The sequence below is a fragment of the Mycobacterium simulans genome, assembly GCF_900232995.1.
Lineage (GTDB): Bacteria > Actinomycetota > Actinomycetes > Mycobacteriales > Mycobacteriaceae > Mycobacterium > Mycobacterium simulans.
This window is the reverse complement of the sequence record NZ_OCVX01000003.1, coordinates 2,549,109-2,606,779: the sequence shown is the minus strand read 5'-3', so window position 1 is coordinate 2,606,779 and position 57,671 is coordinate 2,549,109. Positions and strand designations below refer to the sequence as shown.

Here is a 57,671-nt window from a genome sequence, read left to right as displayed (position 1 = left end):
CGGGTGGCGGCGTGGGCGCGGTGCTGTCGGTAATTGGCCCGCGCGACGCCCGCGGAAGCGTCGTCCACCCCACGCGGGTGGTCAGCGTCAACGAGCCATGCCAGACGACGCCCCAGCTGAGAAATGTGCCGTTCCTGACCACTTACCGGGGCGTGCGGGTCGAGTGCGCCAAATATGGCGAGGACTACTCGAGCGGCCAGATCGTGCCGATCCGCGGTGCTGCTCCCGCCAACCCGGCGGTGCCCGCCGACGCGGTCACCGCCAGCGGCAGCGGCCTTGACCCACATATCTCCGTGGCCTACGCCGACCTTCAGGTCGCCCGGGTCGCCAAAGCCCGCGGCATCAGCTCCGATCAGGTGCGCGCTGTAGTCCGAGAAAGCCAGGACGGACGGGTGCTCGGATTCATGGGCGAGGCGCGGGTCAATGTTTTGCAGGTCAACCTCGAGTTGGACCGCAAGTACCCGATTAACGGCTAGCCGTGGCGGTTTGGTCAGCTCGGGCGACCCCTCTGACAGAGTCGAAGCACTCGATACTGGGGCCGACGACTGCCGCGGGCTTTCCGCACAACTGCAGCTGTGCTGCAACTTGATCCGAAACTCGACCACACCCTACCCGATCACAACAAGCGCCATCGGAGGGATGATGGATGACGTGAATGCCATCGACCACCGCTCTAAGCACGGCGAGCTGCGCATCTATCTCGGTGCAGCTCCGGGGGTCGGCAAGACGTACGCAATGCTCGGCGAGGCGCACCGGCGATTGGAACGCGGCACCGATGTAGTAGCCGCGGTGGTCGAATCCCACGGACGAGCGAAAACCGCTGAGCTGCTTGAGGGTATCGAGATCGTGCCGCCGCGCTACATCGAGTATCGCGGCGGCAGCTTCCCCGAACTCGACGTGTCTGCCGTCCTCGAACGTCAGCCACAAGTGGTCCTGGTCGACGAGCTGGCCCACACCAACACTCCAGGCAGCAAGAACCACAAGCGGTGGCAGGACGTCGAGGAGCTGCTCGACGCGGGGATCACGGTGATCTCCACCGTCAATATCCAGCACCTGGAGAGCCTCAACGATGTCGTCGCTCAGATCACCGGGATCGAACAGCAAGAGACCATACCGGATTCGATCGTGCGACAGGCGTCTCAGGTTGAACTCATCGACATCACGCCGGAAGCATTGCGACGCAGGCTATCCCACGGCAATGTATACGCGCCGGAACGAATCGACGCGGCGCTATCGAACTACTTCCGCCGCGGAAACCTCACCGCCCTAAGGGAATTAGCACTGCTATGGCTGGCGGACCAGGTGGACACCGCCCTGGCCAAGTACCGCGCGGAGAACAAGATCACCGACATGTGGGAAGCCCGCGAGCGTGTCGTGGTGGCCGTCACCGGTGGCCCGGAGTCGGAGACGTTGATACGACGAGCATCGCGGATCGCGTCGAAGTCCAGCGCCGAACTCATGGTGGTGCATGTGTTGCGCGGTGACGGACTGGCCGGTCTGTCCGAGACCCGCATGAGCAAGATTCGCGGGCTGGCGAGCAGCCTCGATGCTTCCCTGCACACCGTCGTCGGTGACGACGTACCCGACGCCCTTTTGGATTTCGCTCGTGAGATCAACGCCACCCAGCTGGTGATTGGGACATCCCGTCGGTCTCGATGGGCTCGGATCTTCGAGGAGAGCATCGGTTCGACCATCGTGGAGCGCTCCGGCAAGATCGACGTGCACATCGTCACCCACGACGAAGCCAAACGTGGCCTTCGCGCGGCGCCCCTCTCGCCTCGCGAGCGACGGGTGGCGTCGTGGCTGGCGGCCTTTGTGGTTCCGTCGGCCGTGTGCGCCCTCACGGTCACCGTGCTGGACCCCTATCTGGACACCGGCGGCGAGAGCGCGTTGTTCTTTGTCAGCGTTCTGCTGGTGGGCCTGCTCGGAGGTGTTGCCCCGGCAGCACTTTCGGCGCTGCTGTCCGGCGTGCTGCTGAACTATTTCCTGATAACTCCGCGGCACAGCTTCACCATTGCCGAGCCCAGCAGCGCCGTAACCGAGTTGGTACTGCTGCTGATCGCGGTCGCGGTCGCGGTCCTTGTCGACGGCGCCGCCAAACGTGCCCGGGAAGCGAGGCTTGCCTCCCAGGAGGCCGAACTGCTGACGCTGTTCGCGGGATCGGTGCTGCGCGGAGCCGACCTCGAGACACTGCTGGAGCGGGTGCGCGAGACGTACTCCCAGCGCGCGGTCAGCATGCTGCGTGAACACACCGGCAGCGGGGACGTCATCGCGTCAGTCGGCAAAGATCCCTGTACCACAGTCGATTCCGCTGACACCGCTATCGAGGTCGGTGACGACGAGTTCTGGATGCTGCTGGCTGGCAGGAAGCTTTCGGCGCGTGACCGCCGGGTGCTCGGTGCGGTGGCGAAGCAAGCCGCAGGTCTGGTGAGACAGCGAGAGCTCATCGAAGAGGCCAGCCGGGCCGAAGCGATCCTGCACGCCGACGAGCTGCGGCGTTCGCTGCTCTCCGCGGTCAGCCATGACCTGCGGACCCCGCTGGCAGCGGCCAAGGTCGCGGTGTCCAGCTTGCGCGCCGAGGACATCGACTTCTCCCCCGACGACACCGCCGAATTGCTGGCCACCATCGAGGAGTCCATCGACCAGCTCACCGCCCTAGTCGGAAACCTACTCGACTCGTCGCGACTGGCCGCTGGCGTAATCCGCCCGGACGTGCGCCGGGTGTACCTGGAGGAGACGGTGCAACGCGCGTTGGTCAGCATTGGCAAGGGCGCCACCGGCTTCTACCGATCGGCGATCGACCGCGTCAAGGTCGACGTCGGTGACGCGGTGGTGATGGCCGACGCCGGGTTGCTCGAACGGGTTCTCGCCAACCTGATCGACAATGCATTGCGATACGCGCCCAACTGCGTGGTCCGCGTCAACGCGGGACGCGTCGGCGACCGCGTGCTGATCAACGTCATCGACGAGGGCCCCGGGATACCGCACGGCGCCGAAGATCAGCTGTTTGAGGCCTTTCAACGGTTGGGCGATCACGACAACACCACCGGTGTGGGCCTGGGAATGTCGGTGGCGCGCGGCTTCGTCGAAGCAATGGGCGGCACGATTGCCGCGGGCGATACCCCGGGAGGCGGGCTTACCGTCGTTGTTGATCTCGCCGCACCCCACGAGTTGGAGGTACCGCCACCCGCTTGCGGGGGAGAGGAGCGGCGCGAATGACCAGGGTTTTGGTGATCGACGACGAGCCGCACATCCTGCGTGCGCTACGAATCAACCTGTCGGTGCGTGGCTACGAAGTCATCACCGCCTCCACCGGTGCCGGCGCGCTACGCGCCGCCGCCGAGCACCCGCCCGACGTCGTGATCCTCGACCTCGGCCTGCCCGACATATCGGGGATCGACGTCCTGGCCGGCTTGCGCGGCTGGCTGACCGCGCCGGTTATCGTGTTGTCGGCACGCACCGATTCGTCGGACAAAGTACAGGCGCTGGACGCGGGTGCCGACGACTATGTCACAAAGCCGTTTGGTATGGACGAGTTCCTGGCCCGGCTGCGCGCCGCGGTGCGCCGCAACACCGCAACCTCCGAGTTCGACCAGCCGGTTATCGAAACCTCCTCGTTCACCGTCGATCTGGCCGCCAAGAAGGTCACGAAAGATGGTGCCGAGGTGCATCTCACCCCGACCGAATGGGGCATGCTCGAGGTGCTGGTTCGCAACCGGGGCAAGCTGGTCGGCCGCGAGGAGCTGCTCAAGGAAGTCTGGGGGCCAGCCTATGCCACCGAAACTCATTACCTGCGTGTGTATCTGGCGCAGCTGCGACGCAAACTCGAGGATGACCCGTCGCACCCCAAGCACCTGTTGACCGAGTCAGGTATGGGCTACCGGTTCGAGGCGTGAATCACATCAGCCACACTGGTCTCTGCTCGGGCGGACACGTGTGCGGCGGATGTGACTCAATCGGCGATCGACAGCACGATCCCGTCCAGGATGTCGTGTTCGCTGACGGTCAGCTCGTTGATTCCGGCCCGGGTGTACAACTCGCGTGCCAATTCCTCGACCACGATCGCACCGCCGCCAATCACGTCGGCCCGGCCCTCGTGCATCGGTGGCAACGCGGCCCGCTCGGAACGCGTCATGCCGATCAGCCGGTCGCAGACCGCCAGCAGGTCGCTGCCCGCGACTCGCGAAAGATGAATGGCCGCAGCGTTATACACCGTCATATTGTGGGCGAGCGCGGACAGCGTGGTCATCGTGCCCGCCAGCCCGACCCAGGTCCGGGCCCGCTCGACGGGAACCACGCGCAGCGCGGCCTCGAGCTTCTCACCGACCACCTGCCGCGCTGCCGCCACTTCGCCCGGTGTCGGCGGGTCGGAATGCAAACAACGTTCGGTCAACCGGACACAGCCGATATCGGCCGAATAGCTGGCTACTACCTCCCTGCCGCCCAGCACGATCTCGGTCGAGCCACCACCCAAGTCAACAACCACGAAAGGTCCACGCGCACTATCTAATTCGCTGACTGCTCCGCGAAAGGACAGCGCGGCCTCCTCAGCGCCGCTGATCACCTCCGCCACCGAGCCGGGGATCACCGCGCCCAGCACATCGGCCGTCATCGCAAAGAACACATCGCGGTTGCCGACATCGCGGGCGGCCGACGTGGCCACCATCCGCACCCGTTCGACCCTGTGAGCCTTCAGCAGCTCGGTGTAGTCGGCCAATGCGTCGCGGGTTCGGGCAATCGCCTCGGGCGCGAACTGACCCGTTGCGTCGACCCCCTGGCCCAGCCGCACGATGCGAGTTTCGCGATGCACGTCACATAGTTGCTCGCCTGCCGCATCGGCGATCAACAACCGAATCGAGTTGGTACCGCAGTCAATCGCGGCGACCCGCCTTACGCCCATTCGTCAGCCACCAACGTCGCGGCCATTTCCGGCTCGGCGGCCAACAGCGCCAACGCCTCGTCGCCAAGTGGGTTCACCCCGGGGCCTTTGGCCAGTGAATGCGCGATCAGCACGTGCAGGCACTTGACCCGGTCGGGCATGCCGCCGGCGGATACTGTAGTCCCCAGCGGCTCGATTGCGTCACGCTCAGCCAGATACGACTCGTGCGCTCCCCGGTACGCGGCGGCCAGCTCTGGCTCGCGGCGCAGCCGCTCGGTCATCTCGCGCATCAGGCCGGTCGTCTCCAATCTGCTTGCGGCCGAGGTCAACACCGGATGAGTCAGGTAGTACAACGTCGGAAACGGTGTGCCGTCAGGAAGTTTCGGCGCCGTCTTGACCACTCCGGGTTCTCCGTTGGGACACCGGTAGGCGATCTCAAGCACACCGCGCGGCTCACGGCCGAGCTGGCGCGCAACCGTTTCCAGGTCGGCAGGATCAACCACCGGGCGCCGTCGGGTTGGGCGAGGCCGGCGGCACCGGACCGGAAGGGCCGGCATCCGGTTCGGGCGGCGGCGCTGCTGGTGGCAGGTGTGGTTTGTCGGCGATCGTGTGCCACAGCGAGGTATACCAGGGTTCATTCTTGGCAGGCGTCGCCGATTCGGCACCTGGCTCCGGGGTCGCCGCCGCGGTTGGCGGCAGCTGGACCTGAAACGGTATATCTCCGGGCTTCACGAAGCCGAGGCGCTCGCGGGCTTGGGCCGCAACATATGCCGGGTCGGCCAGCTGGCTCTTGCGCTGCTCAAGGTCGGCGATTTGGCGGCGCAACGCGGCTTCGGTCGCTGACAGCTGCTCCATTTCGGTGTGCTGCGCGAAGTAGGTACGTACTGGCCCGGCGATGGTCAGCGTCAACACGCAGATAACCGCGGCAAGGACCGCGGCTCGTCGAGCGGTGAACCCCAGCCGCTGGTCAGACCGCTGCTCGACCGATTCGGTGAACGATCGCTTGATGGGTTCGACGACATGCTCATGCAGCGTGCGCGTGGTGTTACGGTTCGCGTGCGGCGCAGGAGACGGTTTGGCGATTCGACGGCCCCGACCCGAGTCGCCGGCTTTCCCCGGGCGCGAGGCCGGAGAGCGTCGCTTCGGATCGGGCTTGGCGGCCAATATATTTCAACCTATTTTGAGTCCACCGCGTAACGCGGGAATGCCAGATCGCCGGCGTACCGTGCCGCGTCGCCCAGCACCTCTTCGATGCGCAGCAACTGGTTGTATTTGGCGACACGTTCACTGCGCGCGGGTGCGCCCGTCTTGATTTGTCCGCTACCCACTGCCACCGCCAGGTCCGCGATGATGGTGTCCTCCGTCTCGCCGCTGCGGTGGCTCATCATTGTGCGGTATCCGCTGTGGTGAGCCAGCGCGACCGCGTCTAGTGTCTCGGTCAGCGTCCCGATCTGGTTTACCTTGACCAGCAACGCGTTTGCGACGCCGCGCTCGATCCCCTCCTCGAGGCGCTCGGGATTGGTCACGAAGATGTCGTCGCCGACGATTTGCACCCGGTCACCGATCCCTGCCGTCAATGCCGCCCAGCCGTCCCAATCGTCTTCGGACAGCGGGTCTTCGATGGACACCAGCGGGTAGGAACCGAGCAGTCCGGCGTAGAACTCAGTCATTTCCTCGGCGGTGCGGGTCGCCCCCTCGAAGGTGTAACCGGTGCCATCGGTGTAGAACTCGGTGGCCGCCGCGTCGAGGGCTAACGCAACCTCGACCCCGGGTTTGAAGCCCGCCGACTCAATGGCCCGGCTGATCAGATCCAGCGCTGCGGTGGTGCCGGCCACGTCTGGGGCGAAGCCGCCTTCATCGCCCAGACCCGTGGAGAGACCCTGCTTCTTCAGGACCGACTTGAGCGCGTGGTACACCTCGGCGCCCCAGCGCAGCGCCTCGCCAAAGCTGGGCGCGCCGATTGGCGCCACCATGAACTCCTGGATGTCGACCGCGGTGTCGGCGTGTGCGCCGCCGTTGAGGATGTTCATCATCGGCACCGGCAGAATGTGGGCGTTGGGCCCGCCGACATAGCGGAACAGCGGCAGCTCGGCCGAATCCGCGGCCGCCTTGGCCACTGCAAGCGAGACACCCAGGATCGCGTTGCCGCCGAGCCGGGACTTGTCGGGGGTGCCGTCGAGGTCTACTAGCGCCTGGTCGACCAATCGCTGATCGTCGGCGCTGAGCCCGATAACAGCGGGGCCGATCTCATCAAGGACAGCGTGCACGGCTTTCTGTACACCCTTGCCGCCGTAACGGTCGCCGCCATCGCGCAATTCGACGGCCTCGTGCTCGCCGGTTGATGCGCCCGAAGGCACCGCAGCGCGAGCGAATGTTCCATCGGATAGCGCCACCTCGACCTCGACCGTGGGGTTGCCGCGCGAATCGAGGATCTCGCGGGCCCCGACCTGCTCGATAATCGGCACTGGGTTCTCCTTTGCGTTCTGGCTCTCTTGGCGGTCTCCGACGACCTTTAGCGTAAAGCCCGGATCAGCGCTCTATCCTTCTACAGCGGATGACCCGCCGCGTAAGCGGTCGCCCAGTCGCGTACCGCCCGCGCATAAACACCGGAGTTGTTGTAGGCCCGCAATGCGGTGATCCACCCTCTGGGTGTCGCGAGATCTTTTCCGCGCCAACACAAGTAACCCGCCGCCGACAACGCGGCATCGTCGATGTTGTCCGGGCTGGCGATGCCATCGTTGTTGGCATCGACCCCGTACAGCCGCCAGGTCTCGGAGATGAACTGCATGGGTCCCATCGCACGCTCGACTCCGGCGTCGCCGTCCATGCCACCTTGGTCGCTGTCGACGATCCGCAGGGTGCCGCCGGTGCCATCCAGGCGAACACCGCGAATGGGAGGTGTCACATCTCCGTTCGGCGCGATTGTCGCCCCCCGGTACGTGCCGTGGTGGCTCTCCACCTGCCCGATGCCAGCCAGCGTGGTCCATGCGATGTGGCACTTCGGGTTCTCGACCTCGGCGACGCGGGCGGCGTAAGCGTATGCCTCCAGCGCTATTACCGGAATTTCCAACGCCGCAGAGCGCTTCTCCGCCCACTCACGCAGCTGGTCCGCGGGACGCCCACTGGCGTGGGTATCCACCGGCGGCACCGGGTCGCCGGGCGGCGGCGGCACGCCTTCCGGGATAAAGAGACTGAGCTGCCAGGTACAACTAGACGCCAGTAGCATCGCGGTCGCCCCTATCACGGCGGCCGCGCGCAACCAGCGTCTCGGCGACACAGTTCTCCCTATGGTCTCCCTGTTGGGGCCTCATCCCTGCTTCGGTCATGATCATCGTCCCATGAGTTTGCCGACTCGCCCGTCGCATCAGTCACTGAGCACACATCCATATCACCGATCTCCGCTGAAGAATGATTAGCTACCAGCGAATTTGGCAATCTCGATTTTCGGTTTAGTTGGTGGCAAACGTGTATTTCGCAAACTTATCGATGATCGCTTGCTGTGGAAAATCTCTGATTCGTCGCAAACATCACGGGCCAGCGATTTAGCGCCGGCCCTTACGCTTCTTGGCGCCGCGGGACCCTTTGGGAACCTCATCGGCGTCGCCCGCTGCTACGGATCCTTCTTCCACCGGCGCCGGATCCGCACCGGACGGCCAGTGGACGAGCCACTCCTCCTCGGTAATGACGCCCAACGGAGTTACATCGAGTTCCTCGGCAACGGTGTCGCCACGGCGCGCGCCGGCTATTGCTTTCTCGGCACAGCGGACGTTGTTCACAAAGTCCAAAACTGCTGCGCGCAAATTGTTTTCCGCATCCACATCAGCCGACACCAAGATCGAGGTGATCTCGTCGGGGATCAGATCAGCGGGCAGCCCGGCCTTTTGGACACGCTGAATGACCTTTTGCGCCAAGGCCAATGCCGGCTGCCCGGTGGGAACGTCGTCCAGCACCGAGTTACGTGACTTCCGCGACTTTTCCGAAGCCTTGGCTTCCTCCCACTGAGCCAACTGGTCTTCTAACGAAATCGATTCGCCCGCAAGCACTCCCGGTACTCGATTGCCGAGCTTTCGGATCAGCGTGTCGGCAACATCATCGATGGTGAACGGCAGCAGCGCAGCATCCTCGGCGATGCGCGCGTGGAAGAGCACCTGCAGCAGTACGTCGCCGAGTTCTTCGCGCAGCTGCTCAACATTGCCGCTGTGCACCGCATCCAACAGTTCGTAGGTCTCCTCGAGCAGGTAGCGGCGCAACGAGTCGTGGGTCTGTTCACTTTCCCACGGTCCGTTGGTGCGGAGTTTGTCCATCATCGCGACGGCGTCGACCAGTCGCTCACCACGCTGTCGATCGGGTGCCGAGATGAGCCGGGCTCCGGCGGCCAAGCGAGCGACCACGGCGGGGTGGTTGGGGTCAGATGACAGCAACACCGGGGCGTCGTCGCCGGTATGCACGGGATGGGCGTCGGGCAGTGACCAGGGGACGGCGACCGGCATCTCCTCGGTGTATTGCACCTGGCCGCTGAGCAACTCGATGGCGTCGACAGGGATCAGCGACGGGCGGCGGGGGTCGACCAGGACGACAATCATGAGCGCCGCTCCTTCTCATCACTTCGTTCTGCATCGTCGCCGGCGCGAATCATCGCGCTTGTCGCTCCTTACCTGGCGTGCCGCGGCCCTCACGTTCGCCGGATGGGTTCGTTATACCAACATCTTGCTGCGGTTTCCCTGCCAGTGCCGTCACCAAGTCGGCCACCATCTGGATCAACTCGACGTCACGGATCCGCGGCGCACCAATCCCGCCGGCCCGCGGAATGGGTACCTGAACCGTGTTCGTCGTCGCCCGGTAGCTGGCTCCCGGATACATCCGCGCCAGGCGCACCTGGGCGGAGTCGGGCAACGTCAGCGGCGACAGTCGCACCGTCGCCGCCGACGACGCCGTCACCTCGGTGATGCCGGAGTCGCGGCACGGCAGCCGTAGCCGCGCCACCGCGACCAGCCGTCGGGCTGGCTCGGGCAGAGCGCCGTAGCGGTCGGTCAGCTCTTCCACAACGGCCGCGACCTCGCTATCCGAACCGGCCGCCGCCAGTCGCCGATAACCCTCCAGCCGGAGTCGATCGCTGGCGATGTAGTCCGGAGGCAGATGTGCGTCAACGGGCAGATCGATCCGCACGTCCTTGGGTTCCTCGGCAGTGGTCACCATCTTGCCGTCCGCGGCGGCGCGATAGGCCTCGACCGCCTCGCCCACCAACCGCACGTACAGGTCGAATCCAACCCCGGCGACGTGCCCGGACTGCTCAACGCCGAGCACATTGCCGGCACCGCGGATCTCCAGGTCCTTCAGCGCCACCGCCATGCCCGCACCCAGCTCGTTGTTTTGCGCGATGGTCGCCAACCGGTCGTAGGCCGTCTCGGTCAGCGGCGTGTGCGGTGGATAGAGGAAGTAGGCGTAGCCACGCTCGCGGCTGCGGCCAACCCGGCCGCGCAGCTGGTGCAGCTGCGATAGGCCGAAGGTATCGGCGCGCTCGACGATGAGGGTGTTGGCGTTGGAGATGTCGAGGCCGGTTTCCACGATCGTCGTGCAGACGAGGATGTCGTACTCGCGGTTCCAGAATCCCTGCACGGTGCGTTCCAGCAGGTCCTCGGGCATCTGCCCGTGGGCGACGACCACCCGCGCTTCGGGCACCAGGTCACGCACCCGGGCGGCGGCCCGGTCGATGGAGCTGACCCGGTTATGCACGTAGAAGGCCTGCCCCTCGCGCAGCAGCTCGCGCCGCAATGCGGCCGCGACCTGCTTGTCGTCGTGCGGGCCGACGTAGGTAAGCACCGGGTAGCGCTCTTCGGGCGGGGTCAGGATCGTCGACATCTCGCGGATCCCCGCCAGGCTCATTTCCAAGGTGCGCGGGATTGGGGTGGCGCTCATGGTCAGAACGTCGACGTGAGTGCGCAGCGACTTGATGTGCTCCTTGTGTTCGACGCCGAATCGCTGCTCCTCGTCGACCACGACCAGACCTAGGTCCTTCCAGCGCACTCCGGTCTGCAGCAGCCGATGCGTCCCGATCACGACGTCTACCGAGCCGTCGGCGAGCCCATCGATCACCGCGCGGGACTCGGCGGCGTCGGTAAACCGCGACAATCCCTTGACGACCACGGGGAAGCCGGCCATCCGCCCGCTGAACGTCTGCAGATGCTGGTCGGCCAACAGCGTGGTGGGCACCAGCACCGCGACCTGTTTGCCGTCCTGAACCGCCTTGAACGCCGCCCGCACCGCGATCTCGGTCTTGCCGTAGCCGACATCGCCGCAGATCACCCTGTCCATCGGCACCGGCTTTTCCATGTCGCCCTTGACCTCGGTGATCGCCGTGAGCTGGTCGACGGTCTCGGTGAAGGCGAACGCGTCCTCCATCTCGGCCTGCCACGGGGTGTCCGGTCCGAACGCGTGGCCGGCGCTGGCCTGCCGCTTTGCGTACAGCGACACCAGCTCGCCGGCGATCTCCCTGACCGCGCGGCGCGCCTTGGTCTTGGTGTTGGCCCAGTCGCTGCCGCCAAGCCGGCTCAGCGCGGGCGCCTGCCCGCCGACATAGCGCGACAGCTGATCCAGCGAATCCATCGGGACATACAGCTTGTCTGTGTTTTTTTCACCGCCGCCCCTTTTCGCCGATGCGTATTCCAGCACCAGGTATTCGCGGCGCGCGCCGCCGACTGTGCGTTCGACCATCTCCACGAACCGCCCGATGCCGTGCTGATCGTGCACCACCAGGTCACCCGCGGTGAGCGCCAGCGGATCGACGGTGTTGCGCCGCTTGGCGGCAAGCCGCTTGCCTTCGGCCGCGGCGGCCCGGCTGCCGGTCAGATCGGTTTCGGTGATTACGACCAGGTTGGCGCCGGGAACGATCACGCCGTCATGCAGCGGACCCTTGAGCACCCCCACTATCCCTTTTTTGAGCCCTGCTTGGGCTGCCGCCCCGGGTTCCAGCATCGCGGCCGGAGTGTCGGATTCGGCCAGCCGCTCGACCACTCGATGCGCAGTCCCTGCGCCAGGTGCGACTATCGCGGCGTACCCGCCGGTCGCGACATGGGCCCGCAGCATCGCAAAGATGGCTTCAACATCGCCGAAGGCGCTCTGCCGCCCGCGCGCCGACGGCGCCGCCCGAATGTCGAGTTCGAGCGCCGACTCGTCGGACAGCTGGCTCAACGTCCACCAGGGATGACCGGCCCGGCCGGCCGCGGCCTGAACCTCGTCGACTTCGGCGAATCCGGATCCGCCGAGCTGCGCGATGTCGATGGGAGCTTGATTTTCCAGAGTCCCCAACGCTGCCACCGACCACGACGCCTCCAGGAACTCGCGGCCGGTCTTGATCAGGTCGGCGGCCCGAGTACGTACTTTTTCGGGATCGCACACCAACACCGGTGTGCCGTCGGCCAGCTGGTCGGTCAGCAGCGTGTGAGCCCCTCTTTCCGGGGGATGCAGCACCGAAACCAAAGCCTCCATGCCGTCGACCGGAATCCCCTCGGCAAGCTTGGCGAGCATGTCGGTAACTGTGCCGGTGACAGCGTTCTCGGCAGGGGGATACTGCGCGGCCAACGCACCGGCGCGCTTCCGCACGTCGTCGGTAAGCAACAGCTCGCGGCACGCGACCGCGACCAGCGCGTCGACATCGATCTCCGCGATGGAGCGCTGATCGGCGACCGAGAACATCCGTATCTCGGTGATCTCGTCACCCCAGAACTCGACCCGCACCGGATGCTCGGCGGTCGGGGCGAAGATATCGAGAATCCCGCCCCGGACGGCGAATTCGCCCCGCCGGCCGACCATGTCCACACGGGTGTACGCCAACTCGACCAGCCGGGTTACCACATCCTCGAAGGGCGTTTCGTCGCCAACGGCGAGCGTCAGCGGTTCCACCAGTCCCAGCTGCGGCGTCATCGGTTGCAACAGTGAGCGCACCGCGGTCACCACCACCCGCAACGGCGGGCCCAGCCGCGCGTCGTCAGGATGGGCCAGCCGGCGCAGCACAATTAGACGGCTACCGACGGTGTCAACACCGGGCGAGAGCCGCTCGTGTGGCAAGGTCTCCCAGGACGGGAACATCGCGACCGCGTCACCAAAGACACCCCGCAGCTCAGCCGTCAGGTCGTCGGCTTCGCGACCCGTGGGGGTGACCACCAGCAACGGGCCCTGCTGAGCCAGCGCACTGGCGACGAACAGCCGCGAGCTGGCGGGGCCGACGAGCCTCAAGTCGTCGGGTCGATCGGAGGCGCGCTCGATGAGTTGGGAGAATGTCGGCGCGGTCAACGCCAATTCGACGAGCCCCGCGATCGGGGTATCTGGGCTAGCAGGCCCCGGTGCGGTCATGATGCCGCCATTCTAGGGTGCAAGAGTTCGTCAATATTGACCCCGGCGTCGTCAAGAGGTCGTAAGGAAATCGGCAACCGACTCAGGCCCGGCGCAGGTTGGAAGCATGACATTGCTGGACATGCTGCCCTCCCTCAGCAAGGCCGCCCCACTGCGGTTCGACCCCGCGATCTGGCCGCTGACTACTTCCTCCGATGAGGACGGACGGCTCTGCATCGGCGGCGTGCCACTCACCGATATCGCCGACGAGTTCGGCACCCCGGCCTACGTGATCGACGAATCCGATTTCCGACGCCGCGCTCGCCACTATCGCAAGACGTTGCGCGATGTCGAGGTCGTCTACGCCGGCAAGTCGCTGCTGACTACGGCTGTGGCGCGCTGGGCGCGAGAGGAAGGACTCGGCGTCGATGTCTGCTCACCCGGCGAACTCGCTGTCGCGCTGGCCGGTGGCGTGGACCCGGCCCGCATCGTCATGCACGGCAATGCGAAATCGCCCGACGATCTCCGCGACGCGGTCGCCCTCGGGGTGGGGCGCATCGTGGTGGACTCCGACATCGAGGTTGCCTACCTCGCCGGCCTAGCCCGTCGGCGGCAGCGGGTGCTGCTGCGGATAACCCCCGACGTCGATATCCAAGGCCACCGCGCGGTCACCACCGGTATCAGCGACCAGAAATTCGGCTTTACGCTCGCCGGTGACCATGCGGCCGACGCGGTAAAGCACGTGCTGGCCCACCCCATCCTCGACCTGATCGGTCTGCACTGCCATATCGGCTCGCTGGTTGCCGACCCGGCTCTGTATGGCGAGGCGATTCGTCGGATGATCGCCGCCATGGCCGACGTCCGTTCGCACCACGGCGTCATCCTCACCGAACTCAACATCGGCGGCGGCCATGCCGTGCCATACATCCGCGGTGATGCCGAGCTCAAGCTCGCCGAACTGGCCGACGTCATCGAGAACGCGCTCGACGAGGCCTGCGCCGCCGAACGCTTTCCCCGGCCTGCCGTCGTGGTCGAACCCGGTCGCGGGATCAGCGCGCGGGCCGGCGTCACGCTGTACCGCGTCTGTTCGGTAAAGACGCGAGCCAATGGCCGCACCTTCATCGCGGTCGATGGCGGAATGAGCGACAACCCGCGAGTCGCGCTGTACGGCGCGCAATACACGGTCGCATTGGCCAACCGGCATGCCCTCGGGGTGAAGCGGACCGTCACCGTTGCCGGTCGGCATTGTGAAGCCGGCGACGAGATCGCCCGGGACATCGAGCTACCCGCCGACATCCATCCTGGCGACCTCCTGGCCGTAGCCTGCACCGGTTCCTACCACCACAGCATGGCGTCGAACTACAACATGGTCGGCCGGCCACCAGTGGTTGCGGTCAAGCACGGCAGAATCCGCGAACTGGTCCGCCGCGAAACGGTTGCCGACCTGCTGTCACGCGACTGCGGTTAACCCCGTCGCGATCGCCAGCGCGGCGTAGCCGGGCGCAGCGGGTCGCGACCGTCAGCACCCGTCGATCGCCAGCGCGGCGTAGCCGGGCGCAGCGGGTCGCGACCATCAGCACCCGTCGCGATCGCCAGCGCGGCGTACCCGGGCGCAGCGGGTCGCGACCATCAGCACCCGTCTACTCATCCTGCAGGTGCGGATCGGCTTCCAGGTGCGTCAGGCCGTTCCAGACCAGGTTGACCAGGTGCGCGGCGACCACTTCCTTCTTGGGCTCCCGCGCGTCGAGCCACCACTGGGCCGTCATCGACACCGAGCCCACCAACGCCTGGGCATACAACGGGGCCAGCTCCGGATCCAGACCACGCCGGGCGAAGTCTCCCGCGAGGATGGAGGCGACCTGGCTGACGGCATCGTTGAGCAGGCTGGAATAGGTGCCCGAGCTGATCGAGGCCGGTGAGTCGCGGATCATAATGCGAAAACCGTCGGTGCGTTCTTCGACGTAGGTCAACAACGCCAGCGCAACACGCTCGACGCGCACCCGGGACCGGTTATTGGTCAGCGACGACGTGATGCCGTCCAGCAGCGCCGACATCTCCCGGTCAACCACCACGGCGTACAGGCCTTCCTTACCGCCGAAATGCTCGTAGACGACCGGTTTGGACACGTTGGCGCGCTGCGCGATCTCTTCGATCGAGGTTCCGTCGTATCCGCGTTCGGCAAACAACGAGCGCGCGATGCCAATGAGTTGGTGGCGGCGTTCGCTACCGGTCATCCTGGCGCGCGGTGCACGCACTTCTTTGTCCGGGGCTGCCATGCTGATCAGGGTATCCGGCTCGAGTGTGAACTGGCGGCTTCGACTGGGTAGCTAGGGAGGCCAGCTCGCCAATTTCCCGCCCTACATGCACACTCAACGCCACTACTGCACGCTCAATGCCTCGACTCGACCAAATCGTCCGCCTCCTCCTCCGGCCGCAAGCGGCCGGCATCGTCGGCAGACTCGACCAAATCGTCCGCCTCCTCCTCCGGCCGCAAGCGGCCGGCATCGTCGGCAGACTAAAGTCACGTGGGCATGGCTTATGGTGCTCGAAGAGCGCCGCTGGTGTGCAATCCGTCGTGGTGTAATCGGCAGCACCTCTGATTTTGGTTCAGATAGTTCAGGTTCGAGTCCTGGCGACGGAGCTTCGCTCTTTGCCGCGAGCGTGCGTGAAATGACACGCTTGACGGCGTGTCGATGGTCAGACACGCACGCTCGCGAGCCGAGAATTAGGAGAGCTATGACGTCTCGTGGTGACACTGCGGTCCTGGTTCTAGCAGCTGGACCCGGCACCCGGATGCGGTCAGACACCCCGAAAGTGCTGCATACCCTCGGCGGGCGCAGCATGCTGTCGCACTCCCTGCATGCGATGACCAAACTCGCACCGCAGCATCTCGTCGTGGTTCTCGGTCACGGCCATCAGCGCATCGCCCCGCTGGTGGCCGAGCTGGCCGAGTCCCTTGGACGCACCATCGATGTCGCGATGCAGGACCAGCCGCTGGGCACCGGGCACGCGGTGTTGTGTGGGCTGTCCGCCCTGCCCGACGATTACGCGGGCACCGTCGTCGTCGCCTCGGGCGACACCCCGCTGCTGGACGCCGACACCCTGGCCGATCTGATCGCCACCCACAGCGCGGTGTCCGCCGCGGTAACCGTGCTGACCACGACGCTGAGCGATCCGCACGGTTACGGCCGCATCCTGCGAACCCAGGACAACGAAGTGATGGCGATCGTGGAGCAGACCGACGCGACGCCGTCGCAACGCGAGATCCGGGAGGTCAACGCCGGCGTCTATGCCTTCGACATCGGCGCACTGCGCTCGGCGCTAGGCCGGCTGACCTCCAACAACGCGCAGCAAGAGCTCTATCTCACCGACGTCATTTCGATCCTGCGCCGCGACGGCCAGACCGTCCACGCTCGCCACGTCGACGACAGCGCCCTGGTGGCCGGCGTCAACAACCGCGTCCAGCTGGCCGAGCTGGGCGCCGAACTCAACCGCCGGATTGTGGCCGCCCACCAGTTGGCCGGTGTCACAATCGTCGATCCCGCGACCACCTGGATCGACGTTGACGTGACGATTGGTCGCGACACCGTCATCCACCCGGGCACCCAGCTGCTCGGCCGCACCCAGATCGGCGGTCATTGTGTCGTCGGCCCGGACACCACCCTGAGCGACGTCACCGTCGACGACAACGCCTCAGTGGTCCGCACCCACGGCGCATCGTCCTTGATCGGTGCCGGCGCCACCGTTGGCCCCTTCACATACCTGCGTCCCGGAACCGTGCTCGGAGCCGACGGCAAGCTCGGCACTTTCGTCGAGACCAAGAACTCCACTATCGGCGCAGGGACCAAGGTGCCGCACCTGACCTACGTCGGCGACGCCGATATCGGCGAGCACAGCAATATCGGCGCATCCAGCGTCTTCGTCAACTACGACGGGGAGACCAAGCGGCGCACCACCATCGGTTCGCACGTACGCACCGGCTCGGACACCATGTTCGTCGCACCGGTGACCGTCGGCGACGGCGCCTACACCGGCGCCGGCACGGTGGTTCGCGAGGATGTCCCACCCGGGGCACTAGCGGTGTCGGCTGGTCCGCAACGCAACATCGAAGACTGGGTGCAGCGTAAGCGGCCAGGGTCCGCGGCCGCTCAGGCAGCCGAGCGCGCGAACCAAAACCCCGAACCAGAACAGATACCGTGATTTTGTTTTCCGGTAACCCGGCTACGATGAGACCTGCTTTTCCCAATATCAATCTCTATTTCGATCCCGATACGGCGAGGGCAGCGCGTTGAGCCACGACTGGACCGATAATCGCAAAAACCTGATGCTCTTCAGCGGCCGCGCGCATCCTGAGCTGGCCGAACAGGTAGCCAAAGAACTCGACGTCCACGTCACCACGCAGGATGCGCGGGAGTTCGCCAACGGCGAGATCTTCGTGCGCTTCCACGAATCGGTGCGCGGATGCGACGCGTTCGTCCTGCAATCCTGCCCGGCGCCAGTGAATACCTGGCTGATGGAACAGCTGATCATGATCGACGCGCTCAAGCGCGGCAGCGCCAAGCGGATCACCGCCGTCATGCCGTTCTACCCGTACGCCAGGCAAGACAAGAAACATCGTGGCCGCGAACCGATCTCCGCACGACTGGTGGCCGACCTGCTCAAGACCGCGGGCGCCGACAGGATCGTGACCGTCGACCTGCACACCGATCAGATCCAGGGGTTCTTCGACGGGCCCGTCGACCACATGCGCGGACAGAACCTGCTGACCGGCTACATCAGGGACAACTACCCCGACGGCAACATGGTCGTGGTCTCCCCCGACTCCGGCCGGGTCCGCATCGCCGAGAAGTGGGCCGACGCTTTGGGTGGCGTTCCGCTGGCTTTCATCCACAAGACGCGTGACCCGCGCGTGCCTAACCAGGTGGTGTCCAACCGTGTGGTCGGCGAAGTGGCGGGGCGTACCTGCGTGCTGATCGACGACATGATCGACACCGGTGGCACCATCGCCGGCGCGGTACAGCTACTGCGGGACGACGGCGCTTCCGACGTAATCATCGCCGCGACCCACGGCGTGCTGTCCGACCCGGCCGCCGAGCGGCTGGCCGCGTGCGGTGCCCGCGAGGTGATCGTCACCAACACGCTCCCGATTGGCGAAGAGAAGCGTTTCCCACAACTCACGGTTTTGTCCATCGCGCCGCTGCTGGCCAGCACTATTCGCGCAGTCTTCGAAAACGGCTCGGTCACAGGACTATTCGACGGAGACGCGTAGATGGCAACCGCTCCAAACCATGCCGTCATCTACCACAACCCCAAATGCAGCACCTCCCGCAAGACGCTGGACTTGTTGCGGGACAACGGTTTCGAGCCAACCATCGTTCAGTATCTGAAAACGCCACCGTCCCGCGACGAACTGGTGCGCATGATCCGCGACGCCGGCATCGACGTCCGCACTGCGGTGCGCAAGCGTGAACCGTTGTATGCCGAACTCAACTTGGCCGACGCAACGGACGACGAGCTGCTCGACGCCATGGCCCAACACCCGATCCTGATCGAGCGGCCATTTGTCGTCACATCGAAGGGGATCCGGCTGGCTCGGCCGATTGACGCGGTCCGCGAGATTCTGTGAGACCCTTCGGCATCGCAGTCGCGGCTGCCGCGCTCACGGTTTCGGCAATTGGTTGCGCACCGAAAACCCCTGACTACCAGTCGATCTGGGCAACAAGTACGACAACGAGCGCCGCGCCGACGACGACAGGCCGCCCTGTCCCGCTGTCGAAGTACCTGGAGAGCAACGGTGTCGCTGGCGAGCCGGTAGCGCCGAACACGTTGACCGATTTGACCGTGTCAATCCCGACACCGCCGGGCTGGGCGCCGCACGGCGATCCGAAGGACACACCCAACGCGGTGATGCTCGCCAAGGGCGACAAGTATCCGGCGGCCATGCTGGTGGTGTTCAAACTGCGTGGGGATTTCGATCCCGCCGAAGCGATCAAGCACGCCAACGCCGATCTCCCCCAGGACTTCAATCAGTTGGACGCCTCGACGGCAAACTTCAACGGCTTTCCCTCCTCGATGGTCCAGGGAAGTTATGACCTCAAGGGCGCACGGATGCATAGCTACAATCGGATCGTCTTCCCCACCGGCTCGCCTCCGGCAAACCAGCGATACCTGGTTCAGTTGACGATCACCAGCCTGGCCAGCGAGGCGGTCACCCAAAGTAACGACATTGAGGCGATCATCCGTGGATTTGTTGTCGCCGCAAAGTAGCTCACTAGGCTAAGCAGCTATGACTGACTGGACCGCCGCAGATCTACCGTCGTTCGCCGGGCGCACTGTCATCGTTACCGGAGCCAACAGCGGGCTGGGCGCGGTGACAGCGCGAGAGTTGGGTCGCAACGGCGCCAGGATCGTCATGGCCGTCCGCAACACCGAGAAGGGTGCGGCCGCAGCGCACCAGATGGGCGGCCATGTCGAGGTGCGTCAACTCGACCTGCAGGATTTGTCGTCGGTGCGGCGATTCGCCGACGGCGTGGACAAAGCCGACATCCTGATCAATAACGCCGGCATCATGGCCAGCCCGTACTCGCTGACCGTCGACGGGTTCGAAAGCCAAATCGGCACCAATCATCTCGGCCACTTCGCGCTGACCAACCTGTTACTGCCCAAGCTCAGCGATCGCGTTGTCACGGTGTCCTCGATGGCGCACTGGCCGGGGCGGATCAACTTCGACGATCTCAACTGGAAGACCCGGCGGTATTCGCCGTGGCGGGCCTACAGCCAGTCGAAGCTGGCGAACCTGTTGTTCACCAGCGAGCTGCAGCGGCGCCTCGATACGGTCGGTTCGCCGCTGCGCGCGCTGGCAGCTCATCCCGGCTATTCGCATACCAACCTGCAGGGTGCGTCCGGGCGCAAGCTTGGGGACGCGATCATGTCGGTGGCCACCCGAGTAGTGGCCACCGACGCCGACTTCGGCGCTCGCCAGACCTTGTACGCGGTGTCACAAGATTTGCCTGGCGACACTTACGTCGGCCCGCGATTCGGCTATGTCGGCCCCACCCAACCGGTCGGGCGCAGCCGGGCCGCTCAGAGCGCGACTACTGCGGCCGCGCTCTGGGAAATGTCGGAGCAACTCACCGGCACCAAATTTCCACTCTGAGCTGCGTTCGTCACATCTGCCTCATAAGTCGCTGTCCAAGCCGACACCCTTTTGCCCACCTATGTGCGACAGCGCCCAGATCAACCGAAGTCGCTGTGACGTGGGCAATTTGAGCATCGCCCCTAAAGAGAGACCTATGAGGCTAATGTGACAGCTGGTGCCGAATTTCCCCTCCACGACACGCATGCGCTAACCTGACCGGGCGTCACGGCGAGGGTGGCTGGCAGTCTAGCCAGCACCGTTATCGACGGAGACCGACGGACTGTCGTGATCCTGGCCGTGCACTTACACACAGGAGCGACAACATGGCTAAAACTGCGGTCAACCAGCTGAGCGCCACCGTGCGTACCCAAACCGGTAAGGGCGCGTCGCGGCGGGCCCGGCGCGACGGCAAGATTCCCGCCGTTCTCTACGGCCACGGCGCAGATCCGCAGCACCTAGAACTGCCCGGGCACGACTTTGCGGCCGTGCTCCGCCACTCGGGCACCAACGCCGTGCTGACCCTGGACATCGCCGGCAAAGAACAGCTGGCGCTAACCAAGGCGCTCGATATCCACCCGATCCGTCGCACCATTCAGCACGCCGACCTGCTGGTCGTGCGTCGCGGTGAGAAGGTAGTCGTCGAGGTCACCGTCGTCGTCGAGGGCGAGGCGGGACCCGACACCCTCGTCACCCAGGACACCAATGCGATCGAGATCGAGGCTGAGGCCCTGTCGATTCCCGAGCAGTTGACCGTGTCGATCGAGGGCGCGGGACCGGGCACCCAGTTCACTGCCGGACAGATCCCCCTGCCGGCCGGCGTCAACCTGATCTCGGATCCGGACATGCTGGTGGTCAACGTGGTCCAAGCGCCGACTGCAGCCGACCTTGAAGAAGCGGCCGCCCCCGAAGAAGGCGAGGCTGCAGAGGAAGCGGCCCCCGAAGAAGCCGGCGAAGCCGAGGCCCCGGCCGAGTCCGAGTAGGCGGTTCGGTATATGGCCGAACCGCTATTGGTGGTCGGCCTGGGCAACCCCGGGGAGAATTACGCCCGAACCCGGCACAACCTCGGTTTCGTGGTTGCCGACTTGCTTGCTGCGCGGCTGGGCTCGAAATTCAAGGCGCACAAGCGGTCTGGCGCAGAAGTCGTCACGGGCCGATTAGCGGGACGCTCCATCGTGTTGGCCAAGCCGCGCTGCTATATGAACGAGTCAGGCCGCCAGGTGGGACCGCTTGCGAAGTTCTACTCCGTCGCCCCGACCGACATCATCGTCATCCACGACGAGCTCGACCTTGACTTCGGTCGCGTCCGGCTCAAGTTCGGTGGCGGCGAAGGTGGCCACAACGGCGTCCGTTCGGTGGCAGCCTCGCTGGGTACCAAGGACTTTCAGCGGGTGCGCATCGGGATCGGTCGTCCACCGGGCCGCAAAGACCCGGCAGCGTTCGTGCTGGAAAACTTCACGTCGGCGGAGCGCGTGGAAGTCCCGACGATCTGCGAGCAGGCCGCCGACGCCACCGAGATACTCATCGAACTCGGGCTCGAGCCCGCGCAAAATCGCGTGCACGCCTGGTAAAGGCTCGGCGAGCAGACGCAAAATTCCCTCTCGACAGGCATGTCGAGGGGATTTTGCGACTGCTCGCGCAACGCTAGGTGACGAGCGTGACCGAATTGGCCCGCCGCAGCTTGCCTGACGGCGTCTTCGGGATGGTCCCAGGACCGAGAACCACGACGTTGCGTGGCCGCACGTCAACCTCCTTGACCACCTCGTGAGCCACCTGGTGCTCGATGCGACGCACCTCGGCGGGATCCTCGAAGGCATTCGACTCGACAGCGACGGCGAAGGATTCGCGCGAATGCCCGGCATCGAGCCGCACGGCCACCGCGCAGCCCGGACGGACGCCTTCGACGCGGCCAGCCGCCCGCTCGATATCGGTCGGATAGATATTGCGCCCGGCCATGATGATGACGTCCTTGACCCGGCCACACACCACGACGTGACCGTCCTCGGTGAGGTAGCCGAGGTCACCCGTGTCGTACCAGCCGTGCTCGTCCTGGGCCGGGATGAAGCCACCCATGGTTAGGTAGCCGGGTGTCAGCGACTCACCGCGCAGCTCGATGACACCCACGCCGCGGGCGGGCATGACATCGCCCTGCTCGTCGATGATGCGGGCCTCAAGGTCCTGCAGCAGCGGGCCCAGCGTGGCCAGCCGGCGGGTGTTGCCCTTGGTGGCGGGTACGGCGCGGCGCAGCGCGGCCAGCAGGTCGGCGTCGACCTCGTCGACAACCAGACCCGAGTTGCACTTCGAGAAGGACACCGCCAGCGTGGTCTCGGCCATGCCGTAGGCCGGCAGGATCGCCGAGGACCGCAGGCCGAACGGCTTGCCCGCGTCGAGCAGGTCCTCGACGTCGGCGGGTTCGACGGGCTCGGCGCCGGACAGCGCGAAGCGCAGGGTCGACAGGTCGAAGTCACCCGGCTTGGCCTGGCGGCGCAACCGCTTGGCCAGCAGCGCGTAGGCGAAGTTGGGCGCCGCGGTCATGGTGCCCTTGTACTTGTCGATCAGCTTGGCCCACAGCAGCGTGTCGCGCAGGAAGTCCATCGGTGTGACCTTGACCAGCTCCGCGCCGAAGAACATCGGGATGGTGAGGAACCCGACCATGCCCATGTCGTGGAAGCAGGGCAGCCAGCTGACCATGACGTCCTTGTCGACGTCGTACTCGGCGCCGATGAACATGGCCTCGGCGTTGGAGTAGATGTTGCGGTGGGTGATCTGGACCGCTTTAGGAGATCCAGTTGAACCGGACGTTAATTGCATCAGCGCCAGGTCGTCCTCGCCCACCTCGATGGGGTCGATCGGATCCGCCGCCAGCAGGTCAGCGACGGTGAGCACCTTGATGCCCTTCTCCTCAAGGACGGGAATGGCCACCAGGAAGGGCTCGGAGATGATGACGGCCTTCGCCTCGATCATGCCGATGACGGTCATGGTGTCCTCGGCCCACACGGCCAGGTCGGTGCGCGGTGTGGGCTGGTGCAGCATGGTCAGGCTGGCCCCGCGCATCCAGAGGGCCTGCGCCGTGGGGGCGATCTCCACCGGGAAGCCGGCAAGCACCCCGACCGCGTCGCCAAGGCCGATACCCGCGGCGGCCAGGCCGCCGGCGATGCAACGAGCGCGCTCGTGGACCTCGCCCCAGGTGTGGCGGACGGGTGCGTGCGGTTCACCGGTGACCATGCCTGTCGTCGCGGTGCGGGCGTTGCGGAACATCTTCTCGGTGAACCTGCTCAAAGCAACCTCCTCGGTTCCGGCACTGTCCCCAAGGTCCGGGTTTTCATAGTCCGCCTACCGGTTGTCACATTGCGACAGGCGCGCGCATACAGTTGGGGAGCGGTTAGGTCTCGGTTCGGTGATCAGCCAACGGCCCATTGTTGGGTCGTCACCGCGAGTTATCTTAAGCAACTCTTAAGTAACTGCCAAACGCTCATCGGATTTGAGGCAGATTTCACACCGAGGTCACGCTTCTGTCATGGGCGACGGGACGACGCGCGCTCCGGGCACCGGCCCGGTGGCGACCCGGACGGTGCGGCACACTCCCGCCCCCGACAGCTGCGTACCCACGTCGATGGCCGACGCCGCCGAGGAACACAGGAACGCACACGTTGGCCCCGAGCCCGACACGATGCCGGCTAGCGCGCCGGCCTCCACACCGGCGCGCAGCGCACGCCGCAGCGCCGGATCCAAGCTGACCGCTGCCGCTTGCATTTCGTTGCCCAGCAGCGGCGCCAGCTGCTCCGGATCACCCGCCGCCAGAGCGGCCAGCACCGGCCCCGGTTCATCAAGCCGTGGCGGGTCCCCGGCATCCCTGAGTCGGTCGAGCTCGGTGAACACCGCCGGGGTCAGCAGCCCGCTCTGGGCGAAGGCCAGCACCCAGTGAAAGGTGTTGCGGGACAAGACCGTCGCTAGCTCCTCGCCGCGCCCAGTCCCCAGCGCGGTGCCCCCGTGCAGGGCGAACGGCACATCGCTCCCCAGCCGCGCGGCAAGCATCCGCAGATCGCGGCGGGGCAACGAGAGCTCCCACAGTGAGTTCATCGCCACCAGGACAGCCGCCGCGTCGGCACTGCCGCCACCCATGCCGCCGGCCACGGGGATGGACTTGTCGATCATGATCGACACATCGGGTGCTCGGCCCACGTGCTCGGCCAACAGCTCGGCTGCGCGCCAGGCGAGGTTGCGTTGATCGGTGGGCAATTTGTCGGCGCCCTCACCAACGAGCTCGAGCGACAGCACGTCGGCGTTGCGCACTGTCACCTCGTCGACCAGCGAGACGGCATGAAACACCGTCGTCAGCTCGTGATAGCCATCCTCGCGGCGATCACCGACGGCCAGGTAGAGGTTGACCTTCCCGGGCACCCGGACGGTGATCGATCCAGTCGGTACCCATTGCACAGCGGTGTTTCCGTCGGATGCGGACACGGCAGCAGACTATCGCTGCAACCGGTGAACCACACACAGCGGCGCCCCAACAACCGGCGACTAGCCCGCCGAAGCCTGCCCCAGCACCGCGTCTTGGCCAGCCGACCGTCGCAACAGTCGGACGAAGTCGTCGATGGACAGCGTCTCCCCACGACGGGCGGGGTCGATGCTGGCCGCCAGCAATCGATTCGCCGACTCATTTCCCGAGCCGGCCCACACCGCAAACGCGTTGCGCGACGTCTTACGCCGCTGCGAGAATGCCATGTCCACCAGCTCAAATACCCGCTCGCGGAAACCTTCGTCGGTCGGCCAGGGCGAGGTCTCGTACCGATCGATCCGGACCAGCCCGGAGTAGACGCGCGGAATAGGCCAGAAGACGGTGGGCGACACCATGCCGCAGCGGCGGACCCGTCCGAAGAAGCCAACCTTGACGCTGGGCACCCCGTATTCCTTGCCACCCGGCTCGGCGGCAAGCCGTTCGGCAACCTCGGCTTGCACCATCACCGTCACGACACGGATTGACGGAAATTCGGCGAGCAGATGCAGCAAGGCGGGCACTGCGACGTTGTACGGAAGGTTGGCGACCACCGCTGTCGGGCCTGTCGGCCCCATGGCAAGGTCATCCTTTCGAACCGACAGGATGTCGCGGTTTAGCACCGTCAGCCGCTGGATTTCGCTGTTCGAGTGTTCGGCCACCGTCTGCGGTAGCCGACCGGCCAACACGGGGTCGGCCTCGACAGCCGTAACGGTCGCGCCGCGGTCCAGGAGCGCCAGCGTGAGCGACCCCAGGCCGGGGCCGACCTCGAGAACTTGGTCAGACCGGTTGATCCCGGCGACCGAAACCACCCGTCGCACGGTGTTGGCGTCGTGAACAAAGTTCTGACCGAGCGACTTCCGTGGCCGAAACTCGAGCTCTTTGGCCAGCCGCCTGATCTCGGTGCGCCCGAGTAACCGGATGGTCAGCGTGCACCCGCTCGCCCGCTGCACACCGGCCAGGCGCCCCAGCCCTGCCGCTGCCGCGTCACTTCGGCAACCGCGATCTGCTCTTCGCGGGTGGCCAGGTCGGCGCGGGGGGCATACCGCAGCCCACCATTGGCCTCCCAAGTGCCCTGATCGAACTGCACACCGCCGTAATACCCGTTGCCGGTGTTGATCGCCCAGTTTCCGCCGGCCTCACAGCCGGCGATCGCGTCCCAGATCTCTCCGTCACTTACCGGCGGCACTTCGGTGCCGGGCTTGCTGCCCACGCGTACCACAGCCTCGCGAGCGGGCGATACCACGACGTTGGCGATGGGCAGCCGCCCGATCTCGACGCCGTTGACCTTGGCCACCGCGAACGTCACGTCCTGGGTGCCCGGGGTGCCGGGATCTTCGACGATTTCACGGCTGATGTTCATCTCGGGGTCTTCGATGCGGCGGGCGTTCGGCAGCAGCGGCAACCGCTCGGTGACCCGCTCGATGCGATTACGGGTGACCTGGATCTCCATACCGTCAACGATCGGGGACGTCGCACTGGGCATCACCTGATCGCTGTCCAGCAGCGGGATGCCAGCGGCTGTCAACAACCCCGCGACGTTCGGCGCCGGTAGGTGCACCGTGCGCACCGCGCCGCCGTCGTTGATCTGCACGGTTTTGGCGGACACGACCGGCAGCGCCATGCCGGCCAACGGAACGCGGCTACCACGAGAAGCCGCGGCAGGGGCGGTGTCGGTCATCGCGAGCTGGGCGAGCGCCTCGTCGACGGTCGACGCCGTCGTCCACACCTTCTTCGGGTCGTGGCCGTCCAGTGAGATCTCCAACGGCCGGCTGCGCCGCAGCACGATGTTGGCGGCGTCATGGATCACCACATCGGCGGCAGGATACAGATCATCGCGGTCGCCGACGGCGAACCCGTTCTCCTGGACGATGTCGATCACTCGCGATTTCATCGTCGTCACCCGCATCGCCGTGCCATCGACGGTCAGTGTCACCGTCTTGAACGCGGAGACCGCATAACCACCGGCGCACGCCAGTGCCAGCAGCAGGGCGCCAACCATGAGGCGCAATATTGGCGATTGGGTCTGATGCAGTTTCGTAAGCAGATTCAATGTGTGCTATCCCGACCTCAGCAAAAGCTCAACGGCGTTCGAAAACCTATTCATCCGAAAACAACAAAATGGGCCCTTCGGAAGATAGAGGCCCGTTCGATCACAAGACGGTAACGAATCGGCCAATCCTGAGCAACTCCGGCGCGATGGTACTAATGCACAATCTTGGCGTTCAGTCCTGTGCTGTTCGCAGTCCATAGACCCGACAGGCATTGCTCGTGGTGGCATGCGCCAATTCCTCAGGCCGGCGATTTACCAGCTCAGCCAGGGCTCGCACGGTGTAAGGCAGACAATAGGATTCGTTCGCTGCGCCGCGGTAGGGGTGCGGAGTCAAAAATGGTGCATCGGTTTCGACCAACAGCTGCTCCATCGGTATCAGCGGAACGGCTTCCCGTAGGTCGCGCGCGTTCCGGAAACTCACCGTCCCCGACAGGCTGAGCAACCATCCCGCGGAGACGCACTCGCGGGCCATCGCACTGTCCGATGAGAAGCAGTGAAAGATCACGGTGTCGGGCGCGCCCTCGGCCCGCAGCACGTCAAGCACCTCATGGTCGGCCTCCCGGTTATGAATCATCAGCGGTTTCCCGGCCCGCTTCGCAAGGTCGATATGCCATGCGAAGGCCTCCCGCTGCACGTCGGGCCGTGCACAACCATCGAGCCGGCCCGGCCAATACATATCCAGGCCGGTCTCGCCGACGGCGACCACCCGCGGATGGGCCACCAACTCCTCGATCTCGGCGCGGGCGGCATCGGTGAGTGCGTCCGCGCGAGTCGGGTGCAACGCCACCGCGGCGTACACCCGCGGATCCCAGTCGGCGGCCCGGGTTACCCAGCGCGCCGAATCCAGATCGTCGGCAATGGTGACCACCGCGACCACGCCGACCGCCTCGGCACGCTCAACGATCGCAGTCACGTCTTCGGCGTTGGAGGCACCACACGCGTCGAGGTGGGTATGAGCATCGATCAACGGAGCCAAGGGCTCGGGCGCCGGAGGCGGTTCTTGTCTGGCTGGGCGCTTAGAACTCACCCGCACACAATAGGGTGGAATCCCAATGAAGCCATTGAAGCCCTATTACATCACCACCGCGATCGCGTATCCCAACGCGGCGCCGCACGTGGGTCACGCCTACGAATACATCGCCACCGACGCGATCGCCCGGTTCAAACGGCACGACGGCTTAGACGTCCGCTTCCTGACCGGAACCGACGAGCACGGCCTGAAGGTCGCGCAGGCCGCCGCGGCCGCGGGCGTGCCGACCGCAGAGCATGCCCGACGCAATTCGGACGTGTTTCAGCGCATGCAGGAGGCGCTGAACATCTCCTTCGATCGGTTCATCCGAACGACCGATGCCGACCACCATGAGGCATCCAAAGACATCTGGCGGCGGATGTCGGCGGCCGGCGACATCTACCTGGACAACTACGCCGGGTGGTACTCGGTGCGCGACGAGCGTTTCTTCGTCGAATCCGAGACCCAACTTCTGCCGGAAGGCACCCGAATCGCGGTCGAAACCGGCACCCCGGTGACGTGGACCGAGGAGCAAACCTACTTCTTCCGGCTTTCGTCGTACACCGACAAACTGCTGGCCCACTACAAAGCCAACCCCGATTTCATCGCGCCCGAGTCGCGGCGCAATGAGGTGATCAGCTTTGTCTCCGGCGGCCTGGACGATCTGTCGATCTCCCGCACCTCCTTCGACTGGGGAGTGCAGGTGCCCGAGCATCCCGACCATGTGATGTACGTCTGGGTCGATGCGCTGACCAATTACCTGACCGGAGCCGGCTACCCCGACACCGATTCGGAGTTGTTCCGCCGCTATTGGCCCGCCGATCTGCACATGATCGGCAAGGACATCATCAGGTTTCATGCCGTCTACTGGCCGGCGTTCTTGATGTCGGCGGGAATCGAGCTGCCGCGAAGGGTTTTCGCGCACGGGTTCTTGCATCATCGTGGCGAAAAGATGAGCAAGTCGCTGGGCAACATCGTCGACCCGGTTGGGCTGGTGCAGACATTCGGTGCGGACCAGGTGCGCTACTTCCTGTTACGTGAGGTTCCCTTCGGCCAGGACGGTAGCTATAGCGACGAGGCGATCATCACCCGGATCAATACCGACCTGGCCAATGAGCTGGGCAACCTGGCGCAGCGCTCGCTGTCGATGGTGGCCAAAAACCTGGGCGGGGTGGTGCCCGAACCCGTAGCGTTCACCGATGCCGACACCGATCTGCTGACGACGGCTGACGGCTTGTTGGAGCGAGTGCGTGCCAATTTCGACAGTCAGGCGATGCACCTGGCCCTAGAGGCGATCTGGCTGATGCTCGGCGATGCGAACAAGTACTTCTCCACGCAGCAGCCTTGGGTACTGCGCAAGAGCGAGGCAGCGGCGGACCAGGCCCGGTTCCGTACCGTCCTCTACACCACCTGTGAGGCGGTGCGTGTCGCGGCGCTGCTGGTCCAGCCCGTGATGCCGGACTCAGCCGGCAAGCTGCTGGACTTACTCGGTCAGCCCGAAAGCCAGCGGTCGTTCAGCGCTCTAGGCGTACGGCTGGCTCCGGGCACGGTGCTGCCGCCGCCAACCGGGGTGTTCCCCCGCTATCAGGCCGACGCCAGCTGAGCGGCTCACTAGCGGTTGGCTACGGCCTGGGGGGCCTGGCCGTCGCGCGGAATATCAAGCGTTGCAATCGGATAGAAGCCGGAATCGTCGCGGCCGTCCCGCGCCAAGTGCATTGGCGGATAGTTCACCACGTGTGAACCGTTCGGCTTGTGTTGTTGCCAGTCGATCGCAGCCCGAAGTGTGTAGTGGCCTGGCTGCAAGCCCTTTAGATCAACACGGACCGTCTCGGTGGCAGATGCCGGTGTTGGCTGGTCACTGCTGCGATCTCCCGAATCGGCGACCAAAGCTTTCAGGTCTACGGTGGCGGGCAGCGTCCTAATCACCTGTCCGGTGAAGTCCACCAACCGGTAACCGGGCACCCATTTCTCTGTGGCCGCGGCGGCGCCGTAGTTGGTCCACGCGACGGATATCGTCGCCACCTTGTCTTGCAGCGCCTGCGACCCAGAACGCGCTTCCACCGAGTACCGATAGCCGGCAACGGCGTTGGCTTGGGCCCACAGCACATACAACTTGGAATCCATCAGGGACGTAGCGGTCTGGTCCGGGAAGTTGATGCTCGACGTCATTGACACGTGATACCTGATGACGTCGTGCAGGCCCTTCTCGTAGTACGCCTGCGGCGTGGTTCCGCCGGGCAACTTGCACCACTCGGTGATCACCGGCGCTGTTGCGAGGCGTTGTCGAAGCGCGGCGACGAGTGGATCCCTGGTCTGGACATAACGGGAACTGTTCGACTCCGCCCAGTTCGGTAGCGGCGCAGAAACACCCAAGCAATCCGAGCGCACGCCAACTGGCGCGGAAAGCTTCTTCGTCACGTCATCGGCGAGCAGCTGGCGCACGATTTCGGGATTGTTGGGAGCGACCACCAATTGCGTGTGCGGGAACGCGCTGACATTGGCCGCGACCAGTTGCTGCACGGATGCGGCGGTAATGGTTTGGTCGCTGAATTGGCTGTAATACCCCAGGGCTTTTTCGCTTTCGTCGGGCCCGGGTCCCGGTGCGCCCAGCGAGTCACGCAGATAGGCGAGGTGGTTTTCGCTGAAGTCGCCATAGCCGGCGAACTCGAAAACGCTGAGCCGCTCGTCGCCGTCATAGCGGCGGCCGAGTGCGGCGACCAACTGTGAAAAATCGTTCAGATACGTCGGGTCATTAAAGTTGGGCACCACCTGCGTCACCCCGGATGAGGGACCGCCCGCCGGCCCGGGATAGCTGGTGTTGGTGCCCGGAATCGCGCGCTCCCAATCGGGAATCGCGATGTTGGTGTTGTTCGGATAGGACGCGTTGCAGCAGGAGTTGTAAGCGTAGACCCCAAGCGTCAGCCGCATGCCCCGTTCGCCGAGCTTGGACAGTGCATCGTCGATCACGCTGAAGTCGTACTTGCGATCATCAGGTGCGTCGGGGGGCAGGGTGTGCGGATCGGTGGGCTGCAGCTGCCGCCACGAGACGCGCAAGCTGGCGTCGTACGACGCGGGCCAGGCCGGATAACGCTGCTTCACGGTTGCGCCCTGCGGGAACAGCGGTTGCATCAGGTCTTCGTACTGGCCGCGCAGCGGATTCGGGATTTCCTGCGCGCTCGGCGGTATGGCCGGACTCAGCATCGCCGTCAATGGACTGGTGTGGTCCTGGTTGCTGCTGCATCCGCTGAGCGGCCCACCCAGCATCAGGGTCACGGTCGCGACAACAACAAGTACTTGTTTCCTAATTGTTCGAACCATTCTCTGCTTGAGCTAGATTGCGCCGGGCGTCAGCGCCCCGCGGTCAGCGAGGAACGGCATCGGCATCCAGCGCTCGGACGGCAACACCCACATTGCGTCGCCCGGGTCCAGGCTGCGCGGCAACTGGGACCTCCGATGTATGCAACGTTTCCGATAAAGGACGACGTGCCCAAATACCGGCGACCTACCCGTCAGCGGACGGCCTTCGAGGGCCTCTTTTCCAACACCCAGCAACGGGCAGGTCGCGGATCGACATTAGTGAGAAGAGATTAGCATGCGGGCCTCCTGCTAGGCGGTCCAGCGAGCACGCCGAAACGCACCGAAAACCATCGCGAATGCCCGTCGCCGCCCGCCAAAACGGTGGCTCGCTCCGGCGGCACCGACCCGTGCACCACGGCGGGTACGTCGACCCAGACCAAGTGAGACAGCTCACAATCGCGGCCGTATTGTCACGCCTGGCCGGTCCGCGGTGTCTGAAGGGCGTCACCTTCGCAAGAACAGGAGAAAACCATGACCGAGCTGCCTGGCCGAAGGACCCACGTCGTCGTTATCGGCGGGGGTTATGCCGGCACCGTTGCCGCCAACCACCTGCGCCTGCGCGCCGACGTCGACATCACTCTGGTGAACTCACGTCCCGTCTTCGTCGAACGGATCCGTCTGCACCAGTTCGCCGCGGGCTCCGGCACCGCCACCGTCGATTACGGCACGCTGCTCGGCGACGGCATCCGGCTGGTCGTCGACAGCGTCGAGCGCATCGACACCGGCGACCGGAAGTTGCTGTTGACCTCGGGTTCGGAGTTGGCCTACGACTACCTCATCTACGCGGTGGGCAGCACCGGAGCGCTGCCGGCGGTGCCGGGCGCGGCCGAATTCGCCTACTCTGTCGCCGATCTGGATGGCGCAACACGGCTGCGCTATGCCCTTGCCGATCTGCACCCCGATGCTCCCGTCACCGTGGTCGGCGGCGGCTTGACGGGTATCGAAGCCGCGTCCGAACTCGCCGAGCAGGGGCGTCGGGTCACGCTGGTCTGCGGCGGCATCCTGGGGCCGTCGTTGAGCGAACGGGGCCGGCGTTCGGTGCGCAAGCAGCTGCGCAAGCTCGGCGTCGAGGTGCTCGAGGCCGCGGCGGTTCGCCAGGTGCAGTGGAACGCTGTAATCCTCGCTGAGGGCGCAGTGCTGCCCAGCGCGGTCACGGTGTGGACAGCGGGATTCGGCGTCCCGGATCTGGCTACCCGCAGCGGGCTTCGCACCGACGCGGAGGGCCGGGTGCTCACCGACGAAACGTTGACCAGCCTCGACGACGACCGTGTCGTCGCCGCTGGTGACGCCGTCGCGCCGTCGGGCCAGCCGCTGCGGATGAGCTGCCAAGCGGCCGGTCCGCTGGGGGCACAAGCCGCAAACACCGTCCTCAGCCGCATCGCCGGGGACATGCCCGCGCCGCTGAGCCAGGCGTTCGTCGGGCAGTGCATCAGCCTGGGCCGCTCGCATGGCACCGTTCAGCTCTCGCGCTCCGATGACACCCCGGTGAACATGGTTGTCGGTGGCCGCAGCGCCGCCTCGATCAAGGAAGCGATCTGCAAGGGCACCGTGTGGGCGATCCGGCGCGAGGCCGCCAAGCCCGGCACGTACTTCTGGCTCAAGGGCGGCAAACGGCCCGCGCAGCTGCCCGCCGACCAGCAGGCCGCTCTCCAATGACGTCGGCATTGGAAGAGCACGCCGAACGGTTTACCTTGCTGCGGCCGTTGCTGTTCACCATTGCCTACGAAATCCTGGGCTCGGCAACCGAATCCGACGACGTCTTGCAGAACAGCTATTTGCGGTGGGCTGCGGTCGATCTGTCGACCGTGCATGACACCAAGTCCTACCTGGCCCAGCTGGTTACCCGGCAAGCGCTGAACGCGTTGCGGGCCGGCAGCCGTCGTCGCGAGGAGTATGTGGGGCCGTGGCTGCCCGAGCCGCTGCTCCTCGACGACCAGGACCCGTCCGCCGATGTGGTTCTGGCGGAATCGGTTTCGATGGCGATGCTGGTGCTGCTGGAAACTCTCAGCCCCGACGAACGGGCGGTGTTCGTGCTGCGGGAAGTGTTCGGTTTCGACTACGCCGAGATCGCAGATGCGGTGGGGAAACCGGCCCCAACGGTGCGACAGATTGCACACCGGGCACGTGAACACGTACGCGCGCGCCGCAAGCGATTTAGCGACGTCGACCCGCATCGCAACGCGGAGATCACCGCACAGTTCTTGGCCACGGCGGCCAGCGGTGACGTGGAAGCACTGATGGCGATGCTGGCCCCCGACGCCACCTGGATGGCCGACAGTGGCGGCAAGGTGAGCGCGGCGCGGCGGCCGGTGGTCGGCGCCGAGCGGGTGGCCAGAGCCATTGCCGGGCTGATGCGAAAGGCTGGACCGCAGCTGCACGTGGAGATGGTGACGTGCAACAGCGCTCCAGCGGTATTGCTTTACCTCGGCGAAAACCTTGAGGGGGTGATCACGTTGGAGATTGCCGACGACAAGATCACCAACTTCTATGTGATGCGTAATCCCGACAAGCTGGCCGCCCTGGCCACCGCACGGGCGATCAGCCGCGGGTAACCCGGTCCCTGGCGTGCGAAAATCCACCGTTCTGTCAAGCTAGGGCGGTGCGAGTCGACCGGCTTGGTGACCTGGGTGACGCAGCTACCGTGCTGCGCGCGATCGGCTACGCCACCAGTCGACTCGATTTGCCACCACCGGCCGCGCTGACCGGTGAATGGTTTGGTGCGCTGGCGGTAATCGCACCGAGTGTGGCGGTGCGACCAGTGAACTTCCACGACGCGTTCGCAGAACGAGTCGAGCCCGGCCGCTCCGTAGGGCTCGAAACAGGCGCGGTGGGGGGCGGTTGGGTCGGCTATCTGTCCTACCCTGACCCCGGCGCGGACGGGCGGCCCAACAGAATTCCCGAAGCCGCCGGCGGCTGGAGCGACTGCGTGTTGCGCCGCGACCGCGCCGGACAGTGGTGGTACGAGAGCCTGTCCGGTGCGCCGATGCCGGACTGGCTGGCCGGCGCGCTGGCAGTGACCCCGGCCCCGGCCACCAGATCGGCACCCGCGTGCCGAATTGATTGGGAAGCCGCGGACCGGCCAGCACACCGCGACGGTGTGCTGGCGTGCCTGGAAGCGATCGCCGGCGGCGAGGTCTACCAGGCGTGCGTGTGCACCCAATTCACCGGGACCGTCAGCGGGTCGCCGCTGGATTTCTTTATCGACGGAGTGGCCCGTACCGCTCCGGCCAGGGCCGCCTTTGTCGCTGGCGATTGGGGTGCGGTGGCATCGCTGTCCCCGGAGCTTTTCCTGCGGCGCCACGGTGAGCTCGTGGCGTCCAGCCCGATCAAAGGCACCCTGCCTTTGCAAGCCTGGCCATCGGCGCTGCGGGCTTCGCCCAAAGAGGTGGCCGAGAACATCATGATCGTGGATTTGGTCCGCAATGACCTTGGCCGCGTGGCGATTACGGGATCCGTTACGGTACCCGAGCTGTTGGTGGTACGGCGCGCGCCCGGCGTGTGGCACCTGGTGTCCACGGTATCGGCGCGGGTTCCCGTCGAGCTGCCAAACTCTGCCCTGCTGGACGCCGCCTTCCCGCCGGCATCTGTCACTGGAACACCCAAACTTCGTGCCCGCCAACTAATTTCGCAATGGGAACAGTATCGGCGCGGGATATATTGCGGCACAGTCGGTTTGGTGTCACCGGTCGCCGGGTGCGAACTCAATGTCGCCATCCGTACGGTCGAGTTCGACGCGGCCGGCAATGCCGTGCTGGGCGTAGGCGGCGGCATCACCGCCGACTCCGATCCCGACGCCGAATGGCAGGAATGCCTGCATAAGGCCGCCCCGGTGGTGGGGTTGCCGGCCGCTCTGAGCGCCACGCGAGTAGTTTGATCAGCAAACTTGCACGGGAGCCGGACGCGGCCGAATTTGGCCGTAACGCCCCCACGAGCGGCCTGGTCGGCATAAGCTCCTTCCATCGACCCGCGTGAATCGCGCGTCGAATCTGAGAGGGGTCTTTCATGAGAGTCGCCGTCGTTGGCGTTGCGGCCGCGGCCGCGGTAGGCGCATCGCTCGCGGTTGCGCCATTGACGCTAACCGGGCAGATGCAGCCGATGCACACGCCAGCCCAAGAGACGTGCAGCGCAGGCCAGCAATGCGACAAACTGGCGTCGGTTTTGATGCCCGAGCCGACGGGACAGTCAGGACCGGCTGCAGGCCCAACCGCGGCACCTGCCGCCGTCGAGCCACCCCACGCGATGGTGGCAGGACCACCGCCCGGACCAGAGCCGGCGGTCGCCCGCGTGGTACCCGGAGTAGCAAATCCAGGGGGGCCTGGCGGCCTACTGCCCGGCGGACCTAACGCGGCCAACGCGGCACTCCCCGCGTTGCCGCCCCCAGCCGCTGCCCTGCCAGACGAAGCGCTGCCGGCCGTACCCAACCTCGGCGTACCGGGCGTCACCATCCCCGGGATCGGCATTCCCGGCGTGCCCGGCGTTACCGACGTCAACGGCTTGGCCCAAGTCCCCCAAGGGGTGAACGCGGCCAGCGCGGTCGTCAACGGCGTCCTGGGCGTTGGAAACACCATCGCGGGCACCGTAAGTACGACCGCGTTAGCCATCAATTACGTCGTGCTTGCCTATAACGCCCTACAGAACTCCGGCATCCTGCCGACGGCCAACAACGCGGTGACCGGAGCCGTGAACACGGTGGGCTCGATGCTGCTGCCCACGGCGGAGGCTCTGCCGACGCTGACCTTGCCGGGCCTGCCGGCAATCCCGGGCTTGTCACCCGCGAGCCTGGTCGGGCTGATCGGCTCGGGCGCCCTACCGAGCCTCGGCTTGCCGAGTTTGCCGGGCGTGTCGCCGCAGGATCTGGTCGGGATGGCGGCGGCCGCTCTGCCGGGCATCGGCTTGCCGAGCGTGCCGGGAATGTCACCGCAGGAGGTATTGGCACTGGCGACCGGCAGCCTGCCGCAGCTAGCAGCGGTTCTGCCGGCGATCCAGGCGCTGGGGTTGCCGAGTCTGCCGGCGGGTCTGCCGGCGCTGCCAGGGCTCGACCCGGCGGCACTGGTCGCCGCGCTGCCAACAATGATGGCTGCGGCTGGCGTGCCCACGGATCCAGCGGCACTTGTCGCCGCGCTGCCAGGTCTGGCGGCTGCCGGCCTGCCGGGGCTACCGCCTGGTGTGCCGCAAGATCCTGCGGCGCTGGCCGCCGCGCTGCCAGCACTGTTGGCCGCGGCTGGTGTGCCGACCGCGCTGCCGGCGCTACCCGGCGGTCTGCCAGCACTACCCGGACCACCCCCGCTGCCGGCACTGCCCGGACCGCCCCCGCTGCCGGCGCCCGTTAACCCACTGGACGTGATTCCGCACGCGAAGTGGTGCTTGCCGAATACCCCGCTCTGCTCGCCGTGAGCTGACGCGCGCCTACGGGACTTCAGCTGACCCGCCGTCAACACCCTTCTCGCGGCGGGAGAGCAGCACCGCATCGTAGAGCTGGCGTGAGCGCACCCCCGAGTGCGCCGCGGCCACCTCACTACAGGCGTCCTTGACGCGAACGCCCGCGGCGACGAGGCGCTCCACCTCGTCGACCAGAGACGCCACGTCGGGTTGCGGGGTGGCGCCGGCCAAGACCACGGTGATCTCGCCGAGCACGCCGCGGTCCGCCCATGCAGCCAACTCGCCCAGCGGTCCGCGCACCACTTCCTCGTGCACTTTGGTCAACTCCCGGCAGATCGCGGCCCGACGTGCACCGCCGAGCTGCTCGACAGCATCTCGCAGGCACGCGGCCAGCCGGCGGGGTGATTCGAAGAACACGCAGGTGCGATGCTCGTCGGCCAACGATGTCAGCCATGCTCGACGCGCTGAGCTCTTGCGCGGAGCAAAGCCCTCGAAGCAGAACTTCTCCGCCGGCAGGCCGGATACGACCAACGCGGTGGTCACCGCGGACGGCCCGGGCAGGCAGTGCAACGGCAGGCCGGCCTCGATGCACGCCGCGACCAGCCGGTAGCCGGGGTCGCTGATCACCGGCATCCCGGCGTCGCTGACCACGAGCACGGTGGCCCCGGCAGTGATCGCGTCGACCAGGGCGCCGGCCCGCGACGCTTCGACCCGGTCGAACAGGCTGACCACCCGTCCGCCAATCTGGACGTCAAGCGCCTTGGCCAGATTTCGCACCCGCCGGGTGTCCTCGGCCGCCACCACGTCGGCACTTGTCAGCGCGTCGACCAGCCGTGGCGACGCATCCGACGGCTGGCCCAATGGGGTCGCACCGAGCAATAGGCGGCCAGAGGTCATGACGGACAGCCTACGATCGACGTGATGACCGCCCCGCCCGCCGAAACCTCCGTCTTTAACGAGGACCCCGTCGAGCAAAGTGCGATACCCGTCGTAAGCCCTGGGCCGTTGCTGCCGATCGCCGATTTCGGGCCGGTAGACCGGCTGCGGGGCTGGATCGTTACCGCGGTGATCACCCTGCTAGCGACGGTGACCCGGTTCCTGAACCTGGGATCGCCGACCGATCGCGGCACCCCCATCTTCGATGAGAAGCATTACGCGCCGCAGGCGTGGCAGGTGCTCAACAACCACTGGATAGAAGACAACCCGGGGTTCGGACTGGTCGTTCACCCACCGGTCGGTAAGCAACTGATCGCGATAGGCGAGGCCCTCTTCGGTTACAACGGCTTCGGCTGGCGATTCACCGGCGCGCTGCTGGGAGTTGTGCTGGTGGCACTGGTGACACGGATCGTCCGAAGGATCAGCCGGTCGACCTTGGTCGGCGCTATAGCGGGATTGCTGCTTATCTGCGACGGCGTTAGCTTTGTCACCGCGCGAACCGCGCTGCTCGACGGCTTCCTGACGTTCTTCGTGGTAGCTGCGTTTGGCGCGCTGATTGTCGACCGCGATCAAGTTCGGCAACGGATGCACGTCGCTGCGGTGCAGAACCGCACCGCCGATACGGTGTGGGGACCGCGGCTGGGCGTGCGCTGGTGGCGGTTCGGTGCCGGAGTGCTGCTCGGATTGGCTTGTGGGACAAAGTGGTCCGGCCTGTACTTCGTGGCGTTCTTCGCCGTGATGTCGCTGGCGTTCGACGTGGTGGCACGGCGTCAGTACCAGGTGCCCCGGCCATGGCTGGGAACTGTCAGGCGTGATGTGGTGCCGACCGGATACGCGCTGGCGCTGATTCCGTTCGCGGTCTACCTGGCCACCTATGCGGGGTGGTTCGCCTCGGAGACCGCGATCGACCGGCATCAGGTGGGCCAGTCGATTGGCCCCAACAGCGTGGTCCCGCTGCCCGACGCCATTCGCTCGCTGTGGTACTACACCGTCAAGGCTCTCCACTTCCATGCGGGCCTGACGAATTCCGCCGGCAATTACCACCCATGGGAATCCAAGCCGTGGAGCTGGCCAATGTCGTTGCGGCCGGTGCTTTACGCCATCGACCAGCAAAACGTTCCCGGCTGCGGCCCCCAATCCTGCGTCAAGGCGGAGATGCTCGTCGGCACCCCGGCCATGTGGTGGCTGGCGGTGCCGGTATTGCTGTACGCGGCGTGGCGAATGTTTGTCCGCCGGGATTGGCGATACGCGGCTGTGTTGGTTGGTTATTGCGCCGGCTGGCTGCCGTGGTTCGCCGACATTGACCGGCAGATGTACTTCTTCTACGCAGCGACCATGGGGCCGTTCCTGGTGATGGCGATCGCGCTGATTCTCGGCGATATCCTTTACCACCCTGGCCAAGGTAGGGAGCGGCGCACCTTGGGTCTGATCACCGTGTGCTGTTACGTCGCTCTCGTGGTGACGAATTTCGCGTGGCTGTTCCCGGTGCTCACTGGTCTGCCAATCTCACAGCAGACCTGGGACATGGAGATCTGGCTGCCCAGCTGGCGCTAGTGCCGACCAGACGCAAAAGCCCCTAGAACGAGCCGAATTTGGGGGCGATTGCGTCTGCTCGCGGTTCTAAGTGAGTGGATCACGGGCGGCTGGACAACACATGCAGCGGGGCCCGCCACGGCCCGTTCCCAATTCGGAGCCGGCGATGGTGAGCACTTCGATGCCCGCATCCTGCAGGCGGGCGTTGGTCTGCACGTTGCGTTCATAGGCGACGACGACGCCTGGCGCCAACGCCAAGGTGTTGTTGCCGTCGTCCCATTGCTCGCGTTCGGCGACGATGGGGTCTAACCCGGTGTGGATCACGCGCAGCTTGTCGATCCCCATCGCCTGGGCCGCCGCTTCCAGAAAGGGCGCCGCGTCGCTGATGGTCACCCCATCGGCCGTGCGCTGAATCGTGAACGCCGAGAGCGTGTCGACGATGTTGGCGTACATCACCACCGTGTCGGTATCGACCATCGTCAGCACCGTATCCAGATGCATTTGCGCGCGCTTCTGCGCGATCGGCACTGCGAGCACGGTGTCGGCGAGATCGTCATCAAAAAGGCTGCGCGCCAATGCTTCCGCGCCGGCCGGGGTGGTCCGCTCCCCCACTCCGACCGCGACCACACCCGGGGCGAGCAACAGCACGTCCCCGCCCTCGACGGGAGCGGTGCGCGATTCGTAGGCACGCCGAACACCGGTGAACCGCGGATGATGGGCGTAGATGAGGTCGGTCAACGACGCCTCGCGGACCCGCGCCCGCAGCGCCAGCGAGGGAATCACCACCCGCGGCCCTATCCAGATCGACGAGTCTCGGGTGAACACCAGGTTCGGCAATGGCTCGATGACGAAATCGGCCCCGTGATGCATCCGAAGCACCAACGACACAGCGGTCCGAGTGTCCGGCGGAAGCTCGTTGAATGTCATGCCGGCCGTCAGCACGTGAGCCAGCCTTGCCGGGTCGAGACTGCGCAGGTGCGCCGAAAGCTCTTGCGCCAAAGGCATTCCCAGCCGGCGCGCATCGACGGCGGAGGCAACCCCCTGCATCCGGGCGGCCCCGCTGTGATGCAGCGCCTCGGTCAGCAGGTCCGACAGCAGCAGCACTTCCACACCGCGCGAACGCAGCACCTCAGCGAATTCGTCGTGCTCGTCCTGCGCACGCGCCACCCAGGGCAGACCATCGAACAGCAGCTGGTCATTGTTGCGCGGGTTTAGTCGGCCCAACTCGGCGCCCGGCCGGTGCAAGATGGCGACCCGTAACGCTCCGACCTCGGAATTGGAACCCAACTCGACATCCACAGGTCAAACGTAACCCGCGGCCGCGCCGCACACCGGACTATCGAACTAGTGTGCGATAGACTCGTGGTCGTGGCGATCGCGGTACAGGGCTCGCTATTCGAGCTCAACGAGCGCAGACAACTCGGTGACGGCGCCTTTATCGACTTCCGTGCGGGCTGGCTGACAGGTGGAGTGGAGTTGCTGGACGCGCTGCTAGCCAACGTGCCGTGGCGAGCCGAGCGCCGCCAGATGTATGACCGCGTGGTCGACGTGCCCCGCATGGTGAGTTTTCACGACCTGACCGTCGAAGACCCACCGCATCCGCAGCTGGCGCGGCTGCGCCGGCGGCTCAACGACATCTATGGCGGCGAAATGGGTGAGCCGTTCACCACCGTCGGGCTGTGTTGGTACCGCAACGGCTCGGACAGCGTCGCCTGGCACGGCGACACCATCGGCCGTGGCAGCTCGGAAGACACCATGGTGGCTATCGTCAGCCTCGGCGCCACACGCACTTTCGCCATGCGTCGGCGCGGCGGCGGCCCATCGTTGCGACTGCCGCTGGCGCACGGCGATCTGCTGGTGATGGGCGGATCGTGTCAACGCACTTGGGAGCACTCGGTCCCCAAGACGTCAGCGGCCGCGGGGCCACGGGTCAGCATGCAGTTCCGGCCGCGCGACGTGCGTTAGGCACAGATCGCGGCCGTCGCCGTGACGAGCAAATCGCGGGCACGCTGCGTGTCGACCTTAGCCAGCGGCTGGTCAGGAATCACCAACGGATTGGCGATGACGATCACCTGGTAGTCACCGAAGTGCGCGGAGTAGTCGTAGAGCTCGCCGGTGCGCACGGACGCGCCAACGACTGTCTGCAGCACGCGGTGGATACCCAGCGTCTTCGTCCCGTCGATCTTCGGGGCATCGATCACCTCGATGGCGCCGCGCAGTCGTCCACCGGAGAATGCTACCTTCTTGCAGTCGTGCCCCGGCTCGTTGACCGCCAGCGGCTGGGACGTCTCCACCGCGATCACGACGAACCGATTACCATTGCCCTCCGCGGACACGGCGGCCATGTTGCCCTGAATTCCCGGTGGCATGTCAGGTCCGGCGGCTATTTTCGCGCACTTCGCCGGATCGAAGCTCAACCCCTCGGGCAACTTCCGGGAGGAGAAGAACGCGGGGTCGATAGCCCTGAGCGTGACCTCGGTGACTTTGAACTCGGGTCCGAAGCTCGACTTCACCTCGGCGACGTGGGCAATGTCGCCCTTAGCGGGCTGCGAGGACATGGCTCCCGCCGAACAGCCGACCAGCGAGCATGCTGACGCCATCGCGAGCACCACCTTGAACACCGTCGTCACCCTACCCAACGCGGCGGCTCAGCTGCGTAACGTCGACACCGTTTTGACCAGTAGATCAGCAGCAAACTGCGGTGGCAGCGGCGGAAGCATTGACCCGGGATCGGTGGTCAAGGTGGTGAATGCATAGTAGTCGCCCAGATAGGCGATGAATGTGTATGTCCGAGAATCGATTTGGGCGCCCGACTCGACGGACAAGCGAATGTCAGCCACCATTCCGAGCGTTTCGACGCCGTCGATGTGCGGAGATTCGGTCAACCGGATGCTGGCGGTCGTGCGTCCGTTCGACATGTTCCACTGGCTGCAACTCGCGACGACGTTGCGGTCCAAGACCACCGGGCCCGGCCGCAAAGCCACCACGACTGCGTCGACAATGCCGCCGGCGCCCGATCCGGACACGCCTTGGGCGGATTGATCGCGCCCAGTACCCGGGTCGGCGAGCGTCGCACACGGTGCAGGCTCGGCCCTGATAACCGAAGCGTCCGCGTCAAGATTCCAGACCACCCTCGGCGAGATTCCCCTGGGAATACCGCTAGTCACCTCATAGCCCGGCGGCAACTCGCGACCAACCCTTTTGATGTTGGCGGGGTTGACGACAGCGGTATGGGCCGAGGGAGATGATGGACCTGGCGGCGATACGGGCGCGGGCGAGTGAGCGCACGCGACCATCGGCAGGCCTGCGATCAAGCCAATCCAGAACGGCCCCATGCCTTTCAGCCGACTGCCCCAATCACCTGCCGGGCGACCCGGTTGATCTGGTCAGCCATCTCCCGCCCGAAACCCCAGTCATGGGGGCCTGGCACGTCGATGACGGTGGTGATGACCCCGACATCCTCGCGCTGCCAGATGGCGCCATGGCGGTCCATGATCGTTCGCATCGGCACATTGTCGGACAGCATCCGCGCCGAGAATCTTTCGACGCCGTCGACACCGGCGGCCACGGACAGCGCGCCGATCAGAAAGCTTCCGATCCCCCTTCCCTGATACGCATCGGCGACCATGAACGCGATCTCGGCGATCGTCGGATCGGTCTCGTCACGGACAAAACGCGCGTCGGCCACGGGGTCGCCCTCGTCGGTCGCCACCCAGACGAAGTGGTCGACGTAGTCGACCTCCGAAAGGTATTGCATCAGCGCATGACTGGGGACACGAGCCGACATGAACCGCCGATACAGGGTCTCGCTGGAAAAATGAACGTGGCCGTGCACGGTGCGCTGGTCATCGCCGGGCAGGACCGGGCGTAGCAACAGTTCAGTCCCGTCGCGGACCCGTATCGGAATCGGCGTAATGAAGGCGGCAAGACGCTGTCGAACCGTGCGCAGCAGCCGCCGCATGATCCCGGGTATGTGCACCATCCGGGCGAAGGCGTCGTTGTCACCGATCCAACCCGTCAGCGGCTCGATCGTGGTGACCGTCGCCGTTCGTGGAATATCCCGTAGCAGTGCAATTTCGCCGACGATCATCCCCGGCAGCACCTGCTCAACGACCACCACACCGTCATCGCCAAAGTGCTTGACTTCGGCCTTGCCCGAGGAAATCAGCAAGAATGAGACCGCCCGCTCGCCCTGCCTCATCAGCACCTGGCCGGCGGCGGCCCGCAGCGGCGCAACGCTTGCCGCCAAGGGCATCAAGTCCTCGGCTGGGCATCCCTCGAAGATGTCCATCCCCGCGAGTTGCGCCACCCGCGCGCCGATCAATTCGGCCATCCCGTCCAATCCGCCACCAAGATGACACACTAGCCTGACACGGGAATGAACAGCCGAAACTCCGACAACAAGGATCCACTCGAGTTGACCCGAGGTCTCCTCGACAAGGCCGCCGTAGTGCGGCATGGATTCCTCGACGTAATGGGCGAATCGACGACCGCTCCGGTTCCGACGTTCGCTCAACGGGCGATGAATAGCTCGTTCGTTGCGGCCGTCTACGAAAGGCTGTGGCGGCCAACGTCTTTCTACCTCGCCAGTGGCGTAACGACGCGAGCCGAACAACATCGCGCGGCGACGGCTCTGCGTTTGCGCAATGCTCGCAGATTGCTCGACGTTGCTTGCGGCCCAGGCAATTTCACCGCGCCATTGGCCGAAAATCTGCCGGCGGGAGGCCTCGGCGTCGGATTCGACATTTCTGAACCGATGCTGACTCGAGCCGTGCTGGACAACAGGGGGCCGCGCACATGCTATGTCCGTGGCGATGCGCGCATGCTGCCGTTCGGCGACGAAACATTCGATGCTGTCTGCTGTTTCGGCGCGCTGTACCTGATGCCAGAGCCGTTCCGGATCGCTCGGGAGATGGTACGGGTGCTGCAGCCGGGTGGCCGGATCGCCATTCTCACCAGCTATTCCGGTCAACGGCCTCCGCTCCGCTACGCGTTGAACGCCGTCGCCCGCGCTATCGGCCTCACGATGTTCGACCGACAAAGCTTCGTCGACCTGTTCGCATCTGTCGGGCTGGTCGACGTTGAACAGCAGACACAACGCGCGCTGCAGTTTGTCGCCGCCGCGAAGCCCGCTTGAGAACCCCGGCTAACACGCCCTAGAGACGCGGCCTAGAGACGCCGCCTAAGACGCGGCCTCGCAAACGCCAAGGAGCCGGACTACCGGCGTGCCCGCTTCATGTTCCAAGACCCACGGATCGCCGCCATCGACGGGCTCGGACACCAGTTTGATCATCACCGGCTGGCCGCTGCGCTGAGACATCTGGGTACATTCGACCTGAAAGAGGCGATAGTCGTCACCGTCGCGGACGGCTAGCGAAAAGCCCGGCTCGACAGATTCGACGGGTACCTTCTGCAGATAGTACTTAGTGCTCATGTCCCGACAGTAGGGGTAGCCCGACACGGAATCTGGGGTCGCCACGCGTGTCTTAGCGAATGTTCAGCCGAATTTTGGGACTTCATCAGATTTGGCGCCGAATCGGTGCGGCCGCAGCGCATTCCGCACCATCAGAGCTAGACACCGCCGCCAGAACGTGATACTCCATCGCTATGCCGACACCGCAGCTGATTGCACCGCAGCGGCCCTCCCGCAACGGCTTCGACGCCTTGGGCATGGCGCGATGACCGTCGCCGCGTTCGTCCTCGGTGTCGTTGCCACCGTGCTCGCGGCCGCGTCGCTCACCTGGCAACTAGCCGCCGTCCTGCTAAGAGGCGCACAACCGAAATTGACGCCCGTAGTCGGCCTACTGACGCCCGACGGACTGGTCGCCAACGACGCCGCCTCCAACGTGAGCGATTCGCTGGCGCGTGCGGCGGACCAATTCCAGCCCGGCCGCTTCGTGCTCGGCGTCAAGGTCGTCAACACCGGGCGGGAACCGTTCCATGTCGACGAGTGGGCGATCCGCGCGGATACCGACGGCACATCGCTGATACCCGGCGAAGCACCCGACGGCGGGACCAGGGTTCCGCATGACATCGCGCCTGGCGCTAGTGCGATTTTCATCACCGATCTGCAGCGCGCGCACCGCTTCGCCGATGTGACCGAAGGCCTCTCCGGTCTACCGATTGTACTTACGGTTTCGTCGGGCACACGCACGTATGTCACTAAACCCGTTGCGCCGGAATTGTTTTCGCTCGGTAGAGCCTAAGGCTATTGGCGCAGCGTGTCGTGCGGACTTTCGCCATAGGCCTGCCGATAGTAGGCCGCGAATCTGCCCAGGTGCCCGAATCCCCAACGACGGGCGACGTCCGCAACTGTGGTCGTGAGGGCGTCGCTCGTGGCAAGATCGCGGTGCGCGTACTGCAGGCGGACTTTGCGAACGTATTCCATTGGGGTGCAGTCACGGTGACGGCGGAACGCGTACTGCAACGCTCGCGGCGTCACGTAGACGGCTGCGGCTATGTCGGCTACCGACATGGCGGCCTGTGCATGCTCCTCAATGAACTCGATCGCACGTCGCACCACCGCCGGCGTGCCGTCATGGCGGTCTTCGGCGGTGGCCTCAAGCGGGGCGTTGTTGGGGAAGGTCGCCAGGACGCTGGCGGCTAGGTAGCGCTCGACCGCCTCGGCGATAAGCGGTTGCTCCATCGCTTCTGGATTGGCGGCCACACAGTGGCATACGTAGTCGATGGCGTCGACCATGTGCTTGTTGGCCGCACGGGACACGGGTGCTGATCCGGTCAGTCGGACCGATTGCAAGTTGCTGCCGGGCGCCAGCGCCGCGACCTTGCCCAATAGGTTCCTGTCGAGCATGACGATGTTGTAGTGCGCTCGGTCAACGTGGCCGCCGAATGGCACTCCGTCGGCGACACTGAACGCTCCCACGTCGCCCGTGCCGAACGTTCCGGCTTCCCAGTCCGGGTATTGAGCGTCGATGAGGCCGGTGCGGACGCGGCACAGCAGCATCTTGTCGGAAGGCTCGCTGTCGTAGCTCATGTCGTACGTGAGGTAAGCGTCGTCGATAGTGACCGATCCGACATGCGAGCGCCAGCAGCGCGTCCAGGTTGGTGCGTCCCCGGACCGCGTGCCGATCCGAGACTTCGAAAAGGCCGCACTCAGTTTCACCTCGGCCTCACCGAGGTCGTAGGTGTCAACGACCAGCGTGCTCACCGGGTTGCCAGGAACCACTCACAACGAGTACCCCATGTGTGGTGAGCAGACGCAAAAGCCCCCGAGAACGGCCGTTTTTGGGGGCTTTTGCGTCTGCTCGCCAAAATGTGGAGCTAAGGGGATTCGAACCCCTGACCTACTCGATGCGAACGAGTCGCGCTACCAACTGCGCCATAGCCCCTGATCGCTAGCAGGCTACCAGCCGCGAGCCCCAACGGCCGAACCCCGATCACTACTACTGGCCGACGGCCCTCGGCAGGTCTCGAGGCCAGCCGTAGTTGCGCATCGACACCGCGTTGTCCAGGTGCGCGAATATGGGGTCCTCGTCATCGATCTCAAGGACCACCGCGCCCGGGCGCCGCAGCCGCGAAGGCACCACGTCGTATTCGCGGTCATGCGTGTTCTCCACGCCCAGCCGCGCACGCGCCATCCGCTGCATCCGGCGGCGCCGGACCTTCTCCTCGATCCGGGTTTGTCGGCGCAGATACCCCAGGTAGAGCACCGTTATCGCGGTGGCACTGCCGCATACCCACCACGCGACCGGAGTCACTTCGAACGCCGCGGTGGCCGAGCCAACCAGGACCACCGCCATGATCATCAGCACACGCTTGCGGAATGCGTACTTGCGCGCGCTGACGGCCGCGGCCGTCTTGGTTTCGAATCGGCGCCTCCGCGATGCACCCGGCGTCACCGACGCGAGCACATCCTCCCCGTCGTCCTCGTCCTCCTCGGGCTCCAAACCGGAGGAATCCTCGACATATTCGTATTCGTCATCGGCCCGTTCCTCGTCGGCCTCTGGGTCGGCCTCGGGCTCCGCCGCTTCCACTTCAGCTACTTCATCGAGGGAACCCGCTCCCGCCGGAAGGGCACCCGAGTCCTCGACGACATCGACGTCCAGATAGTCGGGCTCGCCAGGCTCCTGGGCGGCAGCAACCTTCATGACGACCGGGCGCCGACGGTCCACCTCGTCGGCTTCCTCGTCAAGGTCACTGTCTTGCTCAGCTTGCTGTTCATCGACGAGCTCGTGCGTCCAGTCTTCCTCCGGCTTCCAGTCCGGGTCGCTGCGATGACCCGCGGCCGGACCACCACGCTTGATCAGGCGCGCACTCGCGCCGCCGTTGAGTACCCGGGTCGCCAGCGCCACGTCGCTGGTACGCCGGACCGCGTCGCGTTTGCTGATCAGCATGGGAACCAGCACGAACAGCCAGAGCACCACGAGCGAGATCCACAACAATGATTGCGGGATGCTTGGCATGATGACCTGCTCTCTTCGGTTCCAATCCCCGCGAGGCCCTTTCGTTGACCACCGCGGCCGGCCCAGGACAATTACACACCTGTAATTTCTTTCCCACAAGCACCACACGCCACACGTGTCGCGCCAGCCACACCAATGCTCGACGCGTCAGGGCCAGCTGGCGTGCCCGGCCCGCACCAGCGTCGAGGCCACCGACCCGTAGACCTCTTCGACGGTCAGCGCCACCAACACGTGGTCTCGCCACGCTCTGTCGACCTCGAGGTAGCGACGCAACAACCCCTCCTCGCGGAATCCAACCTTTGCCAGCACCGCCCGGCTGGCCGCATTCTCCGGGCGCACCGTGGCCTCTACGCGGTGCAACATGACCGGGCCGAAGCAGTGGTCAAGCCCCAGCGCCAACGCTCCGGTGGCCACCCCGCCGCCGGTCGCCGAGCTCGGTACCCAATAACCGATCCAGGCGGACCGCAGCGCGCCATGCGTGACGTTGCCAATGGTCAACTGGCCGCAGAACTGTCCGTCCAGTTCGATCACGTACGGCAGCATGCGACCCTTGCGGGCCTCCGAACGCAGACTCGAACACACCGTCGGCCACGCGGCAACGGTGTTGCGGATATTCCAATCGCCGTCGGCGCTGGGCTCCCACGGCTCGAGGTGCGCGCGGTCGGCCAGCCGAGTTCGGCTCCACTGGGCGCCGTCACGCATCCGCACCGGGCGCAGCCGGATCACGCCTGCCGGAACCCGCAGCGGACCAACCTCCATCGGCCAGCCCGGATGCCGGGCATTCGGGCGCAACAGGTTCACGAGGATTCGGAGTACACCCGCTCAGCCGTGCTGAGCCAGGAAGGCGACATCGACGATCTCACCGGTGCGAATCTGCTCAGCGCCGCTGGGAACCACGACCAGACAGTTGGCCTCGGCGAGCGTGGCCAGCAGATGCGATGACCCGCCGGGACCGCCACCCAATGCCTGCACCAGGTATTCGCCGCTTTCCTGATCACGCATCAGCTGACCACGAAGATAGCCCTTACGCCCGGCTACCGAGGTGATCGGGGACAGCGTGCGCGCCTGCACGATCCGGCGCATCGGCTGGCGCCTACCCAGCGATAGCCGGATCAGCGGCCGGACCATCACCTCGAAGACGACCAGGGCGCTGACTGGATTGGCCGGCAACAAGAATGTAGGAACGCCATCGCGGCCGAGCTGCCCGAAGCCCTGCACGGATCCCGGGTGCATGGCTACCCGGACGACCTCCATGTCGCCGAGCTCCGACAGCACCGAGCGGACCGCCTCGGCCGCCGCACCGCCGACGCCGCCAGCGATCACCACCACTTCGGCTCGGTTGATCTGACCCTCGACGATTTCCCCGAGCTCTCTGGGGTTGCTGCTGACGATGCCGACCCGGTTCACCTCCGCGCCGGCATCCCGTCCTGCCGCGGCCAACGCATAGGAGTTGACGTCGTAGACCTGTCCATTGCCCGGGGTCCGCGAGATGTCGACCAGCTCGCCCCCCACGGCCATGACCGACAGGCGCGGGCGCGGGTGCACCAGCACCCTTTCGCGGCCGACCGCCGCCAGCAGCCCCACCTGGGCAGCGCCGATGATCGTGCCCGCCCGCACCGCAACGTCGCCCGGCTGCACGTCGTCACCGGCGCGCCGCACATAGGCGCCCGATGGCGCACCGCGCAGAATCCGAACTCGATTCATCCCGCCATCGGTCCACCGCAACGGCAGCACCGCATCGGCCAGCGTCGGCAGCGGTGCCCCGGTTTGCACGCGGGCCGCCTGCCGCGGCTGCAACCTGCTGGGTGTGCGCGAACCGGCCTCGATGGTTCCCATCACCGGCAGGGTCAGCACGTCGCGGCCGTCGAGGTCCCCTTCGGCAAAAACCTCGACTCCGCCGGCATCGCCCACACCGGCAACGTCGACGCTGCGCACGGCATAACCGTCTATGGCCGCCTGATCGAAACCGGGCAATGGGCGTTCGGTCACAACTTCTTCGGCGCACATCAATCCCTGCGCCTCGGCAATGGCAACACGTATCGGCCTCGGGGCTACCGCTGCTGCCGTTATTCGGGCCTGCTGCTCTTCCACAGAACGCACAGCGCGCCTTTCCGTCCAGCCATGGTGGCGAACTGGGCCGGTCTTATCGGCCGGCTACTGCTCGGTCAGGCCCAATCGCGCCACCAACCATCGCCGCAAATCCGGGCCATAGTCGTCACGATCCAATGCAAAGTCAACCGCAGCCTTGAGGTAGCCGCCGGGATTTCCCAAGTCGTGTCGGGATCCGCGATGCACGACAACATGCACCGGGTGGCCCTCGGCGATCAGCAGCGCGATCGCATCGGTGAGCTGCACTTCGCCGCCGGCACCGCGGTCGATGCGGCGCAACGCATCGAAGATGGCGCGGTCCAGCACGTAGCGGCCGGCGGCCGCATACATCGACGGCGCGTCGTCCGCCCGGGGCTTTTCGACCATGCCCTTGACCTTCAGCACGTCCGGGTGGTCAGCGTCGGGCACTTGCTCGACGTCGAAAACGCCGTAGGCGCTGATCTCGTCCGGCGACACCTCGATGGCACACAACACCGTGCCGCCGTACAGCGCCCGCACCTGCGACATCGTCTCCAGCACGCCCGTCGGCAACACCAGGTCATCTGGCAATAGCACCGATACGGCGTCCTCGTCGTCAGCCAGCGTGGGTTCCACGCACCCGATCGCGTGTCCCAGTCCGAGCGGCTCGGCCTGCACGACGGACTCGACCTTGATCAACGCCGGGGCCCGACGCACCTTGGCCAACATGGCTTTCTTACCGCGAGCCTCGAGGGTTCCCTCGAGCACCAGGTCTTCGACGAAATGCGCAACGACACCGTCCTTGCCCTCGGAGGTGACGATCACCAGGCGCTCGGCACCGGCGGCCGCCGCCTCTTCGGCAACCAGCTCGATGCCAGGAGTGTCGACGACGGGCAACAGTTCCTTGGGCACCGTCTTGGTCGCCGGTAGGAACCGCGTGCCCAGGCCGGCTGCAGGGACGATCGCCGTAAATGGGATCGGTACTTCTGGGCGTGACATCGTTCAAACCATAGCCCCATAAATCTGCGGAGTCGCTGTGGCGGCAGGAAAGCCCGGGCTGTCATCGTTGAGGACATGGCAACCACGGGCAAGGCAGCGTTGCGCGACCAGCTGCTGGCGGCCCGGCGTCGCGTTGCCGACGACATCCGCGCCGCCGAGGCCAGAATGCTCTGCGAGCACCTAGAACGCATGGTGACCAGCGGCAGTACCGTCTGTGCGTATGTCCCGGTGGGTGCCGAGCCGGGCTCGATCGACATGCTGGACATGTTGCTGCGCCGCGCGGATCGGGTGCTGTTGCCGGTGGCGCGCACCACGGCCGACAACACTCCGTTGCCGCTGCGATGGGGCGAATACCGAGCGGGTGAGCTGACCACCGCGCGCTGGGGGCTGCTCGAGCCGCAACCGCCCTGGCTGCCGGAAACGGCTTTGGCCGAGGCCGACCTAGTGCTGCTGCCGGCGCTGGCGGTGGACCGTCGAGGTGTGCGGCTGGGGCGGGGGCAGGGCTTCTACGACCGCTCGTTGCGTGCCCGGGATCCGCAAACGCGCCTGGTCGCGATGGTGCGCGAGGCCGAATTCGTCGACGAGCTGCCCGCAGAACCGCACGATGTGCCGATGACTCACGCGCTCACGCCCCAGCGCGGCGTCATCGCGTTGCCATGTGAGGAATGATCCAGCTCACGTGGCGGTTCTAGCACTTGACACGGTAGAGTGCTAACTCAGCGTTTATATCATCCGGAGGTTTTCTGTGCCGACCTACAGCTACGCGTGCACCGAATGCGGCGACCGCTTCGACGTCGTGCAGGCCTTCACCGACGATGCGCTGACCACCTGCACGCAGTGCTCGGGCCGGCTGCGCAAGCTGTTCAACGCCGTCGGTGTGGTCTTCAAGGGCAGCGGCTTTTACCGCACCGATAGCCGCGAGCCAGGCAAGAAGTCCAACGGCTCGCCCAACGGATCCTCCACGAGCGACTCGGGCTCGGCTTCTGGGGCGAGCGAGAAGTCCGGGTCAAGCGAGAAGTCGAGCGACAGCTCCACGGCCGCCAAAACCGCCACCGCCGCCTCGAGCTAGCCAGTTATCCACAAGGCCGTTGCTGGCCGGAATCGCCGACGCTGCGCCGCGCCTAGGGTTGCGACGTGCGGGAATCGCTGAATCCAACCCTGTTCAGCCGGATATCAACATCGTTGCGACCGGATTGGACTCGAACTGTGCTGGCGCGGCGCATCGCCGCCGGCGGACTCGTGGTGTTGGCGGGGTTGGCCACGTTGCGGTCGAATCCCGATGGCGATCGTGCCGATGTCGTGGTGGCCGCGCGTGACCTCAGCCCGGGCACCGCGCTGACCGCCGACGATGTTCGGCTGGAGAAGCGTTTGGCGACAACGGTTCCCGAGGGATCACAAACCGACCTGGGCGTGGTCGTCGGCGCCACCCTGGCCAGTCCCACCCGGCGCGGCGAAATGCTTACCGACGTCCGGTTGCTGGGCAGTCGGCTAGCCGAATCGGCGGCAGGGCCAGGCGCCCGCATCGTGCCGCTGCATCTGGTCGACGGTGCTCTGATCGACCTGGTCCGCGTCGGCGACGTCGTCGACGTGCTGGCCGCGCCGATTCAGGACTCGCAGCCCGTCTCCCGCGTGCTCGCCACCGACGCCATCGTGGTTCTGATTTCCGCCCAGCCCAAGCACCAGACAGCCGACAACGACCGGGTGGTATTGGTGGCACTGCCGGCCCGGGTGGCGGCCACGGTGGCCGGCGCAGCGCTGGATCAGACGGTAACGCTCATCCTGCACTGAGTGGCGCGCCGATTACGCCCACACGACGCCGACAGAGCCCCTAAGTTGTACGCGTGAGGACACCGATGAGCGTGGCCGCGGGCGTAACACTTGGAGACTCGGAATTCGGCGCCAGCGTTTGTTACGGCGTCACCCGAATTGACGAGCTCATCAGCAGCGAACTCGCCCAGAGCGAGGAGATTATCCGCGACGCGTTGCGGCCTCCGCAGCACGCCGAGGGCACGCGGCTCAGGCCGCTTTTCACCGTCCTTGCCGCCCAGTTTGGCCCGGATCCCAACACGTGGCAGGTCGCCGTGGCGGGCGCGGCCATCGAATTGATGCACCTAGCGACGCTCTGTCATGACGACGTTAGGGACGAATCCACGGTGCGCTCCGCGGCATCGAGCACGACCACCCGTTGGAACAACAACATCGCAATCCTGGTGGGCGACTACCGGTTTGCCATTGCCTCACGGCTGGGCTCGCGGTTGGGCACCCGCGCCTTCGGGATTATCGCCGAGACGTTCGCCGAGTTGATCACCGGCCAGATGCGCGAGACCCGCGGCACAGCCGACGAGGTTGATCTCCTGGAGCACTACCTACAGTGCGTGGGCGAGAAGTCCGGATCTCTGGTCGCGGCGTCCGCGCAATTGGGGGCGACCTTCTCCGGCGCGAGTGAAGAACAGGCCGTTCGCCTGTCGCGATTGGGCCGCCTAGTCGGCACCGCATTTCATATCTCCGACGACATCGTCGCCATCGCCGGCAACTCCGACCAACCCGACACGTCCCTGGGCAGCCCGAACAACAACCTTGCCGAAGTCGTCACATTGCTCCGAAGCGCTGCGGGCATGGTTAAGGCGAAGGAAATGGTCCACAGCTACGCCGCACAGGCGCGCGACGAGATTGCCTGCTTACCCGACTGCGCGGCACGCCAGGCGGTGTTGGCACTAGTCGATGCCACCGTCTCCCGCCACTAGTCCAGCACCGCGGCCATCACCTGCTTTGCTCTGGGATTGGTGTGGGACGAATTTGATTCAACGGACTACTTAATCAGAACGAATACGATGATGATGATCAATTGAGCCAGCGGGTAATAACTTGCACTGTCAAATAGCTTTGCGGCTTGTCTCCCGTCGCAAGTCCGGTGAAGTTGCCACGCCGGTACGAGGAGCAAAAAGACCCCAGCCGCGCCGCTTGCCAGCACGTAAGGGATACCGAGATTTAGTGGCGAAACCAATGGCATAAACAGGCTGGCGATGACTGTGGCTCCCAATGCAAGCAAAACGATGTTAGCTGCCGCTCGTGTGCCCAGTTCTAACGGAATGGTCTTGGCGTCGACGCGTCGGTCCTCCACAGTGTCGTTCCAGTCCGCCGGTACGTTTTGCCCGCCGATCTCCCAGCAGAAGACCCAGGCAAACACCAGTAGCACCAACGCCGCAGAAGGGTTGCGTTCTACCACGAAGATAGCGCAAACAGGTCCGCTACATTTGACCAGACCACTGACCAATGTTCTCAAGTAGGTAACTTTCAGCAGCAGCACATAGATAACTTCCAAAACGGATGCGGTAACCAGAATCGCAACGATAATTGGATTGAGAAAATACGAACCTATGATTGCAGCGATAAACCACACAGCAAACCAGAGGATTCCACTGCGATAGCTCAGCGCCTTCTGCGCCAACGGGTACCGCAGCTCAGACGCCTCAACGGAATAGCCGGGGTTGATACCACCTACAAACTTTTCCTCGTCCACAGTTTTGCCGACCAGGTCGTTCAATGCGTAAATTGCGGTATACGCCGCGAAGCCCGTGAAGACCGAAAGTAGAATGACCTGCCATGCGGGGAACTTCCCCAGCGCAAGCCCAGCCGCAACGGCGGGAGTGGCGAGATCCAAAACACCATGAGTTGTCCGCGATAGGGCTAAGAAGCGTTTCATCCGCGATGACTCCATTTTGACTTGTTAGGTACTTTTGGTGAAATGGGCCAGGTAGTTGATATCCGCAATATCCGCGGCGAGTTTGAATTTCCTCGTCAAAGGATTGTAGATCAAGCTCGCGAAGCTGAGGAAATCCAGACCGTTGATCCGATTCCATGCTACCAATTCCGCCGGCCGTATCAATTTGCTATAAGTGTGGGTCCCACGCGGCAGGAGACGCAGAATATATTCGCCGCCGATGATCGCAAACAGGAATGCCTTCGGCGTACGGTTGATCGTCGAGAAAAAGGCATGCCCCCCAGGCTTCAAGGCATTCGCGCACGCCGCCACGATCTTCTCCGGCTCCGGCACGTGTTCGAGCATTTCCATACATGTGACGACGTCGAAGCGTCCCGCGTCCCGCTCCGCGATCTTTTCGACGCTCTCATACAAGTATTCGATATTCAAACCATCTCGTCGAGCGTGATCGCGCGCCGCCCCCAGCGATTGCCGTGATAAGTCTATGCCAGTCACACGCGCGCCCGTTTTTGCTAACGCCTCCGAAAGGATTCCGCCGCCACATCCCACATCCAGAACTTCTCGACCTTGAATAGCGAGTCTTTCCGTGATGAATTTCGTGCGCAACGGATTGACAGCATGAAGCGCCCCCATTTCTCCTTTCTGGTCCCACCAGATCTGTGAAACGTTATCAAATTTCTGAATCTCATTTCCGTCCACATTATCAAAACTCGTCATCGTCCCAGGACCATCCAATTCTCAAGTGCTTTAGTAGCGTTCGCTATGTCGCTATACGTAATATCGTTCAGGAAGACGCAGTTTCCAATGCCTTGCGGCATGGGTACGCGTTGCAGTCCGTTACGGTGATAGACGCGCTCCTGCAATGAGCCCCAGAGCAGGTGCGGTTCCAGCAGTGACACGTCCAACACGATCGTGAGTTTTTCGACCAGCTGAAAAATTCGGCTCGTTTCCTCATCGGTCAACAGGTTGCGCGCCCGCGCGATCAACACCGAAAGGAGGACGTCGAGCAACACCGCCTCGCCGTGCAAAAGGTCCGCTTCGTAGCGGGTTTCCAATCCGTAACTAAACGTATGACCGAAATCCATTTTGCGGTCGAGGTTCTCTTCAAAGAGATTAGGCTCGAGTTCCTCAAGCATCCCAGCGACAGCGTGGTCCAGAATCGTACAGCCCGCATCGTTCTGCAAAAGGACGTCGACACTTTCAGGTCCGCAAGTTTCCAATACATGGAATAAATGCGCATCCGCGATGACCGCCAACTTGATGATCTCGCAAACACCGTTCAGGATATGACGACGTGGCAGGGTGCGCAGGAAGGATTTGTCGAGCAGTACTTTTTGTGGAGCCTGGAAAGCGCCGAGGCGGTTCTTATTTCCATTGAAGTTGATGCCATTTTTGATGCCCACGGATCCATCGACATAGCCCATCAACGTGGTCGGCACCTTGATATGCGGTACGCCACGGCGATATGTGCTTGCCACGAAAGCGACAACATCGGTTAATACGCCGCCACCGATGGCGATGATCGGTTCGTCCCGGCGATGGATCGGGAAAGCATCCAGCTCGCGAACAATGGAGAAATAGTATTCAGCGGTCTTGTTCTCTTCGCCACCGGGAAATGCAACGATCTTTGTCTTGACCCCATGATGGGTGAAGTAGCTTCGCATGTCATCGCCATAATGCCGATCCACGTTTTGATCAATGACAACGAAGCGACAACCATTTTTGACCTTCCCCGTAGAGAGCAATGCCATATTCTTCGGATCGAAGATGTTAGGTGCGTTGACAACTTCGTATTCGACTGTGGACACGTATTTGACGCGCCTAGTGACCAGGATGTCCGTCATACCACCCGCCGCCAGTTGGCTCGTGCATCCAGCACCTTTTTGGCGACGGCCTGGGCGAGTTGCACGCTGTGATTTTCGGCGTTGCCGCACTGTTGGACATTGGCGTAGGGGACTTCGCTAGCTACCAATACATCATTGAGAATGGCCTCGTAGGCGTTGCAGATCGTTTCGGCATGGCCCTCGTTATAAAGGACAAGGTAAAAGCCGGTCTGACATCCCATCAAGCCTACCGAAAGAAAGTTCGGCGTCATGTACTTGAGAAAGCCATACAGTAGGAAATGCTCGAGAGAGTGCATCTCCGTTGACGACAAAAATTCGACGTTGGGCTGGCTGATGCGCAGGTCGACACAATATACAACGTCCCCTTTGGATCCCTCGTTTGCGGAGCGCAATTTTACATGCGGTGCCCTCAATAATCGGTGATCGAGTTCGCCGACCGTCTCAGCATCCCAGCCGAGTTGCTTCAGGTCTACCATAAACGCTCCTGTACTTCGGCAACGGAAGTTACCATTTCCTACACAAACTGCGACAAGTGTTTGAAGCTGTCGTTCATCGCCTGTTCCCAGGATGCAACGTGGTGGTACAACTCCACTGAGGCATAACCTGAGAAACCATTATCGGCCAGAGCCTTGAAACTGGAGGCGAAGTCCATCGTCCCTTCGCCAGGAACCTCATGGAAGTGGACGATACCAGTCAATGTATTTGCGACCATCTTGTCCATCAATAACTTGCCGCGCGTGTCTCTTGTGGTCCGCAAGTAGAGGATGATCGGTCGGGCCCGTTCGAGTACGTCGTAGCTCAGGCCAGGAACGGAAATGAGGTAAGTGAAAATCTCGTCGTCATGCACTGAGGCGCTTGCATCGAGTTTGCCATAGTTCACCAGAGCTGGTTTCTGCGCGATGTTCACTGAGGCTAAAAGATCTTCGATCCGTTTTTCCTGCGCCCTGGAGGGGAGCTCATCGCAGAAATATATCGGATGATCGGCATCCAGGAGAAGATAATCCGCGAATTCGGGAAAGTAGATCAAGTAGTTGGCGCAAGCAAGGTCAAGCTTCAGCTCGTCCGCCATTTTCAAGATTTTCAAGTTGTAACCACGCTGCGCATCGGACACGTGGAGGAAACGGGCATACGGCGCGGCCTTTGCCAAGGCCCCGACATAATCCTTATCGGAGCAATACAAGTGACACATATCCACATGCAGTTGGAACTTAGGCGAGTTCACTTCGTTGATCAGGCTCAGCCCCTGTTCTATCGTTTCGATGAACATGCCAGGCTCCGGTTCGATCAGCAGAGTGATGTCTTCATCGTCATGCACGCTCGCCAGGCATTGATGGATGCTGTCGACCAGCAGCTCACGCGGGTTGGCCGACGGATTCATCACATGCTCATCGCGGATGAATCCGCTGCCAAAGGTCACAAGGGGAACATCGAGCTTGCGAGCGAGTTCGATGCCGCGCCGGATCAGGTCGATGCGCCGTTTCCTGCCCGCCAGATCGGGGCTCATCAGGGA

The 57,671-nt window shown here is 64.7% G+C and carries 54 protein-coding genes and 2 tRNA genes (1 of these 56 only partly in view); 25 read left to right on the top strand and 31 right to left on the bottom strand.

The features are described 5' to 3' along the window. The 3 genes from MSIMFI_RS12630 to MSIMFI_RS12620 form a co-directional block, all read left to right on the top strand. Positions 1-476, top strand: the 3' portion of a protein-coding gene (locus tag MSIMFI_RS12630; RefSeq protein WP_191497462.1) for a potassium-transporting ATPase subunit C. Its footprint begins 460 nt before the window's first position; only the last 476 of its 936 coding nucleotides appear in the window; the start codon falls outside the window, past its left edge; it ends in the stop codon at positions 474-476. 163 nt (positions 477-639) lie between these two features. Beyond that, positions 640-3,219: a sensor histidine kinase gene (locus tag MSIMFI_RS12625; protein ID WP_191497461.1), complete on the top strand. Its 2,580-nt coding sequence runs from the start codon at positions 640-642 to the stop codon at positions 3,217-3,219. Then, entirely contained in the window at positions 3,216-3,896 is a 681-nt protein-coding gene (locus MSIMFI_RS12620; protein WP_191497460.1) for a response regulator, read from the top strand. Before MSIMFI_RS12625 ends, MSIMFI_RS12620 begins: the two co-directional genes overlap by 4 nt. Before the next feature lie 56 nt (positions 3,897-3,952). Here the strand turns inward: MSIMFI_RS12620 and MSIMFI_RS12615 are convergent, their stop codons facing one another. From MSIMFI_RS12615 to mfd, 7 genes are all read right to left on the bottom strand, one after another. Further along, entirely contained in the window at positions 3,953-4,900 is a 948-nt protein-coding gene (locus MSIMFI_RS12615) for a Ppx/GppA phosphatase family protein (RefSeq protein ID WP_191497459.1), read from the bottom strand. Beyond that, entirely contained in the window at positions 4,891-5,382 is a 492-nt protein-coding gene (locus MSIMFI_RS12610; RefSeq protein WP_186244337.1) for a DUF501 domain-containing protein, read from the bottom strand. The genes MSIMFI_RS12615 and MSIMFI_RS12610 overlap by 10 nt, the downstream gene beginning before the upstream one ends. Further along, positions 5,375-6,043: an FtsB family cell division protein gene (locus MSIMFI_RS12605; RefSeq protein ID WP_191497458.1), complete on the bottom strand. Its 669-nt coding sequence runs from the start codon at positions 6,041-6,043 to the stop codon at positions 5,375-5,377. Before MSIMFI_RS12605 ends, MSIMFI_RS12610 begins: the two co-directional genes overlap by 8 nt. Positions 6,044-6,054: 11 nt before the next feature. After that, positions 6,055-7,344, bottom strand: a complete 1,290-nt coding sequence (eno, locus tag MSIMFI_RS12600) for a phosphopyruvate hydratase (RefSeq protein ID WP_191497457.1) — start codon at positions 7,342-7,344, stop codon at positions 6,055-6,057. A gap of 80 nt (positions 7,345-7,424) precedes the next feature. Next, positions 7,425-8,156, bottom strand: a complete 732-nt coding sequence (locus MSIMFI_RS12595) for a lytic transglycosylase domain-containing protein (RefSeq protein ID WP_191497456.1) — start codon at positions 8,154-8,156, stop codon at positions 7,425-7,427. A gap of 265 nt (positions 8,157-8,421) precedes the next feature. After that, positions 8,422-9,462, bottom strand: coding sequence for a nucleoside triphosphate pyrophosphohydrolase (locus MSIMFI_RS12590; RefSeq protein WP_191497455.1), 1,041 nt, complete (start codon positions 9,460-9,462; stop codon positions 8,422-8,424). A gap of 49 nt (positions 9,463-9,511) precedes the next feature. Beyond that, positions 9,512-13,228 carry a transcription-repair coupling factor gene (gene mfd, locus MSIMFI_RS12585; RefSeq protein WP_191497454.1) on the bottom strand — a complete coding sequence of 1,239 codons (3,717 nt, stop codon included), beginning with the start codon at positions 13,226-13,228 and terminating at the stop codon, positions 9,512-9,514. 106 nt (positions 13,229-13,334) lie between these two features. Between mfd and lysA the strand changes: the two genes are divergently transcribed. Continuing rightward, positions 13,335-14,675: a diaminopimelate decarboxylase gene (gene lysA, locus MSIMFI_RS12580; protein WP_191497453.1), complete on the top strand. Its 1,341-nt coding sequence runs from the start codon at positions 13,335-13,337 to the stop codon at positions 14,673-14,675. Between the two features lie 172 nt (positions 14,676-14,847). On the opposite strand, the gene MSIMFI_RS12575 is transcribed toward lysA, so the two are convergent. After that, the gene (locus MSIMFI_RS12575; RefSeq protein ID WP_186245924.1) at positions 14,848-15,441 is read right to left on the bottom strand and encodes a TetR/AcrR family transcriptional regulator; all 594 of its coding nucleotides are present in this window, start codon (positions 15,439-15,441) and stop codon (positions 14,848-14,850) included. Between the two features lie 335 nt (positions 15,442-15,776). Between MSIMFI_RS12575 and MSIMFI_RS12570 the strand changes: the two genes are divergently transcribed. The 8 genes from MSIMFI_RS12570 to pth all read left to right on the top strand — a co-directional run bounded on the left by MSIMFI_RS12570 (position 15,777) and on the right by pth (position 21,913). Beyond that, positions 15,777-15,848: transfer RNA gene (locus MSIMFI_RS12570), tRNA-Gln, on the top strand. Positions 15,849-15,943: 95 nt separating this feature from the next. After that, on the top strand, positions 15,944-17,407 hold the full coding sequence (gene glmU / locus MSIMFI_RS12565) for a bifunctional UDP-N-acetylglucosamine diphosphorylase/glucosamine-1-phosphate N-acetyltransferase GlmU (RefSeq protein WP_191497452.1): 1,464 nt from the start codon (positions 15,944-15,946) through the stop codon (positions 17,405-17,407). Positions 17,408-17,495: 88 nt separating this feature from the next. Continuing rightward, positions 17,496-18,476, top strand: a complete 981-nt coding sequence (locus tag MSIMFI_RS12560; RefSeq protein ID WP_191497451.1) for a ribose-phosphate diphosphokinase — start codon at positions 17,496-17,498, stop codon at positions 18,474-18,476. Beyond that, the gene (gene arsC / locus MSIMFI_RS12555) at positions 18,477-18,833 is read left to right on the top strand and encodes an arsenate reductase (glutaredoxin) (RefSeq protein ID WP_191497450.1); all 357 of its coding nucleotides are present in this window, start codon (positions 18,477-18,479) and stop codon (positions 18,831-18,833) included. It begins immediately after the preceding gene. After that, positions 18,830-19,474 carry an LpqN/LpqT family lipoprotein gene (locus MSIMFI_RS12550; protein WP_191497449.1) on the top strand — a complete coding sequence of 215 codons (645 nt, stop codon included), beginning with the start codon at positions 18,830-18,832 and terminating at the stop codon, positions 19,472-19,474. The genes arsC and MSIMFI_RS12550 overlap by 4 nt, the downstream gene beginning before the upstream one ends. 19 nt (positions 19,475-19,493) lie before the next feature. Next, the gene (locus MSIMFI_RS12545) at positions 19,494-20,363 is read left to right on the top strand and encodes an oxidoreductase (protein ID WP_191497448.1); all 870 of its coding nucleotides are present in this window, start codon (positions 19,494-19,496) and stop codon (positions 20,361-20,363) included. 305 nt (positions 20,364-20,668) lie between these two features. Beyond that, a complete protein-coding gene (locus MSIMFI_RS12540; RefSeq protein WP_191497447.1) occupies positions 20,669-21,325 on the top strand; it encodes a 50S ribosomal protein L25/general stress protein Ctc in 657 nt (218 codons plus the stop codon). A 12-nt stretch (positions 21,326-21,337) separates the two neighbouring features. Continuing rightward, positions 21,338-21,913 carry an aminoacyl-tRNA hydrolase gene (pth, locus tag MSIMFI_RS12535; RefSeq protein ID WP_191497446.1) on the top strand — a complete coding sequence of 192 codons (576 nt, stop codon included), beginning with the start codon at positions 21,338-21,340 and terminating at the stop codon, positions 21,911-21,913. A 73-nt stretch (positions 21,914-21,986) separates the two neighbouring features. Here the strand turns inward: pth and MSIMFI_RS12530 are convergent, their stop codons facing one another. The 5 genes from MSIMFI_RS12530 to MSIMFI_RS12510 all read right to left on the bottom strand — a co-directional run bounded on the left by MSIMFI_RS12530 (position 21,987) and on the right by MSIMFI_RS12510 (position 27,926). Further along, positions 21,987-23,621: a fatty acyl-AMP ligase gene (locus MSIMFI_RS12530; protein WP_191497445.1), complete on the bottom strand. Its 1,635-nt coding sequence runs from the start codon at positions 23,619-23,621 to the stop codon at positions 21,987-21,989. A 225-nt stretch (positions 23,622-23,846) separates the two neighbouring features. Beyond that, entirely contained in the window at positions 23,847-24,806 is a 960-nt protein-coding gene (locus MSIMFI_RS12525) for a 4-(cytidine 5'-diphospho)-2-C-methyl-D-erythritol kinase (RefSeq protein WP_186244351.1), read from the bottom strand. A gap of 60 nt (positions 24,807-24,866) precedes the next feature. After that, positions 24,867-25,793 (bottom strand): 16S rRNA (adenine(1518)-N(6)/adenine(1519)-N(6))-dimethyltransferase RsmA, encoded by a 927-nt coding sequence (gene rsmA / locus MSIMFI_RS12520; RefSeq protein WP_191497444.1) that lies wholly within the window; start codon positions 25,791-25,793, stop codon positions 24,867-24,869. Continuing rightward, positions 25,766-26,893 carry a resuscitation-promoting factor gene (locus MSIMFI_RS12515; RefSeq protein WP_224770169.1) on the bottom strand — a complete coding sequence of 376 codons (1,128 nt, stop codon included), beginning with the start codon at positions 26,891-26,893 and terminating at the stop codon, positions 25,766-25,768. Before MSIMFI_RS12515 ends, rsmA begins: the two co-directional genes overlap by 28 nt. 172 nt (positions 26,894-27,065) lie before the next feature. Further along, the gene (locus MSIMFI_RS12510) at positions 27,066-27,926 is read right to left on the bottom strand and encodes a TatD family hydrolase (RefSeq protein ID WP_191497443.1); all 861 of its coding nucleotides are present in this window, start codon (positions 27,924-27,926) and stop codon (positions 27,066-27,068) included. Between the two features lie 28 nt (positions 27,927-27,954). On the opposite strand from MSIMFI_RS12510, the gene metG reads away from it, so the two are divergent. Then, the gene (gene metG / locus MSIMFI_RS12505) at positions 27,955-29,505 is read left to right on the top strand and encodes a methionine--tRNA ligase (protein ID WP_191498162.1); all 1,551 of its coding nucleotides are present in this window, start codon (positions 27,955-27,957) and stop codon (positions 29,503-29,505) included. Between the two features lie 8 nt (positions 29,506-29,513). On the opposite strand, the gene MSIMFI_RS12500 is transcribed toward metG, so the two are convergent. Further along, complete coding sequence (locus MSIMFI_RS12500) at positions 29,514-31,220, bottom strand: hypothetical protein (protein ID WP_191497442.1); 1,707 nt, start codon at positions 31,218-31,220, stop codon at positions 29,514-29,516. Positions 31,221-31,730: 510 nt separating this feature from the next. Between MSIMFI_RS12500 and MSIMFI_RS12495 the strand changes: the two genes are divergently transcribed. From MSIMFI_RS12495 to MSIMFI_RS12480, 4 genes are all read left to right on the top strand, one after another. Continuing rightward, positions 31,731-32,915, top strand: a complete 1,185-nt coding sequence (locus MSIMFI_RS12495; protein ID WP_191497441.1) for an NAD(P)/FAD-dependent oxidoreductase — start codon at positions 31,731-31,733, stop codon at positions 32,913-32,915. Continuing rightward, a complete protein-coding gene (locus MSIMFI_RS12490) occupies positions 32,912-33,811 on the top strand; it encodes an RNA polymerase sigma-70 factor (RefSeq protein WP_191497440.1) in 900 nt (299 codons plus the stop codon). The genes MSIMFI_RS12495 and MSIMFI_RS12490 overlap by 4 nt, the downstream gene beginning before the upstream one ends. Positions 33,812-33,858: 47 nt before the next feature. Next, positions 33,859-35,133 (top strand): aminodeoxychorismate synthase component I, encoded by a 1,275-nt coding sequence (locus MSIMFI_RS12485; RefSeq protein WP_191497439.1) that lies wholly within the window; start codon positions 33,859-33,861, stop codon positions 35,131-35,133. A 128-nt stretch (positions 35,134-35,261) separates the two neighbouring features. Further along, the gene (locus MSIMFI_RS12480) at positions 35,262-36,653 is read left to right on the top strand and encodes a hypothetical protein (protein WP_191497438.1); all 1,392 of its coding nucleotides are present in this window, start codon (positions 35,262-35,264) and stop codon (positions 36,651-36,653) included. Between the two features lie 12 nt (positions 36,654-36,665). On the opposite strand, the gene rsmI is transcribed toward MSIMFI_RS12480, so the two are convergent. After that, complete coding sequence (gene rsmI / locus MSIMFI_RS12475) at positions 36,666-37,535, bottom strand: 16S rRNA (cytidine(1402)-2'-O)-methyltransferase (protein ID WP_191497437.1); 870 nt, start codon at positions 37,533-37,535, stop codon at positions 36,666-36,668. A gap of 24 nt (positions 37,536-37,559) precedes the next feature. Between rsmI and MSIMFI_RS12470 the strand changes: the two genes are divergently transcribed. Then, on the top strand, positions 37,560-39,128 hold the full coding sequence (locus MSIMFI_RS12470) for a dolichyl-phosphate-mannose--protein mannosyltransferase (RefSeq protein WP_191497436.1): 1,569 nt from the start codon (positions 37,560-37,562) through the stop codon (positions 39,126-39,128). Positions 39,129-39,194: 66 nt separating this feature from the next. Here MSIMFI_RS12470 and arcA read toward each other — a convergent pair whose 3' ends face one another. Then, complete coding sequence (gene arcA, locus MSIMFI_RS12465; RefSeq protein ID WP_191497435.1) at positions 39,195-40,406, bottom strand: arginine deiminase; 1,212 nt, start codon at positions 40,404-40,406, stop codon at positions 39,195-39,197. Positions 40,407-40,475: 69 nt separating this feature from the next. Here arcA and MSIMFI_RS12460 point away from each other — a divergent pair, with 69 nt between their 5' ends. After that, on the top strand, positions 40,476-41,072 hold the full coding sequence (locus MSIMFI_RS12460; protein WP_186244362.1) for an alpha-ketoglutarate-dependent dioxygenase AlkB: 597 nt from the start codon (positions 40,476-40,478) through the stop codon (positions 41,070-41,072). Here MSIMFI_RS12460 and MSIMFI_RS12455 read toward each other — a convergent pair. Genes MSIMFI_RS12455 through MSIMFI_RS12445 form a run of 3 tightly spaced genes read right to left on the bottom strand, consistent with a single transcriptional unit; the run spans position 41,069 to position 43,449 of the window. After that, positions 41,069-41,728 (bottom strand): DUF5642 family protein, encoded by a 660-nt coding sequence (locus MSIMFI_RS12455; RefSeq protein WP_191497434.1) that lies wholly within the window; start codon positions 41,726-41,728, stop codon positions 41,069-41,071. The genes MSIMFI_RS12460 and MSIMFI_RS12455 overlap by 4 nt on opposite strands. Positions 41,729-41,755: 27 nt before the next feature. Further along, on the bottom strand, positions 41,756-42,442 hold the full coding sequence (locus MSIMFI_RS12450; RefSeq protein ID WP_191497433.1) for a DUF5642 family protein: 687 nt from the start codon (positions 42,440-42,442) through the stop codon (positions 41,756-41,758). A 5-nt stretch (positions 42,443-42,447) separates the two neighbouring features. Beyond that, positions 42,448-43,449: a GNAT family N-acetyltransferase gene (locus MSIMFI_RS12445; RefSeq protein ID WP_191497432.1), complete on the bottom strand. Its 1,002-nt coding sequence runs from the start codon at positions 43,447-43,449 to the stop codon at positions 42,448-42,450. Positions 43,450-43,485: 36 nt separating this feature from the next. Here MSIMFI_RS12445 and MSIMFI_RS12440 point away from each other — a divergent pair, with 36 nt between their 5' ends. Next, on the top strand, positions 43,486-44,244 hold the full coding sequence (locus MSIMFI_RS12440; protein WP_191497431.1) for a class I SAM-dependent methyltransferase: 759 nt from the start codon (positions 43,486-43,488) through the stop codon (positions 44,242-44,244). 45 nt (positions 44,245-44,289) lie between these two features. Here the strand turns inward: MSIMFI_RS12440 and MSIMFI_RS12435 are convergent, their stop codons facing one another. After that, a complete protein-coding gene (locus MSIMFI_RS12435; protein ID WP_186244367.1) occupies positions 44,290-44,541 on the bottom strand; it encodes a hypothetical protein in 252 nt (83 codons plus the stop codon). Between the two features lie 244 nt (positions 44,542-44,785). On the opposite strand from MSIMFI_RS12435, the gene MSIMFI_RS12430 reads away from it, so the two are divergent. Then, a complete protein-coding gene (locus MSIMFI_RS12430) occupies positions 44,786-45,313 on the top strand; it encodes a hypothetical protein (protein ID WP_191497430.1) in 528 nt (175 codons plus the stop codon). A 2-nt stretch (positions 45,314-45,315) separates the two neighbouring features. Here the strand turns inward: MSIMFI_RS12430 and MSIMFI_RS12425 are convergent, their stop codons facing one another. From MSIMFI_RS12425 to MSIMFI_RS12400, 6 genes are all read right to left on the bottom strand, one after another. Beyond that, positions 45,316-46,293 (bottom strand): helix-turn-helix transcriptional regulator, encoded by a 978-nt coding sequence (locus tag MSIMFI_RS12425; RefSeq protein WP_224770168.1) that lies wholly within the window; start codon positions 46,291-46,293, stop codon positions 45,316-45,318. 90 nt (positions 46,294-46,383) lie between these two features. Beyond that, positions 46,384-46,456 (bottom strand) — tRNA-Ala (locus MSIMFI_RS12420). A gap of 54 nt (positions 46,457-46,510) precedes the next feature. Then, positions 46,511-47,530 carry a divisome protein SepX/GlpR gene (gene sepX / locus MSIMFI_RS12415; protein ID WP_191497428.1) on the bottom strand — a complete coding sequence of 340 codons (1,020 nt, stop codon included), beginning with the start codon at positions 47,528-47,530 and terminating at the stop codon, positions 46,511-46,513. Positions 47,531-47,677: 147 nt separating this feature from the next. Next, a complete protein-coding gene (locus MSIMFI_RS12410; protein WP_191497427.1) occupies positions 47,678-48,331 on the bottom strand; it encodes a GNAT family N-acetyltransferase in 654 nt (217 codons plus the stop codon). Positions 48,332-48,352: 21 nt separating this feature from the next. Then, positions 48,353-49,630: a molybdotransferase-like divisome protein Glp gene (gene glp / locus MSIMFI_RS12405; RefSeq protein WP_191497426.1), complete on the bottom strand. Its 1,278-nt coding sequence runs from the start codon at positions 49,628-49,630 to the stop codon at positions 48,353-48,355. A 54-nt stretch (positions 49,631-49,684) separates the two neighbouring features. Next, complete coding sequence (locus MSIMFI_RS12400; protein ID WP_191497425.1) at positions 49,685-50,596, bottom strand: UTP--glucose-1-phosphate uridylyltransferase; 912 nt, start codon at positions 50,594-50,596, stop codon at positions 49,685-49,687. 75 nt (positions 50,597-50,671) lie between these two features. Here MSIMFI_RS12400 and MSIMFI_RS12395 point away from each other — a divergent pair, with 75 nt between their 5' ends. From MSIMFI_RS12395 to MSIMFI_RS12380, 4 genes are all read left to right on the top strand, one after another. Continuing rightward, on the top strand, positions 50,672-51,265 hold the full coding sequence (locus tag MSIMFI_RS12395; RefSeq protein ID WP_191497424.1) for a 5-formyltetrahydrofolate cyclo-ligase: 594 nt from the start codon (positions 50,672-50,674) through the stop codon (positions 51,263-51,265). A gap of 76 nt (positions 51,266-51,341) precedes the next feature. Then, positions 51,342-51,665, top strand: a complete 324-nt coding sequence (locus MSIMFI_RS12390; protein WP_191497423.1) for an FmdB family zinc ribbon protein — start codon at positions 51,342-51,344, stop codon at positions 51,663-51,665. A gap of 65 nt (positions 51,666-51,730) precedes the next feature. Continuing rightward, on the top strand, positions 51,731-52,384 hold the full coding sequence (locus tag MSIMFI_RS12385; RefSeq protein ID WP_191497422.1) for an SAF domain-containing protein: 654 nt from the start codon (positions 51,731-51,733) through the stop codon (positions 52,382-52,384). 53 nt (positions 52,385-52,437) lie between these two features. Beyond that, on the top strand, positions 52,438-53,340 hold the full coding sequence (locus MSIMFI_RS12380; protein WP_224770167.1) for a polyprenyl synthetase family protein: 903 nt from the start codon (positions 52,438-52,440) through the stop codon (positions 53,338-53,340). 65 nt (positions 53,341-53,405) lie between these two features. Here the strand turns inward: MSIMFI_RS12380 and MSIMFI_RS12375 are convergent, their stop codons facing one another. The 5 genes from MSIMFI_RS12375 to MSIMFI_RS12355 form a co-directional block, all read right to left on the bottom strand. Continuing rightward, positions 53,406-54,299 carry a UbiA prenyltransferase family protein gene (locus MSIMFI_RS12375; RefSeq protein WP_191497421.1) on the bottom strand — a complete coding sequence of 298 codons (894 nt, stop codon included), beginning with the start codon at positions 54,297-54,299 and terminating at the stop codon, positions 53,406-53,408. 24 nt (positions 54,300-54,323) lie between these two features. Beyond that, positions 54,324-55,034 carry a bifunctional 2-polyprenyl-6-hydroxyphenol methylase/3-demethylubiquinol 3-O-methyltransferase UbiG gene (gene ubiG, locus MSIMFI_RS12370; protein WP_191497420.1) on the bottom strand — a complete coding sequence of 237 codons (711 nt, stop codon included), beginning with the start codon at positions 55,032-55,034 and terminating at the stop codon, positions 54,324-54,326. After that, positions 55,031-56,161: a sedoheptulose 7-phosphate cyclase gene (locus MSIMFI_RS12365; protein WP_191497419.1), complete on the bottom strand. Its 1,131-nt coding sequence runs from the start codon at positions 56,159-56,161 to the stop codon at positions 55,031-55,033. The genes ubiG and MSIMFI_RS12365 overlap by 4 nt, the downstream gene beginning before the upstream one ends. Continuing rightward, on the bottom strand, positions 56,158-56,637 hold the full coding sequence (locus tag MSIMFI_RS12360) for an S-ribosylhomocysteine lyase (protein WP_186244380.1): 480 nt from the start codon (positions 56,635-56,637) through the stop codon (positions 56,158-56,160). The genes MSIMFI_RS12365 and MSIMFI_RS12360 overlap by 4 nt, the downstream gene beginning before the upstream one ends. 38 nt (positions 56,638-56,675) lie before the next feature. Beyond that, positions 56,676-57,671, bottom strand: a 996-nt coding sequence (locus MSIMFI_RS12355; protein ID WP_191497418.1) for a TIM barrel protein, incomplete at its 5' end; no start/stop codon positions are given.

Coding starts and splice junctions, on each gene's coding strand:
- MSIMFI_RS12625 (WP_191497461.1), top strand. CDS start 640: ATGATGGATGACGTGAATGCCATCGACCACCGCTCTAAGCACGGCGAG.
- MSIMFI_RS12620 (WP_191497460.1), top strand. CDS start 3,216: ATGACCAGGGTTTTGGTGATCGACGACGAGCCGCACATCCTGCGTGCG.
- MSIMFI_RS12615 (WP_191497459.1), bottom strand. CDS start 4,900: ATGGGCGTAAGGCGGGTCGCCGCGATTGACTGCGGTACCAACTCGATT.
- MSIMFI_RS12590 (WP_191497455.1), bottom strand. CDS start 9,462: ATGATTGTCGTCCTGGTCGACCCCCGCCGCCCGTCGCTGATCCCTGTC.
- mfd (WP_191497454.1), bottom strand. CDS start 13,228: ATGACCGCACCGGGGCCTGCTAGCCCAGATACCCCGATCGCGGGGCTC.
- lysA (WP_191497453.1), top strand. CDS start 13,335: ATGACATTGCTGGACATGCTGCCCTCCCTCAGCAAGGCCGCCCCACTG.
- MSIMFI_RS12575 (WP_186245924.1), bottom strand. CDS start 15,441: ATGACCGGTAGCGAACGCCGCCACCAACTCATTGGCATCGCGCGCTCG.
- glmU (WP_191497452.1), top strand. CDS start 15,944: ATGACGTCTCGTGGTGACACTGCGGTCCTGGTTCTAGCAGCTGGACCC.
- arsC (WP_191497450.1), top strand. CDS start 18,477: ATGGCAACCGCTCCAAACCATGCCGTCATCTACCACAACCCCAAATGC.
- MSIMFI_RS12545 (WP_191497448.1), top strand. CDS start 19,494: ATGACTGACTGGACCGCCGCAGATCTACCGTCGTTCGCCGGGCGCACT.
- MSIMFI_RS12540 (WP_191497447.1), top strand. CDS start 20,669: ATGGCTAAAACTGCGGTCAACCAGCTGAGCGCCACCGTGCGTACCCAA.
- pth (WP_191497446.1), top strand. CDS start 21,338: ATGGCCGAACCGCTATTGGTGGTCGGCCTGGGCAACCCCGGGGAGAAT.
- MSIMFI_RS12500 (WP_191497442.1), bottom strand. CDS start 31,220: ATGGTTCGAACAATTAGGAAACAAGTACTTGTTGTTGTCGCGACCGTG.
- MSIMFI_RS12495 (WP_191497441.1), top strand. CDS start 31,731: ATGACCGAGCTGCCTGGCCGAAGGACCCACGTCGTCGTTATCGGCGGG.
- MSIMFI_RS12490 (WP_191497440.1), top strand. CDS start 32,912: ATGACGTCGGCATTGGAAGAGCACGCCGAACGGTTTACCTTGCTGCGG.
- MSIMFI_RS12480 (WP_191497438.1), top strand. CDS start 35,262: ATGAGAGTCGCCGTCGTTGGCGTTGCGGCCGCGGCCGCGGTAGGCGCA.
- rsmI (WP_191497437.1), bottom strand. CDS start 37,535: ATGACCTCTGGCCGCCTATTGCTCGGTGCGACCCCATTGGGCCAGCCG.
- MSIMFI_RS12470 (WP_191497436.1), top strand. CDS start 37,560: ATGACCGCCCCGCCCGCCGAAACCTCCGTCTTTAACGAGGACCCCGTC.
- MSIMFI_RS12450 (WP_191497433.1), bottom strand. CDS start 42,442: ATGGGGCCGTTCTGGATTGGCTTGATCGCAGGCCTGCCGATGGTCGCG.
- MSIMFI_RS12440 (WP_191497431.1), top strand. CDS start 43,486: ATGAACAGCCGAAACTCCGACAACAAGGATCCACTCGAGTTGACCCGA.
- MSIMFI_RS12435 (WP_186244367.1), bottom strand. CDS start 44,541: ATGAGCACTAAGTACTATCTGCAGAAGGTACCCGTCGAATCTGTCGAG.
- MSIMFI_RS12430 (WP_191497430.1), top strand. CDS start 44,786: ATGACCGTCGCCGCGTTCGTCCTCGGTGTCGTTGCCACCGTGCTCGCG.
- sepX (WP_191497428.1), bottom strand. CDS start 47,530: ATGCCAAGCATCCCGCAATCATTGTTGTGGATCTCGCTCGTGGTGCTC.
- MSIMFI_RS12400 (WP_191497425.1), bottom strand. CDS start 50,596: ATGTCACGCCCAGAAGTACCGATCCCATTTACGGCGATCGTCCCTGCA.
- MSIMFI_RS12395 (WP_191497424.1), top strand. CDS start 50,672: ATGGCAACCACGGGCAAGGCAGCGTTGCGCGACCAGCTGCTGGCGGCC.
- MSIMFI_RS12375 (WP_191497421.1), bottom strand. CDS start 54,299: ATGAAACGCTTCTTAGCCCTATCGCGGACAACTCATGGTGTTTTGGAT.
- ubiG (WP_191497420.1), bottom strand. CDS start 55,034: ATGACGAGTTTTGATAATGTGGACGGAAATGAGATTCAGAAATTTGAT.
- MSIMFI_RS12365 (WP_191497419.1), bottom strand. CDS start 56,161: ATGACGGACATCCTGGTCACTAGGCGCGTCAAATACGTGTCCACAGTC.
- MSIMFI_RS12360 (WP_186244380.1), bottom strand. CDS start 56,637: ATGGTAGACCTGAAGCAACTCGGCTGGGATGCTGAGACGGTCGGCGAA.